Origin of the sequence: Streptomyces sp. NPDC093598 (assembly GCF_044764825.1) — a bacterium.
GTDB lineage: Bacteria > Actinomycetota > Actinomycetes > Streptomycetales > Streptomycetaceae > Streptomyces.
Window position 1 is genome coordinate 1 of the sequence record NZ_JBIWIV010000015.1, and the last position, 56,452, is coordinate 56,452.

A 56,452-nucleotide genomic window follows, 5' to 3' on the forward strand; every position below is an offset into this window, starting at 1 on the left:
CCCGTGAACGTCTCCACCCACACCGGCTCAGCCCTCAACACCCCACCCATACAGGCAAAATGCCCGCCGCAAAGCCTTCTGCAACACCCTTTAGGCCGTGAAACGGCCCGTGCGCTTGATGTCCGGGTGGTCCGTGGTCGCGCCGTCCAGGCCGAACGCCCGGACCAGACGCAGCTGGTCCTGCGTGTTCACCACCCAGCCGATGATCTTCAGGTCGGCCTTGCGGGCCCGCTCCACGATCTCCAGGGTGAGCCGGCGGATGTTCAGACAGACGGTCTCGGCACCGGCCTCGACGGCGCGGTCCACGATGTCGGTGCCGTAGCGGCTGGCGATCAGCGCGGTGCGCACACCCGGCACCAGGGGCTTGATCTCGGCGATCGCCTCGTCGTGGAACGAGGACACCTCCACCCGGCCCGCCAGCCCGCGCTCGTTCATGACCTCGGCCAGGGCCCGCGCCGCCTGCGCGTCCTTGATCTCCGCCTGGAGCGGCGTATGGACGGCCTCCAGGACCTCCTCGAAGACCGGGACCCGCTCGCCCCGGCCCGCGTCCAGGGCCCGTAGCTCGGCGAGGGTCTTCTCGGCGATCGGCCCGGTGCCGTCGGTCGTGCGGTCCACATCCGTGTCGTGCATGACGACGAGCGCGCCGTCCTTGCTCAGATGCAGATCGAGTTCGATGGCGTCGAGTCCCGCCTCCTGGGCGGCGACGAAGGACCGGAGGGTGTTCTCGGGCTCCACACCCATGACTCCGCGGTGACCGATGGTGAGGAAGTTCAAGACGCGACTCTCTTCCGTCGACAGGCGGCAGTGGGGGGCCTGACGGCCCCCCTGACCGTATCGCCTGGACCCGCCCTGTGCAGAGAGTGAGGGCATGGTCGGCGCGCATCCGGGCAGAAGCGTGGCCGACAGGAAAAAGTGCGGTGAAGGAGCGGGTCAGGCAGGATAATTTCCCGGGTTCACCCTTGCTGGGAGGAACCTCGTGTGTATACGGTCTGCATACGTGAGATTCTCCCGTGGAAGGTGGGACATGACGGAAATTCTTGTGCAGGTGGGTTCGGAGGAAGGTCTTCCTCCCGTGGCCAGGGTGGTGGAGCACCCGGCATGGCCCGTGCTCAAGGATGCCGTGGAGCGGATCCGGCCATGGCAGTCCAAGGATGGGTCGATCGACTTCGACGCCGAGGGCGCGCCCGACCCGGCCGAAGCCGAGCTCGCCGTCCGCCAGGTCGCCGACGCCGTCCTGGAACTCTCCCCGCTGCTTCCGCACGACGGCGCGTATCACGAGGCCCTGGTCAAGGACCTGACCCGGTGGGCCGACAGCGGCTTCCAGGTGCCCGACTTCCTCGACTCGCTGCTGGCGTTCCAGCCCGCCGCGAACCGCGCGGACGGCCTCCAGCACCTCGTCGTCTTCCCCATGTACACGCAGAACGGCAACCCGGACCGCAACCTCGAAGCGGTCGTGCTGCGCATGGTCTGGCCGGACTGGCTGGCCGAACTGGAGCGCACCCGCTACGACAACCCGCTGTTCTGCGGCATCAAGTTCGAGGGCTTCACGTCCGGCTACGACACCAACTCGGCCGTGCTGTTCCCGGAGACCATCGCCGTGCGCGAGGCGCCGGAGCGGTTCACCTGGGGCGGCATCTTCTGCGACCGCGAGGCCGCCCGCTTCCGCCGTGTGACCGACGCCGCCGTCGACATCCTGGGCCTGGAGCTGCCCGAGGACGTCGCCGCGATGGTCCACGACCAAAAGCGCTGCGAGGAGGCGTTCGTGCTGTGGGACATGGTCCACGACCGCACCCACAGCCATGGCGACCTGCCCTTCGACCCCTTCATGATCAAGCAGCGCCAGCCGTTCTGGATGTACGGCCTGGAGGAGCTGCGCTGCGACCTCACCGCCTTCAAGGAGGCCGTGAAGCTGTCGGCCGACGGCGTGCCGCAGGCCCGTGACGTGCAGGTCGCGGTCCTCTTCGACCGCATGTTCCGCTTCCCGGTCACCGGCGAGCGCGTGCGCAACTACGACGGCCTCGGCGGCCAGCTCCTCTTCGCCTACCTGCACAAGCACGACGTCGTCCGCTGGACCGACAACAAGCTCACCATCGACTGGGAGCGCGCCCCGCAGGTCACCAACCAGCTGTGCGGCGAGATCGAGGACCTGTACCGCGACGGCATCGACCGCCCCAAGCTCGTCCACTGGTTCGCCGGGTACGAGCTGGTCTCCACCTACCTCTCCCCGCACCCGGGCTCGAAGTGGGCCAAGGGCCCCGACGCCCTGGACACGACGCAGCCGCCGCGCAAACTCGTCGATGACGTGCTTCCCGACGAGTTTCCGCTGAGCATGTTCTATGAGGCACTGTCCAAGAAGCTGAAGAACGTGATCGCCTCCACCAAGGGCATCACGGCGGACAGCGCCGAGCGGATCGCCGCATGAGCGATCGGCGTACCGAGGACACGGCTCAGGAGGCGAGGACCATGGCGGGGAACGGGGCGCTCAGCGGTGCGGTGATCGCGGTGGCCGGAGCGGGCGGACCCGCCGGCCGGGCCGCGCTGCTCAGGCTGGCCGAGGCGGGTGCGACCGTCATCGGCTCGGACAACGATCCGGAGCGGCTGGCGGAGGCGGTCGACGCGGCGAGCTACGCGACCGGCGGCGCCACCGTCACCGGTGACACGGTCGATCTGCTGGACCTGGGAGCCACCCGCGACTGGGCCACCCGCATCGAGAAGGACTTCGGCCGCGTCGACGGCCTGGTCCACCTCGTCGGCGGCTGGCGCGGCAGCGAGACCTTCACCCGGACCAGCCTCGACGACTGGGACTTCCTGGAGATGCTGCTGGTGCGCACCGTGCAGCACACCTCCCTCGCGTTCCACGAGGCGCTGCAACGCAGCGACCGCGGCCGGTACGTGCTGATCAGTGCCGCCGGCGCCACCAAGCCCACCGCGGGCAACGCCGCGTACGCGGCCGGCAAGGCCGCGGCCGAGGCGTGGACACTGGCCATGGCGGACTACTTCCGCAAGGCCGGGGGCCCCGAGGGGCCGACGTCGGCGGCTGCGATCCTGGTGGTGAAGGCACTGGTGCACGACGCGATGCGCGCCGACCGCCCCAACGCGAAGTTCGCGGGCTTCACCGACGTCAAGGACTTGGCCGAGGCCATCACCCAGGTCTGGGAGAAGCCCGCCGCCGAAGTGAACGGAAACCGTCTGTGGCTCACCGAGAAGCCGTGAACCCGCCGAAGACCGACGCCCGCCGTCATCACGACCCCGGGGTCCGCGGTTTCGCCAGCGACAACTACGCCGGGGCCCACCCGGAGGTCCTCGCCGCCCTGGCCCTGGCCAACGGCGGGCACCAGGTCGCGTACGGCGAGGACGCGTACACAGAGAACCTCCAGCAGGTGGTCCGCAGCCACTTCGGGCCCACGGCCGAGGCGTTCCCGGTCTTCAACGGCACCGGCGCCAACGTCGTCGCGCTCCAGGCGGTCACCGACCGCTGGGGCGCGGTGATCTGCGCCGAGAGCGCGCACATCAACGTCGACGAGTGCGGGGCCCCGGAGCGGGTCGGCGGGCTGAAGCTGCTGACCGTTCCGGCGCCCGACGGCAAGCTCACGCCCGAGCTGATCGACCGGCAGGCGTACGGCTGGGACGACGAGCACCGCGCGATGCCGCAGGTGGTCTCCATCGCCCAGGCCACCGAACTGGGCACGGTCTACACGCCGGAGGAGATACGCGCCCTCTGTGAGCACGCCCACGCGCACGGCATGAAGGTGCACCTGGACGGCTCGCGGCTGGCCAACGCCGCCGCCACCCTGAACGTCCCGATGCGCACGCTCACCAACGCCGCCGGCGTCGACATCCTCTCCCTCGGCGGCACGAAGAACGGCGCTCTGTTCGGCGAGGCCGTCGTGGTCCTCAACCAGGACGCCGTCAGCCACATGAAGCACCTGCGCAAGCTGTCCATGCAGCTCGCCTCCAAGATGCGCTTCGTGTCGGTGCAGCTGGAGGCCCTGCTCGCCCGGGACCTGTGGCTGCGCAACGCCGGCCACGCCAACGAGATGGCCCAGCGCCTCGCCGAGGGCGTGCGGGCCGTGCACGGCGTGGAGATCCTCTACCCGGTGCAGGCCAACGCGGTCTTCGCCCGCCTGCCCCATGACGTGAGCGAGCGACTCCAGAAGCGGTTCCGCTTCTACTTCTGGGACGAGGCCGCGGGCGACGTCCGCTGGATGTGCGCCTTCGACACGACCGAGGAGGACGTCGACACGTTCCTGGCAGCGCTGAAGGAGGAGATGGCCCGCTAGGTGCATAAGTATGCGGCAGAGCGTAAATGAATTGACGAGAGGTCGGGCCTCTCCCTACGCTCTGCCCGCATGCAGCTGATTCAGCAAACGCCCGACCTCTCTGCCTACTTGGCCGCTGACGAGGCGATCGACCATCACCACCCGCTCGTGCGTGACACAGCGGCGAGGCTCGCCGACGGGGTGGCCAATTCGTATGAGTATGCGCGAGCGGCCTTCGAGTTCGTTCGCGACACCATCCCGCACTCGCAGGACTCCGGTGATCTCCGCGTCACCTGGCGGGCCTCCGACGTCCTGGAGCAGCGCACCGGCATCTGCTACGCCAAGGCCCACGCGCTGGCCGCGCTGCTGCGGGCCGAGGACATCCCGACCGCGCTGTGCTACCAGAAGTTCGAGGAGGTGCACGGGCTGGTCGCTGTGCGGTTCAACGGCGCGTGGCACCGGCAGGACCCCCGGGGCAACAAGCCCGGAGTCGACGCCCGGTTCTCCCTCGACGGTGAGCGGCTCGCCTTCACGCCCGACCAGGCGTCCAATGAACTGGACTATCCAGTCTTGTATGCTGCACCGCATCCGGTCGTACTGGACGCCCTCACGGCAGCTCGCGACCGGCCGCACCTCTGGCAGACGCTCCCCACCGCACTCTGAGGCAAGGCGACCATGACGCTCACGCTGACCGTGTCCGACGACGTACGCGCTCTCGCGCCCGGTTTCAGGCACCTCGCGATCGAGGCACACGGCCTGGTCAACGGGCCGAGCAGTGACGCCGGTTCGGCTCTGCTGGACGCCGCGGCACGCCGGCTCGCCCTACGGCTGGACGGACGCGCCCCGCACGAGGACCCGCACATGGCCGCATGGCGCGAGACCTACACGGCGTTCGGCTCGAAGCCGTCCCGCACCCGCAACTCCGCGGAGGCGCTGGCCAGGCGGGCTCTCTCGGACGCCGGGCTGCCCCGCATCAACCTGCTGGTCGACCTCTACAACGCCGTCTCCGTCGCCCATCTGATCCCCGTCGGCGGCGAGGACATCGACCGCATCGAGGGCGGCATGCGCCTGATCCGCGCCACGGGGGAGGAGGACTTCGTGACCGTCGCCGGCGGTGAGGAGACCGTCGAGCACCCCGACGCGGGCGAAGTGGTGTGGCGCGACGACGCGGGCGTGACCTGTCGCCGCTGGAACTGGCGTCAGGGCCCGCGCACCCGGCTCACCGAGGAGACGACGTCGGGCATCTTCCTGCTGGAGAGCCTGCCCCCGATGCCGGTGGCGGAGGTGACCGCGGCCGGGGCGGAACTCGCCGAGCTGCTGGAGAAGTTCAGCCCGGGGGCGGACATCGCCGTACGCGCTGTGGAGCCTTCCGCCTGAGCCGCGCCCGGCCGGGCGTCAGTGCGCCTCGGCCTCGCGCACCTGCTCCGGTGTGGGAGCCGTGCCCCCGAGGTGGGCCGGCATCCACCAGGTGTCCTCCGGGCCCTTGGGGCGCACGGGGTAGGCACGCTGGGCGGCTTCGAGGAGCTCCTGGACGCGCTCGCGCAGCTGGCGCGTGATGGCGCCCGCGTACTTGTCGCGGGAGGCCTCGATCGCCTCGCCCACGCGGATCGTGATGGGGATGTGGCTGCGCTTGAAGTTGCGCGGGTGACCCTTGGTCCACAGTCGCTGCGTGCCCCACACCGCCATCGGGATCAGCGGCACGCCGGCCTCCTGGGCCAGGCGCGCGGCGCCCGACTTGAAGCTCTTCAGCGTGAACGACTGGGAGATGGTCGCCTCGGGGAACACCCCGACGATCTCACCCGAGCGCAGCGAGTCCAGGGCGTGCGCGTAGGCCGCCTCGCCCTGCTTGCGGTCCACGGGGATGTGCTTCATCCCGCGCATCAGCGGGCCGGAGATCTTGTGCCGGAAGACGGACTCCTTCGCCATGAAACGCACGAGGCGCTTCTGCGGCAGCGCGGCCAGGCCGTCGAAGACGAAGTCCAGGTAGCTGATGTGATTGCTCACCAACACGGCGCCGCCCGAGCGCGGGATGTTTTCCGAACCCTGACAGTCGATCTTGAGGTCCCACACCTTGAACAGCGTGCGGGCGAAACCGACGACGGGACGGTAGACGAGCTCTGCCATGGGCGGTTCGGACCCTTCCTGCTCTGCCTGGGAAGGGATTCCCAGTGGAGAAGTTACGCAGCCGTAGGTTTACGGCTTGTCGCAGATCGTGCCCCAAGAACGGCCGGGTAGCCAGTCCTCGTGCCCGTCGGCGGCGAGATTCTCGTCACGTCACTCGCCGGTCCCCACCTCGTGCTTTTGCGCCCCCATTACTCCGCGCGGACCGTCACCCGCCGCACGAGCAGGTACAACTCGCAGCCCAGGCAATACCCGAACGCCGCATTCAGGAAGGCGGCGGCGAGCGCGGCGCCGGTCGCCGCGAGTCCCAGCCAGCCGGGTCCCAGGGTGTGGCCGACGAGTCCGAGCCCGGCGAAAAGCAGCCCCACCACCTGGGCGAAACGTGGCGGTTCGGGCGCCTCGAACTCCGTCGGCGGCCCGAGCCGCGGCCGTACGGCCCTCGCGAACAGCAGGCCGTACGGGGAGCGGCTGACCCCGCCCGCCGCGCCGAGCAGGAAGGCCAGCGTCTGCCAGGCCAGCAGCCAGGCGCTCCCTGTGACCAGAACGACCGCCAGGACGGCGGCCGTGACGGCCGCGCCGAAACGCGGCCCTCTCGCATCGATGTCCATGGGAACCCAGCATTCCGCAGCACGGCCGCGTTGCGCGGGCGGGAATCTTTGCGGTCTCGTGAACGCTTGCAGCAGGTGATGACCGGACTGGTGGTGTGCGTGGTGGTGCTCGCGGCGGCGAGCGCCTACGGAGTGCTGCAACGGCGGCGGAGCGGGAGGGTGCGGGTGCGCGGGCGGGACGAGGGCAAGCGGCTCGATGCGGCGGAGCTGGGCGTGGAACTCGGCGAGCGGGCCACGCTCGTGCAGTTCTCCAGCGCGTTCTGCGCCCCCTGCCGGGCGACCCGGCGGGTCCTCGGTGAGGTCGCCGCACTGGTGCCGGGCGTGACCCACGTCGAGATCGACGCCGAGGCCCACCTGGACCTCGTACGGCGGCTGGACATCCTCAAGACCCCGACCGTGCTGGTCCTCGACGCCGACGGTCGCGTGGTGCGACGGGCCACGGGGCAGCCGCGCAAGGCCGACGTGATCGCCGCCCTGGGGGAGGCGGTGTGACGGGTGTGGTGCCGCCAGTGAGTCATCTCCCACAACGCGGAACGAACTTGACTGCGCCCACCATTTATCGTCAGCCTGACCCCATGTCTGCGGACCTTCTCGCCACGCCCGACCTCCTGCGCTCGGTCTTCCGGCGGCACGCGGCGGGAGTCGCCGTCATCACCGCCCGTGGCGAGGCGGGCCCGGTGGGCTTCACCGCCACCTCCCTGACGTCCGTCTCCGCCGAGCCGCCCCTGCTGTCCTTCGGCGTCGGCACCGGCGCCTCCAGCTGGCCCGCGATCGCGGCGGCCGACCATGTCGGTGTCCATGTCCTCGGCGAGCACCAGCAGGAGCTGGCCGCCACCTTCGCCCGCAGCGGCGCCGACCGCTTCGGCCCGCCCACCGCCTGGCGGGAGGGGCCCGAGGGTGTTCCCGTCCTCGACGGCGTGCTCGCCTGGCTCGTGTGCCGGGTCGTCGCGCGGGTGCCCGCCGGCGATCACCGGATCGTGCTCGCCGAGCTCGTGCACGGCGACCCCTCGGGCGCCGGCCGTCCGCTCCTCTACCACCAGGGACGCTTCCAGCGTCTGCGTGACTGAACCGGGTGTCCCCCGGGCTGCGTGACCGTCGAGTTCCGGTTACGCTGCGTTGCGAAGGTCACAGTTCAAAGCGCTTGCTTAGCGGGAACGAACTGGGTGTACTGACGAGTAATATTTCGCTCGGGGCGTGGGTCGCCCCGACCGGGATCGGACGCTAGAGGCGCCTATGCTGCCTGCAAGTAGGCAGCATGGAAATGACGATGCAGTAGGAGAGCCGGCGTGAGCTTGAGGATCGTTGTCACTGTGAAGTACGTGCCCGACGCCACTGGCGACCGGCACTTCGCCGATGACCTGACCGTCGACCGGGACGACGTGGACGGTCTGCTCTCCGAGCTCGACGAGTACGCGGTCGAGCAGGCGCTGCAGATCTCCGAGAACTCCGACGACGACGTGGAGATCACCGTCCTGACGGTGGGCCCCGAGGACGCCAAGGACGCCCTGCGCAAGGCGCTGTCCATGGGCGCCGACAAGGCGATCCACGTCGAGGACGACGACATCCACGGCACCGACGCCATCGGCACCTCCCTGGTCCTGGCCAAGGCGATCGAGAAGGCCGGCTACGACCTCGTCATCTCCGGCATGGCCTCCACCGACGGCACCATGGGCGTCGTGCCCGCGCTGCTCGCCGAGCGCCTGGGCGTCCCGCAGGTCACCCTGCTCTCCGAGGTCTCCGTCGAGGACGGCACGGTCAAGGGCCGCCGCGACGGCGACGCCGCCTCCGAGAACCTGGAGGCCTCCCTCCCGGCGGTCGTGTCCGTGACCGACCAGTCGGGCGAGGCCCGTTACCCGTCGTTCAAGGGCATCATGGCGGCCAAGAAGAAGCCGGTGGAGTCCTGGGACCTGTCCGACCTCGACATCGACGCCGAGGAGGTCGGTCTGGAGGGCGCCTACACCACGGTCGACGGCGCGGCCGAGCGCCCGGCCCGCACCGCGGGCACGATCGTCAAGGACGAGGGCGAGGGCGGCAAGCAGCTCGCTGAGTTCCTCGCGGGCCAGAAGTTCATCTAGGCCCGACGCAGTCGCGATCCGTCCCTCATCTTTCGCAAGCAGGAGAGAAGAAGTCCCATGGCTGAAGTTCTCGTCTACGTCGACCACGTGGACGGCGCCGTCCGCAAGCCCACCCTGGAGCTGCTGACCCTCGCCCGCCGCATCGGCGAGCCGGTCGCCGTCGCGCTGGGCAACGGCGCCGGTGACACCGCCGCCACGCTCGCCGAGCACGGCGCGGTCAAGGTCCTCACGCACGAGGCCGCCGAGTACGCCGACTACCTGGTCGTGCCGAAGGTCGACGCCCTCCAGGCCGCCCACGAGGCCGTGTCCCCGGCCGCCGTGCTGGTGCCGTCCTCCGCCGAGGGCAAGGAGATCGCCGCCCGTCTGGCGCTGCGTCTGGGCTCCGGCATCATCACCGACGCCGTCGACCTGGAGGCCGGCGACGAGGGCCCGGTGGCCACGCAGTCGGTGTTCGCCGCCTCCTTCACCACCAAGTCCCGTGTCTCCAAGGGCACCCCGGTCATCACGGTCAAGCCCAACAGCGCCGCCGTCGAGGCCGCCCCGGCCGCCGGTGCGGTCGAGGCCCTCTCCGTCTCCTTCTCCGCGCAGGCCACCGGCACCAAGGTCACCGGCCGTACGCCGCGTGAGTCGACGGGCCGTCCGGAGCTGACCGAGGCCGCGATCGTGGTCTCCGGTGGCCGTGGCGTCAACGGCGCGGAGAACTTCGCGATCATCGAGGCGCTCGCCGACTCCCTCGGCGCGGCCGTCGGTGCCTCGCGTGCCGCGGTGGACGCCGGCTGGTACCCGCACACCAACCAGGTCGGCCAGACCGGCAAGTCCGTCTCGCCGCAGCTGTACATCGCCAACGGCATCTCCGGCGCGATCCAGCACCGCGCCGGTATGCAGACCTCGAAGACGATCGTGGCGATCAACAAGGACGCCGAGGCCCCGATCTTCGACCTCGTCGACTACGGCGTCGTCGGCGACCTCTTCGACGTCGTCCCGGCCCTGACCGAGGAGATCAAGACCCGCAAGGGCTGATCGCCCCGGCCTGTGAGAGGCCCCGCGACCGCACGAACGGTCACGGGGCCTCTTCTCATCCCAGGGTCATCGAGGCCTGCACCGGCAGATGGTCGCTCGGAAACATCCCGTCCATGCTGAAGGTGTTCATCCCGGCCCAGTGCGTGGTCACCCCGGGCGTGGTGAGGATCCAGTCGATGCGCCGCCCGCCGGGCCTGAGCCTCCGGTAGCCGTGGTGCGTCCCGTACGCCGGACTCCGCGAGGCCGCCGCGTCCCAGGCGTCCACCAGCCCGATGTCCAGCATGAGGTCGTACACCCGGTTGTCGTGGGCGGCCGCGTTGAAGTCGCCGGTGACGATGACCGGTAACGACCGGTCCCACCCGGCGATCGTCTCGCCGATGAGCCCCGCCGAGCGTTCCCGCGCGTACTGGCTGACGCTGTCCAAGTGGGTGTTGAGGACGTAGAACTCCCGACCTCCGTCGGCGAGATCCGCGAAACGGACCCAGGTCACCATGCGCAGCCAGTCCGCGTCCCAGGTGTTCGAGGCGATCGCGTACGGGGTGTCGGACAGCCAGAAGTGATCGAACTCGATCGGTTCGAGTCTGTGTGTGTCGTAGAAGACCGCCATGAACTCGTCCTTGCTGCCGCCCCCGCGTCCGATGCCGATCCAGTCGTAGTGCCCGCCCAGATCCTTCTCGATCGCGCGCACTTGCCGGTAGAGCCCCTCCTGGGTGCCGATGAGGTGCGGTAGCTCGCGGCGCAGCAGTTCTCGCATCACCGGTCGGCGCACCTCCCAGCGTGGTGTCTTGTCGACGACGGTCCCGAAGCGCACGTTGAACGTCATGACGTTCAGGGCGCCTGGGTGCTCGCCGGCGGAAGCGCGCGGTGTGGGGCCCGCGGTGGTGAGCAGCGGTCCAGCGATGGCGGCGGCCGCAGCCGCCTTGAGCCCGTGGCGGCGCGTCACTCCGACCTCGTTCGGCACGTGATCTCCCTCCCCTTGCACGTCAGGATGAAGCTTGCCTTCTGAATACGGAAGATGAGGGCGGGTCGGCTGTGACCATGGGTGAAGGATGGGGGATCCCACGGCACGACGGTGTTGACCTGGGCGAAGGTCGGCCGATAACTTCGCTCTACGGATTGTGGATTCCGTACAGCGGAAAAGAGGAGGGTCTCGGAATGGGTCAGGGCCAGCAGGAGAAGGTGGCGACGAGCCTCGCGGGCGCCGTCAGCGAGGAGATCAGCGCCTCCCTCGCGCCGGTCGACGCGGAGCTGGAGCGCCGCTACCCCGGGGACCCCGGCACCCGCCAGCCCGTCCACACCGTCTACGTGCCCGGCGACGTCTTCGCCGCCGACACCGTCCGCTCCTGGGGCGACCGCGCCCTCGCCGCCCTCGACGAACACGCCCCGGACGCCGCGTCCTTCGCCGCCGTCCTCGGACTCTCCGACGACCTCGCCGAGCCGGTCCACGCGCGCGTGCGCGCCAAGCTGGAGCGCGAGCCCATCGAGGACCTGCGCGTCGACTTCGAGGACGGCTACGGCAACCGCCCCGACGCCGAGGAGGACGAGGCCGCCGCCCGCGCCGCCCGGATCGTCGCCGAGGCCTACGAGGACGGCACCGCCGCCCCCTACATGGGCATCCGCATGAAGTGCATGGAGGCGCCCGTACGCGCCCGGGGCATCCGCACCCTCGACATCTTCCTCACCGGCCTGATGGAGTCCGGCGGCCTGCCCGACGGGCTGGTCCTCACCCTGCCCAAGGTCACGTACGCCGAGCAGGTCACCGCCATGGCGCGGCTGCTCGACGCCTTCGAGAAGGCGCACGGCCTCGAACCCGGCCGGATCGGTTTCGAGATCCAGATCGAGACCAGCCAGTCCATCCTCGCCGCCGACGGCACCGCCACCGTAGCCCGCATGATCCAGGCCGCCGAGGGCCGCGCCACCGGCCTGCACTACGGCACCTTCGACTACAGCGCCTGCCTCGGCGTCTCCGCCGCCCACCAGGCCAGTGACCACCCCGCCGCGGACCACGCCAAGGCCGTCATGCAGGTCGCGGCGGCCGGTACGGGCGTCCGCGTCTCGGACGGCTCGACGAACGTCCTGCCGGTCGGCCCGACCGCCAAGGTCCACGACGCCTGGCGCCTGCACTACGGCCTCACCCGCCGCGCCCTGGCCCGCGCCTACTACCAGGGCTGGGACATGCACCCCGGCCACATCCCCACCCGCTACGCGGCCGTCTTCGCCTTCTACCGGGAGGGCTTCGAGCAGGCCGCCGCCCGCCTGTCGCGCTACGCCAACCGCACCGGCGGCGACGTCATGGACGAGCCCGCCACCGCCAAGGCCCTCAGCGGCTACCTCCTGCGCGGCCTGGACTGCGGCGCCCTGGACATCGGGGAGGTCGCCCGCCTGGCCGGCCTGACCCGGGCGGACCTGGAGAGCTTCGCGGCACCCCGGCGCGGGGATCTGACGGCCTCCGCCTGACCGCCTCTGCCTGACCGCCTCCGTCCGACGGCTCGGCCGGCACGTACCGGCCCTGTCACAGCCGTCGCCGGCTGCCGGCGCCGTCACCGCCGCCCCGTAGTCTGTACGCCACGTACTGACGGTGTCGGTGCGTCCGGTGGGGTTTACGGGAACGGGGCAGGGGTGTCGACGGGGGAGCACGGTCAGACGGACGGGGCCGGCCGGCTGCTGGCAGGCCGTTATCGCGTCACGGCGGCGCTGGGACGCGGCGGCATGGGCGTCGTCTGGAAGGCCGTCGACGAGGTCCTCGGCCGTGAGGTCGCGGTCAAGGAACTGCGCACCTACACCGACGCGGCCGGTCCCGAACTCGCCGATCTGCACCTGCGGATGCGGCGCGAGGCGCGTGCGGCGGCCCGGGTGCGCCACCCCGGCGTCATCGCCGTGCACGACATCGCCCAGGTCGACGGCCGTCCGATCATCGTCATGGAACTGGTCGACGGGCCGTCCCTGGACGACGTCCTGCGCGAGCGCGGCACGCTGGACCCGGGTGAGGCGGCCGGGATCGGCGCGAAGGTCATGGACGCGCTGGCCGCCGCCCACCGCGCGGGCGTCCTGCACCGGGACGTGAAGCCGGGCAACATCCTGCTCGACCGCTCGGGCCGGGTCGTCCTCACCGACTTCGGCATCGCCACGATGGAGGATCCCGGAGACGGTTCGGCCACGCACCTCACGCGCAGCGGCGAACTCGTCGGCTCCCTCGACTACTTGGCCCCCGAGCGCGCGCAGGGCGCCGACCCGGGCCCCGCCTCCGACATCTGGGCCCTGGGCGCCACGCTGTACGCGGCCGTCGAGGGTGCCTCGCCCTTCCGCCGTACGTCCACGTTCTCCACGCTCACCGCGATCGTCACCGAGCCACTGCCGGAAGCCCGTCGCGCCGGCCCCCTCGCACCCGTCTTCCAGCGGCTGATGGACAAGCGCCCCGAGTCCCGCCCGGAGGCCGAGCAGGCCCGCGCACTGCTACAGGCGGTCGCGGACGGGGGCGGCACGGACACGCCGACGTCACCCCTGCGGGGACTGACGCCCACGTCCCCGCGCGCTGAGACGGAGCGGAGCGTCCCCTCGGTGCCGCCGGGGTTCGGACCGCCTCAGCCGGGACCCTCGGTACCTGACGAGGGCACGAACACACCAGGGTCCGGTCCGCAGGGCCCGGGCGGCGTCCCCCAGCGCTTGGGCCCGGCCGGCCCCGGCAGCACCACCCCCACCGGCCCGATGAACGCCGGCCCCGCCGCGCGCCGCCGCAGGCCCCGCGTCCTGCTCGCCGCCGCGGCCGTCACCGCCGTTCTCGCTGCCGCCGGTACCACGGTCGCCTTGATGAGCGACTCCGGCGGCAAGGAGACCGGAGGCCGGACCGACGCCGCCCGTGCGGATGCCGGGGCCTCCGCCCCGTCCGGGGGCGCGGACGACGGCTCGAACGCCCTGAGGCCCACGCGACAGGGCGACGACAAGGGCAAGGCCCCGGCCGAGGAACCCGGCGGCAAGAAGAGCCCCGAGCCCACCGGCCGCGCGACCACCCCGGTCCCCGCGAAGTCCGCCGGCGGCGGCACCACCGACACCACCGGCGGCACCGGAGGAGGGACGTCGGACGGCCGCACCTCCGGCGGAGGGGCCACGACAGGCGGCGGCTCGACCAGCCCGGCCCCGGTCTGCCACCCCACCGGCGGCGGCAAGTACAACTGCCACGTCTGGAAGACCGCCGACTCCTACACCGCCTCCGGCACCAAGGCCGGCATCCTCAACGCGGGCACCAACTACTTCTACTGCCAGCAGAACCTCGGCCGCCGCGAGACGTCCGGACAGTGGACCAACGTCTGGTGGGCGAAGACCGACGACGACAGCGGCAACACGAACGTCTGGGTCAGTGACGTCTACATCAAGGGCGGCGACAACGACGCGCCGGTTCCCGGGCTTCCGCTCTGCTGAGCCCGCGCCGAGGCGGCCACGTACCGCTCCAGACCGGAGGCCGTCACCAGCTTCTCCTCGATGAACAGCCGCGTGCCCCGCTCGCACAGCCGCCGGTCTCCGCGGGCCCGCGCGCAGAACTCCTCGGGTACGACGCCGAACAGCTCCCGCAGGCCCGGCAGCCCGACGAGCAGCTCGGTCAGCAGCTCCCGCTCACCCGGGTGCGTGCGCGGGATGCCCGTGCCGTCGTGGAGGACGCCGTGCCGGTTGACGTAGGCGTACGCCCCGGGCAGGCGTGTGCCGTCCGCGAGGTCGACCAGGATGTCGGGCGACGGCAGCCAGGCCCGGTCGAAGTTGCCGCCCGGCACCGGCACGCCCTCGCTGATGTCGATCACCGCGAGCTGCTCGGTGTCGAGCCACAGGACGAACAGCTCCCGCACGGTGTCCGGGGCGCCGACCGGGGAGGCCGACACATACCCCATGCGGCTCACATGCGCCGAGACGCCGGCGTCGACACCCGTCACCCGTGCCTTCACCATCGGCAACGGCGACCTGATCCCGAACTCCGCCATCTTGTGCCGCAGCTGCCCCGGGCAGCCGTTGGAGCCGATGGCGATGACCGGTGTGCGGTCGTCGTACACCAGCCGCCCCGGCGGCAGGAAGCGGTCCCCGTCGAGGATGCCGGAATCCGCGGGCCACGCGCCCGGATACAGCAGGGGACGCTCGCGCGGCGCCTCGGCCAGTCCGAGTGCTCGCAGCGTGCGATCGGTGCCGTCGTCCATCGGCCGCTCAGTCCGCCGGGGGGATCTCGCCCGAGCCGCGGGTGATCAGCCGGGTCGGCAGCTCGATGCGCTCGGGGGTGACGAGGGTGCCGTCCAGCTGCCGGAAGAGGCGTTCGGCGGCGGTGCGGCCGATGTCCGACGCGTCCTGCGCGACGACCGTGACGCCCGGCCGGAGCAGGTCGGCGAGTTCGATGTCGTCGAAGCCGACCAGGGCGACACGGCGGGTCTGCTCGGCGAGCACCCGGATCACGGTGACCGTCACCCGGTTGTTGCCCGCGAAGATCGCCGTGACCGGGTCCGGGCCGGTCAGCATCTCCTCGGCCGCCCTGCGCACCCGCTCGGGGCCGGTGACGCCGAGGGACATCCAGGAACCCGCCACCGGTATGCCCGCGTCCTCCATCGCGGCCCGGTAGCCACGCAGCCGCTCGGCGGCGGTGTGGATGCGGGGCATGTCGCCGATGAAGCCGATCCGGCGGTGCCCGTGCGCGATGAGGTGGGCGACCCCGCCGCGGGCGCCGCCGAAGTTGTCCGACAGGACCACGTCGGCGTCGATGTGCCCGGCCGGCCGGTCCACGAACACCGTGGCGACACCGGCCTTGAGCTCGGGCTCCAGATACCGGTGGTCGTCCCCGGCCGGGATCACCACCAGCCCGTCCACCCGCCGCGCGCACAGGGCCAGCACCAGTTCCTGCTCGCGCTCGGGGTCCTCCGCGCTGGAGCCGTTGATCAGCAGGGCGCCGTGTGCGCGGGCCACCTCCTCGACCGACCGGCTCAGCGGTCCGTAGAACGGGTCCGCGAGGTCCTCCAGGACCAGGCCGATGCTCGCCGTGCGGCCCTTGCGCAGCACCCGCGCGCTGTCGTTGCGGCGGAAGCCGAGGGCGTCGATCGCCTCCTGGACCCGTCGCTCCGTCTCGGGGGTGACCCCAGGCTCCCCGTTCACGACACGGGAGACCGTCTTGAGGCCGACTCCGGCTCGCGCCGCGACGTCCTTCATGGTCGGCCGGGTGCCGTAACGCGTTGCGGATCGGAGGGGGGTCTGGGGCACGGTGCGGTGTCCTGTCCTGTCGTCCACGGGGGTGCGTCGATCCTGGGTTTGTATGAGGATGTGGCGTCGAGCATAGAGCCTGGACAACGTTGTCAGGCTCGGGGGAGACTGTCCACCGCAATCTCCGGCCTCGCGCACCGCCGCGGGACCGGTCTGCCGCTTGCCCTGCTTGATGGCCTTTCTCGGCGTTTTTCTCATGCCCGACGGGGAGATCCGACTCTGATGCACACCGACCTCGTGGCCGCGCTCGACATCGGCGGCACCAAGATCGCCGGCGCTCTGGTGGACGGCCACGGCCGGATCCTGGTCCGCGCCCAGCGGCCGACGCCCGCCCGGGAGGACGGCGACACCGTGATGCGGGCGGTCGAGGAGGTGCTCCGCGAGCTCACCGTGTCGCCGCTGTGGGGGAGGGCCACGGCCGTGGGCATCGGCAGCGCCGGGCCCGTGGACGCCTCCGCGGGCACGGTGAGCCCGGTGAACGTGCCCGGCTGGCGCGACTACCCGCTCGTCGCCCGGGTCCGGGCCGCCACAGGGGACCTGCCCGTCGAGCTGATCGGCGACGGTGTGGCGATCACGGCGGCCGAACACTGGCAGGGTGCCGCCCGCGGCCACGACAACGCGCTGTGCATGGTCGTCTCCACGGGTGTCGGCGGCGGCCTGGTGCTCGGCGGCCGGCTGCACCCCGGGCCCACCGGCAACGCGGGCCACATCGGCCACATCAGCGTGGACCTCGACGGCGATCTGTGCCCGTGCGGCTCGCACGGCTGCGTGGAGCGCATCGCGAGCGGCCCCAACATCGCCCGGCGCGCGCTGGAGAACGGCTGGCGGCCCGGCCCCGACGGGGACACGTCCGCGGCCGCGGTGGCCGCCGCCGCCCGGTCCGGCGACCCGGTCGCCCTCGCCTCCTTCGAGCGGGCCGCCCAGGCCCTGGCCGCCGGGATCGCCGCCACCGCGACACTCGTGGAGATCGACATCGCCGTGATCGGCGGGGGAGTGGGCAAGGCGGGCGATGTCCTCTTCGCCCCCCTGCGCAAGGCCCTGAGCACCTACGCGACCCTGTCCTTCGTCCGGCACCTGACCGTGGCGCCGGCACAGATGGGCACGGACGCCGGGCTGGTGGGCGCGGCGGCGGCAGCCCTGGCGAAGCGGACGGACGCGGCGGCGGCCGGGGTGTGAGACCTGAGCCGGCCGATCTGGCAGGAACGTTCAGCCTGAAGGGGGGCCGGGGCGTGTGACGCGGGCCGGTGGGGCGCTCTTGGTCGGGTGGGTTTCGAGTTCCGGTCCCGGGTGTCGGGGTCGGTGGGTGTGGCGTTCGGGCCCCGCCCTGGCTGGCTGAGGTGGGTCGCGTGGGTTACCGGCCCGCGGTGTGCTGGTGGCTGTTGTAGCGGCCTGCGCGGCGTTCAGCCCCCGGTTTCCAGGGGGATGGTCGGATGCGTGAGCTTCAGCCCCCTGGTCCCTGGATGCTGCTGAGGCCGGCCCCGAGGCCCTGGCCCTGCTCTCGGTCCCCGGCCCGAGCCTCCCCGCCCCCTGGCCCTCCTGCCCCCGGCCCTCCTGCCCCCGCGGCCCCCGGCCGGCTCGGTCCGAGACAGCCGGAAATCGACCGCATGTCCGTGCGATGTGGCACGATCGCGCTTGTGAGCAGCAGACCCGCCTCGGCGCAGCACCTGCGTGACCTCGCCCGACTGCGCCGCGTCAAGGACCGGATCGACCGGGAGTACGCGAAGCCTCTGGACGTCGAGGCGCTGGCCCGGGGCGTGCACATGTCGGCGGGGCATCTCAGCCGGGAGTTCCGGCAGGCGTACGGCGAGTCGCCCTACAGCTATCTCATGACGCGGCGCATCGAGCGAGCCATGGCGCTGCTGCGCCGGGGCGACCTCAGTGTCACCGAGGTGTGCTTCGAGGTGGGCTGCGCGTCGCTGGGCACCTTCAGCACCCGTTTCACCGAGCTGGTGGGCATGCCGCCCAGTGCCTACCGGCGTGCGGCGGCCCGGGCGACGGCGGGCATTCCGTCGTGCGTCGCGAAGCAGGTGACCAGACCGATCAGGAATAGAGAAGCGCCCGCCCCGAGCCGAAACTAGCGTGATGGCCATGGACCTTCGGATTCACGCCAGTTTCCTTCCGCACGACGACCCGGACGCCGCCCTGGCGTTCTACCGCGACACCCTCGGCTTCGAAGTCAGGAACGACGTCGGGTACGAGGGCATGCGCTGGATCACCGTCGGCCCCGTCGGCCAGCCCGGCACGAACATCGTGCTGCACCCGCCGGCCGCCGACCCCGGCATCACCGAGGACGAGCGCCGCACCATCGCCGAGATGATGGCCAAGGGCACCTACGCCAGCATCGTCCTGGCCACCACCGACCTGGACGGCACCTTCGAGCGGGTGCAGGCGGGCGACGCCGAGGTGGTCCAGGAGCCGGTGGACCAGCCCTACGGCGTGCGCGACTGCGCCTTCCGCGACCCCGCGGGCAACATGGTCCGCATCCAGCAGCTGAAGGCGCAGTAGCGGCCGCCGACGAACGACGAAGGAACGAGGTCACCCGCGGGTCCCCGTACGGCCACTCCGGGGCCGCCGGATCCCGCATCCCCGCGCCGCGCCCCGGGCCGGCGCGGGGGGAACGAGATCGTCCGAGCGCGGCAGCGCCGCCCGACAGATGGAGACACCATGAGCAAGGCCACGACGACGGACAGACAGTCGCCCGGGCCGCACGTTGCCGACAGCCATGACGTGATCCGCGTGCACGGCGCGCGCGAGAACAACCTCAGGGACGTCAGCATCGAGATCCCCAAGCGCCGGCTCACGGTGTTCACAGGCGTCTCCGGCTCGGGCAAGAGCTCGCTGGTGTTCGACACGATCGCGGCGGAGTCGCAGCGCCTGATCAACGAGACGTACAGCGCCTTCCTCCAGGGGTTCATGCCCAACCTGGCCCGGCCCGAGGTCGACGTGCTGGACGGGCTGACGACCGCGATCGCCGTCGACCAGCAGCGCATGGGTTCCGACCCCCGCTCCACCGTCGGCACCGCCACCGACGCCAACGCGATGCTGCGGATCCTCTTCAGCCGTCTCGGCGATCCGCACATCGGGCCGCCCGGCGCGTTCTCCTTCAACACCGCCTCGGTCTCGGCGAGCGGTGGCATGACCATCGACCGCGGTGCCGACAAGACCAAGACCGAGAAGGTGACCTTCAGCCGCACCGGCGGCATGTGCACGCACTGCGAGGGCCGGGGCACGGTCTCCGACATCGACCTCACCCAGCTCTACGACGACTCCAAGTCGCTGTCGGAAGACCCGTTCACGATCCCCACCTACACCGGGGGCGGCTGGGTGGTGCGGGTCATCGCCGAGTCGGGCTTCTTCGACAAGGAGAAGCCGATCCGCGAGTACAGCAAGAAGGAGCGGCACGACTTCCTGTACCGCGAGCCGACCAAGGTGAAGATCAACGGGGTCAACCTCACCTACGAGGGGCTGATCCCCAAGATCCAGAAGAGTTTCCTCTCCAAGGACCGCGAGTCGATGCAGCCGCACATCCGGGCCTTCGTGGACCGGGCGGTCACCTTCAGCCGGTGCCCCGAGTGCGACGGCACCCGGCTCAGCGAGCTCGCCCGCTCCTCGAAGATCGGCAAGCTCAACATCGCCGACGCCTGCGCGATGGAGATCCGCGACCTGGCGGAGTGGGTGCGAGGGCTCGAGGAGCCGTCGGTGGCGCCGCTGCTCGCCAAGCTCCAGCACACCCTGGACTCGTTCGTGGAGATCGGCCTCGGCTATCTCTCGCTCGACCGGGCGTCGGGCACGCTCTCCGGTGGCGAGGCGCAGCGCACCAAGATGATCCGGCACCTCGGATCCTCGCTCACCGACGTCACGTACGTGTTCGACGAGCCGTCCATCGGGCTGCACCCCCATGACATCCAGCGAATGAACAACCTGCTCCTGCGCCTGCGCGACAAGGGCAACACGGTGCTGGTCGTGGAGCACAAGCCGGAGACGATCGCCATCGCCGACCACGTCGTGGACCTCGGCCCCGGCGCCGGTACGGCGGGTGGCACCGTCTGCTTCGAGGGCACCCTGGAGGGGCTGCGGGGCAGCGGCACCGTCACCGGCCGCCACCTCGACGACCGGGCCAAGATCAAGGCGACGGTCCGCAAGCCCACCGGCGCGCTGGAGATCCGGGGCGCCTCGGCGAACAACCTGCACAGCGTCGACGTCGACATCCCGCTCGGCGTGCTCACCGTCGTCACCGGCGTCGCCGGCTCGGGCAAGAGCTCACTGGTGCACGGCTCGATCCCCGCCGACGAGGGCGTGGTGGCGATCGACCAGACCCCGATCCGCGGCTCCAGGCGCAGCAACCCGGCGACGTACACCGGGCTGGCCGACCCGATCCGCAAGGCCTTCGCCAAGGCCAACGGTGTGAAGCCGGCGCTGTTCAGTGCCAACTCCGAGGGTGCCTGCCCCACCTGCAACGGTGCCGGTGTCATCTACACCGACCTGGCGATCATGCAGAGCGTCGCCACCCCGTGCGAGGAGTGCGAGGGCAGGCGGTTCGAGGCGTCGGTGCTGGAGTACCGCCTCGGTGGCCGCGACATCAGCGAGGTGCTGGCGATGCCGGTGACCGAGGCCGAGGAGTTCTTCGGTAGCGGTGAGGCCCGCACGCCGGCCGCGCACAAGGTCCTTCAGCGGCTCGCCGACGTCGGGCTCGGCTACCTCACGCTCGGCCAGCCGCTCACCACGCTGTCCGGCGGCGAGCGGCAGCGGCTCAAGCTGGCCACGCACATGGGCGAGAAGGGCGGCGTGTACGTCCTCGACGAGCCGACCACCGGTCTTCACCTCGCGGACGTGGAGCAGCTGCTCGGCCTGCTCGACCGGCTCGTCGACTCCGGCAAGTCGGTCATCGTGATCGAGCACCACCAGGCGGTCATGGCACACGCCGACTGGATCATCGACCTCGGCCCCGGCGCGGGCCACGACGGCGGCCGGATCGTCTTCGAGGGCACCCCGGCCGACCTCGTCGAGTCCCGCTCCACGCTGACCGGGGAGCACCTGGCGGCCTACGTGGGTGCCTGACGGAGGTCTTCGGGGCCGTGAGGTGAGCACTCCATGGCTCGCCTCGCGGCCCCGAGGTCGCGACCCTTACATCGAACATAAGGTGCAAATCGGTGATTATCGTGACCGGCTGCGGGCACTCCGTCTCCTGAAATCCCTCACGGAACGGAGCCGCTGATGATCATCAAGAAGATGCACGAGATGGGCGTCCGCAGCGAGCACGCCTACATAGCCGGCATGGCCTCCATCGGCCTCAGCGTCGCCGTCTGGGTGGGCTCACTGAAGATGGAAGCCGGCACCGGCCTCGCCCGTGCCGACCGCTGGGGCATCTTCGTCGGCGAATGGGCACCCACCTTCTTCGGTCTCGGCCTCGCCCTGTCCCACTACGAGCAGCAGGACGGCACCCTCACCGCCGACGTCCACGAGTTCCGGCCGACCCAGAAGGCGGGCTGAACGGCCCATCCCGGCGCGCGGCCGGCACCGTCCCCGCGCACCCTGGTGGCATGGCGTCCGTGAAACCCGTCGTGGTCTACCCGCCCGCCGCGGACGGCGGCCGTCGGGTCCGAGTGGACGACCAGTTCCTCGGGATCGCCTACGGGCTGCTCGACGTCGCCGAGTTCCTGCGGCGGGCCGGCATCGAGGACGCGGACGAGGCGTACGTGGCGGCCACGGGGCTCATCGAATGGCGCGGCGGCGGATCCGGCACCTGGGGCGCCGGCCCCGCATGAAGCCGTCGCGTCGCCCGAACGGCCCAGTGCCGTGACCCCGGAGCCCGTCCGGCAGTTGAGTCGGGCATGAAGAAGCGCAGCATGCTCGCCATCGCCTCCCTGGCCACCGGCTTCGCCGTCGCGGCGATCACCCCGTCGCACGCCATGGGAGAGAAGCTCCCCGCCATCAACGTGGACGAGACCCTCAAGACGCTCGACCGGACCGTCGCCGGGGACGGCCTGTCCGTGGACGGGAAGGACGGCGTTCAGAAGAAGAAGGGCGTCCAGAAGAAGGGCGCTCAGAAGAAGGGTGCCCAGAAGAAGGGCTGACGAGCCGCCCACTCACGGGCCACGGCGTCGGCGCTCCCCACGTGAGGGGGGCGCCGGCGCCGTCGTCATGCGCCCTCAACTGCGGCTGGTTTCCGTGGCAGGGTGGAGCGGGCAAGCCTCAGGGGGCCAACAGAAGAGGGGGACCTGTGACCGTCGTCTGGATCAACGGCGCGTTCGGTGCGGGGAAGACCACCACCGCACGGGAGCTGATCGAACTGATCCCGAACAGCACACTCTTCGACCCGGAGGTCGTCGGCGGCGCGCTCGCCCATCTGCTGCCGCCCAAACGCCTCGCCGAGGTCGGCGACTTCCAGGACCTGCCGATCTGGCGGCGGCTCGTGATCGACACGGCGGCCGCGATGCTCGCCGAGCTCGGCGGGACCCTCGTCGTCCCCATGACCCTGCTGCGCCAGGAGTACCGCGACGAGATCTTCGGCGGCCTGGCCGCGCGCAGAATTCCGGTCAGCCACATTCTGCTCGCTCCGGCGGAAACGATACTGCGGGAGCGCATAGCGGGCCGTGAGGTTCCGCGGGACCTGCCCGACGGCGAGATACGAATACGCCAGTGGTCCTTCGACCACATCGAGCCCTACCGGTCCGCCCTGACCTCCTGGCTCACCGCCGACGCCCACCCGGTCGACACCAGCGACCTCACGCCCTACGAGACGGCCGTCCGCATCGCCGAGGCCGTCACCAGCGGTTCCGTGCCCGTCTGCGACATCGTGCAGACCCCCGAGCCCACCGCCGAGACACTCGCCGCCGGAGTGCTCCTCTTCGACGAGCAGGACCGGGTGCTGCTCGTCGACCCCACCTACAAGGCCGGCTGGGAGTTTCCCGGCGGCGTCGTCGAACCAGGTGAGGCACCCGCGCGCGCCGGGATGCGCGAGGTCGCCGAGGAGACCGGCATCAGCCTCGACGAGGTGCCGAGCCTGCTCGTCGTCGACTGGGAGCGCCCCGCGCCGCCCGGGTTCGGCGGTCTGCGGCTCCTCTTCGACGGGGGCCTCCTCCGCTCCGAGGAGGCCGGCCGGCTGCTGCTGCCCGGTCCGGAGCTGCGCGCCTGGCGGTTCGTCACCGAGGAGGAGGCCGCCGACCTGCTGCCCGCGGTGCGCTACGAGCGGCTGCGCTGGGCCCTGCGGGCCCGTGAGCGCGGGGCGGCGTTCTACCTGGAGGCCGGGGTACCCGTCGGCTGACGGCGGCCCCTGTCTGCGTGCTCTTTACCCGGCCGGGGGGATTCCGAGGGAAAAGCGAGAGGAAACGGCGGCGGGGCCACGGCCAATCGCTGCCCAAGGAATCTCCCTCAGACATTCACGCGCCGGGTAAAGCCACTCCCCGTTCTCGTCAACACTTTTCCATGTCCGCAAACAATCCCTTTTCTCGCCCCTGCGCGGCTTGACCGGACTCGCACGCCATTGCGAAAGTCCGCAGAGTCTCACGGCGGAACGAACGACCGCCACCCAATTTCCTTGCCCCAGGGGCAGATCCGGGATGTCCGTACGATGACCACGCAACACCAGCCGGTCGGCACCGGCGGCGGCATCATGCTGCCGGCCGAACCGTCGACGCAGGACCCCAGACCCGGCGGCACGGTTGTCGCCGGCCGCTCACCGGCCCGGATGGCCTGGCGGCGGATCAGGCGGGACAAGGTCACCACGGTCGCCCTGGCGGCCACCCTCCTGTTCATCGCGATCGCGCTCCTCGCACCGGTCCTCACCGCGGTGACCGGCTGGGGACCGATCACCCCCGACAACAAGGCGATCAATCCGGACACGGGCAACTTCCCCTACGGATCGCTGGGCGGCATCAGTGCCCAGCACCTGCTCGGCGTCGAACCGGGCACCGGTTACGACCTGTTCGCCCGCATCGTCTACGGCCTGCGCACCTCCCTGTACGTGGGATTCGCCTCTGCCGTGCTGTCCACCGCGGTCGGTGTGGTGGCCGGGCTCGCCGCCGGCTACTTCGGCGGCTGGGTGGACTCCCTGCTCTCCCGGGTCATGGACGTGATGCTGGCCTTCCCGCAGCTGCTCTTCATCATCGCGCTCACGCCGGTGATCCAGAACGCGCTGCAGACCAACAGCCACGGCGGCACCGACGAGAACCTCCGGCTGCTCGTCCTGGTCCTCAACATCGCCGTCTTCGCCTGGGCGTACACCGCCCGCCTGGTGCGCGGACAGGTACTGTCCCTGCGCGAGCGGGAGTTCGTCGACGCGGCACGGCTGATGAGCGCCGGCCGGCGGCACATCCTCTTCCGGCAGCTGCTGCCCAACCTGTGGGCGCCGATCCTGATCTCCTTCGCGCTCGCCGTCCCGCAGAACATCACCACCGAGGCGGCACTGTCGTACCTGGGTGTCGGGGTCATCCCGCCGAACCCCGACTGGGGCGCCCTGCTGTCGGACGCCTCCCAGTTCTTCCTCCAGGACCCGATGTACCTCTTCGTGCCCGGCGTCCTGCTCCTCGTCCTGGTCCTGGCGCTCAACCTCCTGGGGGACGGCGTCCGGGACGCCCTGGACCCCCGCGCCCGGCGCGGCTGACCCAAGCCACCCCCCGAGTATCGGCCAGGCGGCCCCACGAACGGCCGCCGAGCCCGTAGCAAGAAACGGAGTTTCCTCAATGACGCGCAGCAGGCGCAGATCGCGCACGGTCGCTCTCACGGCCTCCGCCGTGATGATCGCCCTGGGGGCCACCGCATGCGGAGGGTCCTCCGGCAGCAGCGGCAGCGGCGCCCCCGGCAAGGGCGGCACGCTGACCATCCTCGACAAGGCGGACTTCGACCACCTCGACCCCCAGCGCGTCTACACGACCGAGGGTCAGAGCATGGACCAGGAGATCGTCCGCACCCTCACCGGCTGGGACGAGACGGGATCGACCCCCAAGCTGGTCGGCGACCTCGCCACCGACACCGGAACGCCGTCCAAGGGCGCCACCGTCTGGACCTTCCACCTCCGGCACGGCGTCAAGTACCAGGACGGCACCGAAGTCACCGCACCCGACGTCAAGTACGGCGTCGAGCGGTTCTTCTCCTCCGACATCAACGGCGGCCCGCCCTACGCGGCCCAGTGGCTCGTCGGCGGCGCCGACTTCAAGGGCCCCTACAAGGGCAAGGAACTGGACTCCATCCAGACGCCGGACAAGTACACCATCGTCTTCCACCTGAACCAGCCGGTGGCCGACTTCAACGAGACCACCACGATGACCGGCTGGTCGGCCGTGCCCAAGTCCCATGACACCGGCTCGACCTACGACACCCATGTGTGGGCCGACGGCCCGTACATGATCAAGTCGTACACCAAGAACAAGGAACTGGTCCTCACCAGGAACACCCACTGGTCGCAGTCGACCGACCCGATCCGGCAGCAGAACGTCGACGGGATGGACGTCCGGTTCGGCCAGGACGAGTCGGCCATCGACCAGCAGATCAAGGCCGACGCGGGCACCGCCCAGACGTCGATCCAGCAGTGGCCGATCGCGGGCTCGGACCTGGCCCAGCTGGCCAACGACCCCTCGCTGAAGAGCCGTTACTACAAGATCCCCGCCCCGGGCATCAACTACCTGGCCATCAACACCACCCGCGTCAAGAACCTGAAGGTCCGTCAGGCGATCGAGTACGCCGTCGACAAGACCACGGCCCGTGGCGCCTTCGGCGGCTCCGCCTACGGCGACTACGCCACCACCATGCTGAGCCCCGGCATCGGCGGCTACAAGAAGTTCAACCTCTACAGCGCCAACCCGGCGGGCAACCTGGCCAAGGCCAAGGAGCTGATGAAGCAGGCGGGCAACCCGAAGCCGACCATGTCGATCGCGGTGGAGAACACCCCCACCGAGGAGCACTTCGCCGACGCCGTGAAGACCGCGCTGGAGCGCATCGGCATCACGGTGAACATCACCCCGATCGACGCGTCGAGCTACTTCAGCACCATCAACAACACGAAGAACCAGTACGACCTGACCTGGGGCGACTGGATCGCCGACTGGCCGAACGCCTCCACGGTGCTGCCCACCCTCTTCGACGGCCGGCTGATCAAGAAGAACCCGCAGGCCAACCAGGACTTGTCCTACCTGAACGACCCGAAGGTCAACGCGCTGATCGACAAGGCCGCCAAGACGGCCGACGTCAAGCAGCGCAACGTCACCTACGGCCAGGTCGACCAGCAGGTCCTGAAGGACGCCGCCGTGGTGCCGCTGATGTACATGAACTTCAGCGAGATGTCCGGCTCCAAGGTCGGCGGGGTCATCCCCGACTCGATCGTGGCCGAGCCGAGCCTGGTCCACGTCTACATCAAGAAGTGACGTACCTCCTCTAGACCCCGCCGGCGGCCCCGGCCGCCGGCGGGCATCCCACTCACGTCAGGTCCCGGCACCCCATGTTTCGTTACCTCATCAGACGCCTGCTGGCAGCGGCCCTGATCATGCTGGTGATCACCACGATCACCTTCTTCATCTTCTTCGCGCTGCCGTCCGACCCCGCACTCCTGGCCTGCGGAAAGACCTGCTCGCCCTCGCGCCTCGCGGAGATCAAGCACTCGCTGGGCCTGGACCAGAGCTACCTGACCCAGTACTGGGAGTTCCTCAAGGGGCTGTTCGTCGGCCGTGACTTCGGCGACCAGAGTGTGCGCATCCACTGCGGCGCGCCGTGTCTCGGCGTCTCCTTCCAGACCGACACCCCCGTCCTGACCACCCTGCTGTCGGACTTCCCGGCGGACCTCTCCCTCGGTCTCGGCGCGGCGGTGGCCTTCCTGGTCCTGGGCGTCGGCCTCGGCACCGTCGCCGCGGTGCGCCGGGGCCGGGCCGCCGACAAGGCGGCGGTGGGACTCGCCCTGTTCGGCGTGTCGGTGCAGATCTATTTCATCGGCCTGCTCCTGCTGTACCTCTTCGTCGACAAGTTCCAGATCCTGCCGACCTCCGGCTACACGCCGATCACCGAGGACCCGGCCGGCTGGTTCAAGGGCCTGATCCTGCCGTGGACCACCCTCGTCATCGTCTACCTCGCCATGTACACCCGGCTCACCCGCTCCTCCATGCTGGAGGTCTTCGCCGAGGACTACATGCGCACCGCCCGCGCCAAGGGCCTGCCGGCCGCCACCGTCGTCCTCAGACACGGGCTGCGGGCCGCCATCACCCCCATCATCACCATCTTCGGCATGGACGTCGGCTCCCTGATCGGCGGCTCCGCGGTCATCACCGAGTCGGTGTTCGGCATCAACGGCATCGGCAAGCTCGCGGTCGACTCCGTCCAGAACTCCGATCTGCCGGTCATCCTCGGCACCACGCTCTTCGCCGCGACGTTCGTCGTCCTCGCCAATGTCGTCGTCGACCTGGTGTACGGCCTCGTCGACCCGCGCGTGCGCCTCGCCTGAGCCCTTCTTCGTCCTTAGGAACACCCGTGTCCGTATCGACCTCACCGCAGCCCGCGGACGTCACACCCGCGTCCGCGCCCTTCCTCGACGTACGCGACCTGAGGGTGCACTTCCCGACCGAGGACGGACTCGTCAAGTCCGTCGACGGCGTCTCCTTCACCCTGGAGAAGGGCAGGACCCTCGGCATCGTCGGCGAGTCCGGCTCCGGCAAGTCGGTGACCTCACTGGCCCTGCTCGGACTGCACAAGGGCACCCGCGCCCAGGTCAGCGGCGAAATCTGGCTGGAGGGCAGGGAACTCGTCACCCTGCCCGAGGCCGGGATGCGCGCCCTGCGAGGCCGCACGGTCTCCATGATCTTCCAGGACCCGCTGTCCGCGCTGCACCCCTTCTTCACCGTCGGCTCGCAGATCGCCGAGGCCTACCGGGTGCACCACAAGGTCTCCAAGAAGGAGGCCAGGGACCGCGCGGTGGAGATGCTGAAGCGGGTCGGCATCCCGCAGCCCGAGCGCCGGGTCAGGGACTACCCCCACCAGTTCTCCGGCGGCATGCGCCAGCGCGCCATGATCGCCATGTCGCTGGTGTGCGACCCGGAGCTGCTCATCGCCGACGAGCCCACCACCGCCCTGGACGTCACCGTCCAGGCGCAGATCCTGGACCTGATCCGCGACCTCCAGGAGGAGTTCGGCTCCGCCGTCGTCATCATCACGCACGACCTCGGCGTGGTCGCCGACGTCGCCGACGACATCCTGGTGATGTACGGCGGCCGCCGCATCGAGTACGGCGCCACCCGCGAGGTGCTCAAGCAGCCCCAGCATCCCTACACCTGGGGCCTGTTGCAGTCGATGCCGCATCTCAGCGGCGACGTCGGCGAGCGGCTCAACCCGATCCCCGGCACCCCGCCGAGCCTGATCAACCTGCCGGACGGCTGCTCCTTCCACCCGCGCTGCGCCTACAAGGGGTGGGTGCCTGAGGGCCGTTGCACGGCGGATCGGCCCGAGCTGCGCCTCGTCTCCGGCAGCGAACGGCACCTCGCCGCGTGCCACCTCAGTGACGACGCCAAGCAGGAGATCCGTGGCGGGGCCGGTCCGGACGACCGGGGCGCCACGGCCGCACGGGCCGCGCAGTGACGGCGGCGGACGAAAGGGACCATGCCGTGAGCACCACCGAGCCCCTCACGGGGCAGAGCACCGACCACCCCGCCGGCGAGAACCTCCTGGAGGTGCGCGGTCTGCAGAAGCACTTCCCCATCCGGCAGGGCATCATCTTCCAGCGGCAGATCGGAGCCGTCCGGGCCGTCGACGGCATCGACTTCTCGGTCGGGCCCGGCGAGTCGCTGGGCCTGGTGGGCGAGTCCGGCTGCGGCAAGTCGACCACGGGCCGCCTGATCACCCGGCTGCTCGAACCCACCGGCGGCTCCGTCGTGTTCGACGGCGAGGACATCACGCACCAGTCGCCCGGGCGGATGCAGGAGGCCCGACGCAACCTCCAGATGATCTTCCAGGACCCGTACTCGTCGCTGAACCCGCGGCACACCGTCGGCACCATCATCGAGACGCCGATGCGGCTCAACGGCATCAACCCGCCCCAGGGCCACAAGAAGCGCGCCCAGGAACTCCTGGAGACGGTCGGGCTCAACCCCGAGCACTACAACCGCTACCCGAACGAGTTCTCCGGCGGTCAGCGCCAGCGCATCGGCATCGCCCGCGCCCTCGCCCTGCGGCCGAAGCTGATCGTGGCCGACGAGCCCGTCTCCGCGCTGGACGTCTCCATCCAGGCGCAGGTCGTCAACCTGCTCCAGGACCTCCAGCGGGAGTTCGGCATCGCCTTCGTCTTCATCGCCCACGACCTGGCCGTCGTACGGCACTTCTCCGAGCGGGTCGCCGTGATGTACCTCGGCAAGATCGTCGAGGTCGCCGGCCGGGAGTCGCTCTACACCCGGCCACGCCACCCCTACACGCACGCCCTGCTGTCCGCCGTACCCGAGGCCGACCCGGACGCCGTCGAGCGGCGCGAACGCATCCGGCTGGCCGGGGACGTGCCGTCCCCGATCGACCCGCCCTCGGGCTGCCGCTTCCGCACCCGCTGCTGGAAGGCACAGGAGAAATGCGCCCTCGAGGAACCCCAGCTGGTGCGGGTCGAGGGCAGCCCCTCGGGCCATCTGACCGCCTGCCACTTTCCCGAGGAGCCGTCCGTCACCGCACGCGAGGAGGACATCGTCCTGGACCCGGCCCTCGACTAGACGGTCACGCGAGCGCCGCGCTCCGCAGTGCCCGGGTGCCCGCCCCGTCACCGGATCCCCGTGACCGAAGCAGGCGACGTCCGCGTCCAGCTCGGCCAGGCGCAGGCAGGCCGCGAGGACCTGCGCGCGGTCGAGGTTGAACACCCCGGGCATCACCGTGCCGTCGACGGGTGACGCGGCGACCGTGTCACCGGTGAACAGCACGCCGTGCTCCGGGAGATGGAGCGCGATGCTGCCGTGCGTGTGTCCCGGCACGTGCACGACGTGCGCCCCGCCGCCGATGTCCAGCACCTCGCCGCCGGACAACTCGGTGACCTCCCGGGGTCGGGCGTAGTCACCCTGGGGCAGCAGCTTCAGCGCCTGTTCGTGCAGCGGCCGCTCCCAGTCCTCGAACGCCGGATCCGGGCCCGGGACCTCGCCCCGTACGGCGGGCGCGTCCAGCCGGTGGGCCAGCACCTCGGCGCCGCTGAGCGCGGCGAACTCGGCCGCCCCGCCCGCGTGGTCCTCGTGGAAGTGGGTGAGCACGATCCGCCGCACGTCCCGGGGGTGCCGGCCGAGGGCGGTCACCGCCTCGGCGATCGGGGCGCCGGAGCCGGCCGGGCCGGCGTCGACCAGTGTCAGTTCACCGCCGTCGTGCCAGAGGTAGGCCTGGCCCACCGGGAAGCGCAGCAGGTGCAGGCGGGGGAGCAGCTCGATGACGTCCATGGGACGACCGTAGGAAAGGCCCCCGTCCGAGGACGAGGGCCTTCTGCTGCGGGCAGAGCGGTCAGCTCGCCGCGTAGTTCCGCAGGAACAGCGCCTCCGCCACCGACAGCCGCTCCAACTCCTCGGGGGAGACGCTCTCGTTCACCGCGTGGATCTGGGCCTCCGGCTCGCTCAGCCCGATGAGCAGGATCTCCGCACGCGGGTAGAGGGCGGCCAGCGTGTTGCACAGCGGGATGGAGCCGCCCTGCCCCGCGTACTGCATCTCCTGCCCCGGGTACGCCACCGCCATCGCGGCCGCCATGGCCTGGTACGCCGGGCCGGTGGTGTCGGCGCGGAACGGCTGGCCCTGGCCGACCTGCTCGGTGCTCACCCGCGCACCCCACGGCGTGTGCGCCTCCAGGTGCGCCTGGAGCAGCTTGGTCGCCTCGCCCGCGTCCACGCCCGGCGGCACCCGCAGGCTGATCAGCGCGCGGGCACCGGCCTGCACGGACGGGGTGGCGCCGACCACGGGCGGGCAGTCGATGCCGATGACCGTGACGGCGGGCCGTGCCCAGATACGGTCGGCGACCGTCCCGGACCCGATCAGCTCGACACCGTCCAGCACCTTGGCGTCCTGCCGGAACTGCTCCTCCTCGTACGTCAGCCCTTCCCAGGAGGCGTCGCCGGAGAGCCCCTCGACGGTCGTCGAACCGTCCTCGGCGCGCAGCGAGTCCAGCATGCGGATCAGGGCGGCCAGCGCGTCGGGCGCGGCACCGCCGAACTGGCCCGAGTGCAGATTGCCCGCGAGTGTGTCGACCTGCACGCGCACCATGGTCATACCGCGCAGGGTGGAGGTGACGGTCGGCAGGCCGACGCTGAAGTTGCCCGCGTCGCCGATGACGATCGTGTCCGCCTCCAGCAGGTCGGGGTGTTCCTCGGCGTACCGCTCCAGACCGCCCGTGCCCATCTCCTCCGAGCCCTCGGCGATCACCTTCACATGGACGGGTATGCCGCCGTTCGCCTTCAGCGCGCGCAGCGCCAACAGGTGCATGATCAGGCCGCCCTTGCAGTCGGCGGCCCCGCGCCCGTACCAGCGCCCGTCTCGCTCGGTCAGCTCGAAGGGCGGGGTCGTCCAGGCGGCCTCGTCCAGCGGCGGCTGCACGTCGTAGTGGGCGTAGAGCAGGACGGTCTTCGCACCGGCCGGGCCGGGCAGGAAGCCGTACACCGACTGCGTGCCGTCAGGGGTGTCGAGCAGGGCCACGTCCTCGAAACCCTCGGCGGCGAGCGCGTCGGCGACCCAGCGGGCGGCGCCCTCGCTCTCGCTACTCGGGAACTGGCCGAAGTCCGCCACCGACCGGAAGGCCACCAGTTCGGTGAGCTCCTGCTTCGCCCTGGGCATCAGCGAGGCGACGGTCTCGGCGACCGGATTCGACGACATGGGCACGCTCCTCGTGGGTGCGACGTTGTACGGATGCGTACCTCTCGGTACGCGATGATCGTGTGGTGCGGGCGGGGCCCCGTGTAAGGGCCACCCACGCCGCCGATCCTCCCACAGCGGCCTGCGGTGACCGCCGCCGTAGGATGCGGGAGACAGCGGCAGGCGGCTTGATCGGGAGCAGTAGACCATCGTGAGCAGCGAGAACTCTTCGGCGGACGACGTGCGGCAGGTGTGGGACGTCGTCGTGGTGGGCGCGGGACCCGCGGGCGCTTCCGCCGCGTACGCGGCGGCGGTGGCCGGCAGACGCGTGCTGTTGCTGGAGAAGGCCGAGCTGCCGCGGTACAAGACGTGCGGCGGCGGCATCATCGGTCCCTCGCGCGACGCCCTGCCGCCCGGCTTCGAGCTGCCGCTCAGGGACCGGGTGCACGCGGTGACGTTCTCCAACAACGGCCGCTTCACCCGGACGCGTCGGTCCCGGCAGATGCTGTTCGGCCTGATCAACCGGCCCGAGTTCGACCAGCAGCTCGTCGAGCACGCGCAGAAGGCGGGCGCCGAGCTGCGTACGGGCGTCACGGTCCAGCGGGTCGAGCAGCACGGCTCGACGGTGCCGGACCGGCGCACGGTCGCGGTGGTCCTCCAGGGCGGCGAGGTCGTGCTCGCGCGGGCCGTCGTCGGGGCGGACGGCAGCGCCAGCCGCATAGGCTCGCATGTCGGGGTCAAGCTCGACCAGGTGGATCTCGGCCTGGAGGCGGAGATCCCGGTGCCGGAGACCGTCGCCGAGGACTGGAAGGGCAGGGTGCTCATCGACTGGGGCCCCATGCCCGGCAGTTACGGCTGGGTCTTCCCCAAGGGCGACACCCTGACGGTCGGGGTGATCTCTGCCCGCGGCGAAGGCGCCGCGACCAAGCGGTACCTGGAGGAGTTCATCGGCCGCCTGGGCCTGGCCGGTTTTGAACCGAGCATCTCCTCGGGGCACTTGACCCGCTGCCGGGCCGACGACTCGCCGCTCTCGCGCGGGCGGGTGCTGGTGTGCGGTGACGCCGCGGGGCTGCTGGAGCCGTGGACCCGCGAAGGCATCTCCTTCGCGCTGCGGTCCGGCCGGCTCGCGGGGGAGTGGGCGGTGCGGATCGCCGAGGCGCACGACGCCGTGGACACGCGCCGGCAGGCTCTCAACTACGCGTTCGCGGTCAAGGCCGGCCTCGGAGTGGAGATGAGCGTCGGCAAGCGGCTGCTGACGGTGTTCGAGCGTCGCCCTGGGCTGTTCCACGCTGCGCTGACGGGCTTCCGCCCGGCCTGGAAGGCGTTCAAGGAGATCACGCAGGGCTCGACGTCGCTGGGCGAGATCGTCCGCACCTATCCGATCGCCCAGCGGGCCCTGACCGCGCTGGACCGCCGGCCCGCGACGGGCGGCGAGGTCAGCTCGTCGGAGTGATCTCGAAGACCGGGTGGTCGGGGGCGATGCGGCGCAGCTGGTCGTCCGGGGAGTCGGGGCCGACTCCGTTGAAGAAGACCCCGACCTCCGCCTTCCAGCGCTTGAGGTAGGCGCGCAGGACCGGGGTCTTGTCGTCGTCGCCCACCTCGGTCGCGGTGAAGGTGTCCACGCGCTTGCCGAGGTGCAGTTCGCCGCCGCCGGCGGCGCGCATGTTGTGCGTCCACTGCACATGGCCGCGCGGGGCGACCAGGTACTGCTTGCCGTCCAGGGTCAGCAGATTGACCGGGGTGGTGCGCCACTGGCCGCTCTTGCGGCCGCGGACGGCGAGGACGCGGGAGCCCCAGACGCTGATGCCGCGGCGGGTCAGCCAGGCCACGAGACGGTTGAAGACGTTGACGGTGAACCAGCCGGGCTTCCGGACGTGCGTGGACATGGGGCCCCCTCGTCGGTGGCGAATCGGCGCTCCCTTTTGTGAGCACTGCTCTCGCTCTTTCCGGCCTCAGTCTGTACGAGGTCGGCATGTCCGCGCAAGAGCACTGCTCTCTTTTCTGTTCACCGCTCTCGTTTGTGTGCGCTGCTCTGCTTCCGTGGGAGACTGCCCGGCATGAGCACCGCACAGGGCGCCCGTGCCCGGGCCAGGACCGAAGTCACCGCGGCCATCAAGGACGAGGCCCGCAGACAGCTCGCGGCGGAGGGCGCCGCCCGGCTCTCCCTGCGGGCCGTCGCCCGGGAGCTCGGCATGGTCTCCTCCGCGCTGTACCGCTACTTCCCCAGCCGTGACGACCTGCTGACCGCACTCATCGTCGACGCCTACGACTCCCTGGGCGAGCGTGCAGAGGAGGCCCACGGCACTGCCGCCGGCGGCCCCTTCGAGCGCTGGGTCACGGTCTGCGAGGCGGTGCGGGGCTGGGCGCTGGAGCATCCGCACGAGTACGCGCTGATCTACGGAACGCCCGTCCCCGGCTACACGGCCCCCGCCACCACCGTCCCGGCCGCCGCCCGCGTAGGCCTCCTGCTCATCGGCATCGCCCGCGACGCCCACCGGAAGCCGGATCTCCCTCGGCCCTCGCTCCCGGACGACCTCCGCCCGGAGGCCGAACGGATGGTCGCCGACTTCGCCCCCGACGTCCCCCCGGAGGTCGTGACAGCGCTCGTCGCGGCCTGGGCCCAGCTGTACGGGCTCATCGGCTTCGAGCTGTTCGGCCAGTTCAACCGGGTGGTCGAGGAGCGGGAGGCGTTCTTCCGGCAGGCGGTGGGGCAGCTCGCCCGGGGGGTCGGGCTGGCGCCCGGGCACGCGTGAGCCGCCGCCACGGTGAGCTCGCGTACTTCCCGGGGAGTACGCGTGATCACCACGCCGGGGTGACGCCGCCGCGGGGGCATGGCGTCTAGCGTGGCCGGTATGGACGAGCAGCGTGCGCGGGGCGGTCCGCCGCAGTGGTGGCGGCACGGGCCCGCGTGGGGGGACCGGTGGGAAGGGCGGGAGCCCCGGTGGCCCTGGCGGTCCACGGTCCTCGTCACCGTGTTCGTGCTGGCCGGGTCGAACTTCGCCGCCCACGGGCAGCAGGGAGAACGGGCGGAGCTGGATCTCTTCGCACGGGTGCTGCTGCTGGTGGCCGGGGGACTGCTGCTGTGGCGGAAGCGTCATCCGGTGGCCGTGGTGTTCGGCACGGCGGCCGCCGTCATGGTCTATCTCGGGGCCGGGTATCCCTACGGGCCGGTGCTCTTCACCGTCGCCCTGGCCTGCTTCAGCGCCATCGTCGCCGGACACCGCCGGGCGGCCTGGGCCGCGATGGGCATGCTGTGGGCCGGGCACGTCCTGGTGGCGCACTGGCTCTTCCGGTGGCTGCCGCCGTCCGGGGACTCCGGCGTCTCCTGGGGTGGGGAGATCGTCGTCGCCACCTGGGTGGTGGCGATCGCGGCGGTTTCGGAGCTGTTCCGGGTCCGGCGCGAGCAGTGGGCCCGCGAACGGGCCGAGCGTGCCGCGGCCGCGCGGCGGCGGGCCGACGAGGAGCGGCTGCGGATCGCGCGGGAGCTGCACGACGTCCTCGCCCACAGCATCTCCGTGATCAACGTGCAGGCCGGGGTCGGCCTCGCGCTCCTCGACACCGACCCCGAGCAGGCCCGTACGGCCCTCACCACGATCAAGGACCAGAGCAAGGAGGCGCTCGGCGAGGTGCGCCAGGTGCTCGACACCCTGCGCACACCCGGTGACGCGCCGCGCGCCCCCGCGCCCGGGCTCGACCGGCTGCCCGAACTGGTGGAGCAGGCCGCGAGCGCGGGCCTCACGGTGGAGGTCGAGGGTGAGCCGCCGCACCTCGCCCCCGGCACGGACCTGGCCGCCTTCCGGATCGTCCAGGAGGCCCTGACCAACGTCGTACGGCACTCGGGTTCGCGGCACGCGCGCGTGCACCTCCGGCACGACGCGGGCGTGCTGCGGCTGCGCGTGGACGACGACGGGCCCGCGACCGGTGCCGACGCGGGCGGCAGCGGCAACGGGCTCGCCGGGATGCGGGAGCGGGCCGCCGCCCTGGGTGGCACCATCGAGGCGGGCCCCCGCCCGGACGGAGGGTTCCGGGTGCTCGCCGTGCTGCCGCTGACGGCGTCCGGCGGCACGCGAGCCAGACCCGTACAGGAGGACCGGTGATCCGTGTACTGCTCGCCGACGACCAGTCACTGGTACGGGCGGGGTTCCGGGCGCTGCTCGACGCGCAGCCCGACATCGAGGTGGCCGCGGAGGCCGCCGACGGCGAGGAGGCCGTGCGCCGGATCCGCGAACTGCGCCCCGACGTCGTCCTGATGGACATCCGCATGCCCGCCCTCGACGGCCTCGCCGCGACCCGGCAGGTCACCGGCGACCCGGACCTCAAGGACGTCAGGGTCGTCATGCTCACCACCTTCGAGCTCGACGAGTACGTCTTCGAGGCGATCCGCTCGGGCGCCTCCGGCTTCCTGGTCAAGGACACCGAGCCGGACGAACTCCTGCGTGCCGTACGGGCGGTGGTCGCGGGCGACGCGCTGCTGTCGCCGGGCGTGACACGGAGGCTGATCTCCGAGTTCGCCTCCCGCTCCAAGGAACCCGCGGCGGCCGGCGCCCTGGAGCGGCTGACCGAGCGGGAGCGGGAGGTGATGGCGCTGGTCGGGATCGGCCTGTCCAACGAGGAGATCGCCCGCCGCCTGGTCGTCAGCCCGCTCACCGCGAAGACCCACGTCAGCCGCACGATGGTGAAGCTCGGTGCCCGGGACCGGGCCCAACTGGTCGTGCTCGCCTACGAGTCGGGGCTGGTGCGGCCGGGCTGGCTGGGCTGAGCCGCCTTCCGGAACCGGACCAGCACACTGACGACCCGGGCGGCGAAGAGCACCGGCGCGAGCACCAGTCCGGCGCGTGGCAGCAGGCGCTCCGGCGTGTCCGGCAGGTCGAAGAGCAGCGCGGGCCCGGCCACGGCCCCGAACACCACCGCCGCCGCGAACGCCGCGCTGCACAGCGCGTATCCGATCTCGACGGTGATCGCGTCGCGTTCGGCCTGGGTACGCCGTCCCCCGTGACTGGTCATACGGCGAGTGAAACAGGGGTGCGCCCGGCGGGCAAGGCAGCCCGCCGGGCGCACGGTCGGAGGCGTTCCCCCCGGTCGCGCTAGTCGCGTACGGCGACGCGCTCCGCCTCCTGGGGAGTGGACTTTGCGACCACCACGGACGGTCCGGCGGGCCGGTCGCGGCGGGGGCGCAGGCCCGTGAGGGTGATCAGCAGGCCGGCGAGGGCGACGAGCGTCACGACCACCAGGCCGGGCCGGTAGCTGTCGAGCACGGCCTGCGGAGAGGGGTTGCCGCCCTCGGGGGAGTTCGCCGTCACCACCGCCGTCACCACGGCGAGGAAGATCGCGCCACCGACCTGGACCGAGGTGTTGAGCAGCCCGGAGACCATGCCCTGCTCGTGCTCGTCGACGCCGTTGGTGGCCTGGACGTTGAGGGACGGGAAGGTCAGTGCGAAGCCGGAGCCGACCAGCAGCATCGTCGGCAGGATCACCGCCGCGTAGACCGGGTCGAGGTCGATGCGCAGGAACAGCACGTAGCCCGTGACCATCAGCGCGAAGCCCAGCACCATCAGCCGGGCCGTACCGAACCGGTCGATGACGGCTCCGACCTTCGTCGCGGACAGCGCCACCAGCGCGCCGGCCGGCAGGAAGGCCAGGGCCGTGTGCAGCGCGGACCAGCCGAGCAGCTGCTGCATGTACAGCGTGACCAGGAACTGGAAGCCGATGTAGCTGCCGACGAACGTCAACGCGCCCAGCTGGGCCCGCACCTGTGGCCCCGAGCGCAGCACGCCGAGCCGGACCAGCGGGCTGGGGCTGCGCCGCTCGACGGCGACGAAGGCCGCCAGGAGCACCGCCACGGCGGCGAAGGACAGGACGGTCCGGGCCGAGCCCCAGCCCACCTCGGGCGCCTCGACGACGGTGAAGACGAGCAGCAGCATCGAGGCGGTGCCGAGGACGGCGCCGGGGATGTCGTAGCCACCCGCGCCGCGCTCGCGCTCGCTGCGCGGCAGCAGCTTCAGGCCAATGAACAGGGCGATCAGCGCGATCGGAGCGGGCAGGAGCATGGTGAGCCGCCAACTGGCCTCCGTGAGCAGGCCGGAGAAGACCAGACCCATCGAGTAACCGGTGGCACCGCAGGTGGTGTAGATGGCCAGGGCGCGGTTGCGCAGCGGGCCCTCCGGGAACGTCGTGGTGATGATCGACAGGCCGGCCGGGGCCGTGAAGGCCGCGCTCAGGCCCTTGATGAAGCGGCTGGCGATGAGCAGCGGCCCCGAGTCGACGAGCCCGCCGAGCAGCGAGGCCAGCGCGAAGACGCCCAGGGCCACCAGGAAGACCTGACGCCGGCCGAGCAGGTCGGCGGCCCGTCCGCCGAGGAGCAGCAGGCCGCCGTAGCCCAGGATGTAGCCGCTGACGATCCACTGCAGCGCCGAGGTCGACAGGCCGAGGTCGGCGCCGATGGACGGCAGGGCGACGCCGACCATGGACACGTCCAGGGCGTCCAGGAACATCGCGGCGCAGAGCACGAGCAGGGTGCCCCAGAGCCGTGGAGTCCAACGCCCCTCGGGCGTAGGGGAGATGAGCGGAGAGGTCATGCCCGAGAGATTACATGCGCATGCATGAGATGCAAATGCATTTAATTCGGGTGCAACAATTCTGGTTCTCTGTTACGGTGCGGCGCATGGCGGCTAAGCAGGCCGAGCAGGCGCTCGTGGAACAGTGGCGGGACATTCTGGCGCTGCACGCGCGAACGCAGTGCGAACTCGACCGTGCGCTGCACGGCCACGGCCTGTGCGCCAGCGACTTCGAGGTGCTGGACGTCCTCGCCGGGTGCCGGACGCCGAACGGCGCGCCGTCCTACCGTGTGCAGGAGATCTCCGAGCGGGTCCACCTGAGCCAGAGCGCGCTGTCTCGGCTGATCGCGCGGCTGGAGAAGGAGGGGCTCGTCGAGCGCGGCATGTGCTCCGAGGACCGGCGCGGCGTGAAGGTCTGCCTCACGGCGAAGGGGCGCGCGCTGCACGGTGAGGTGCTTCCCGTGCAGCGCGCGGTGCTGGCGCGGATGCTCACCGACGACTGAACTGCCGTCGGCGGCCGCTCAGATCGCCGACGCCTCCCGCCACAGCGTGGCGAGCGCCTGGTCGCCCGTGACGTTCGGCAGGGCGGCCCGGTTCCACAGCGCCAGATACAACTGCTCGGCCGGACCGGACAGTTCGCACTCGGCCTCCATGGACGCGTCTCGCGTGGTGACGGGCGGCTCCGGCGACAGCCGTACCGTCCACACCGCGCCGGTGTCCTGCGTGCGGACCCGCAGGACGCGCGGCTCGGGGGTGCGTACCCGGCTCCTGGAGCGGGCGTGGAAGCCGCGCAGCAGTTCGTCGATGCCGTCGGTCGCGAAACCGGGGGCGACGGCGGCCGGTTCGCCGCCCTGTGCGGACTCGGCGTCGACCCGGTGCACGGCCGTCTCGTGCGCCTGCCGCCGGGCCCAGAAGGCCAGCGGGGACGGCGCGGGCAGGAAGGCGAAGCACTCCACGTCGGGCGAGGCGCCGGTCAGCGTCTCGACGAGATGCCGGTGGCTGTCGCGGTACCAGGCCACGAGTTCCGCGCCGTCGAGGCCGGTGGGTTCGACCAGCGGGCGGCGTTCGGTGAGCCGCTCGGCGACGAAGGCCGCGGCCCAGCGGTGCACGGCGCCGGTGTGCCGCAACAGATCGCGCACCTGCCACTCGGGGCACGTCGGCACTTTCGCGTCCGTCCCGGCCTCCTCGGCTGCCGCGGCCAGCAGATGGCCTTCTCTCTCCAGTGCTTGAAGGAACTCGGCGGTCTCCATGGCGCCGAGTCTGCCGTACGCGTCATGCCCCGGGCTCCTGGATTTCGGACGGACGTCACGGCAGCGGCGTCCCGCCCGTCGCGTTGACGATCTCCGCGGTGATGTACGACGCCTCCTGCGAGGCGAGGAAGACGTATGCCGGAGCCATTTCCGCGGGCTGTGCGGGCCGCCCGATGGGGGCCTGCTTGCCGAACGTCTTGGTGTCCGGCATGGTCGCCGGGATCAGCGGCGTCCACACCGGGCCCGGCGCCACCGCGTTGACGCGGATGCCCTTCTCGATCAGCATCTGCGCCAGCCCCTGCGTGAAGGTGACGATCGCGCCCTTCGTCGTCGCGTAGTCCAGCAAATGCGGACTGGGCTTGTACGCCTGCACCGACGTGGAGTTGATGATGCTGCCGCCCTCCGGGATGTGCGGCAGGGCCAGCTTGCACAGCCAGAACATGCCGTACAGGTTGGTGCGCAGCACCCGGTCGAACTGCTCGGTGCTGATCGCCTCGATGCCGTCCGGCTGGGACATCTGGTACGCCGCGTTGTTCACGAGGACGTCGATCCGGCCGAACTCCTGCACGGCTCGGTCGATCAGTGCCCGGCAGTTCTCCTCCTCGCGCACGTCGCACGAGACGGGCACGGCACGCCGGCCGGCCTCCTCGACCAGCCGGGCCGTCTCCGCGGCGTCGTCCTTCTCGTCCTCCAGATGGGTGAACAGCACGTCGGCGCCCTCACGGGCGAACGCCAGGGCGACCGCGCGGCCGATCCCGGAGTCGCCGCCGGTGATCACGGCCTTGCGATCGGCCAGCCGGCCACTGCCCCGGTAGGACTCCTCACCATGGTCCGGGGGCGGGTCCATCGGCCCCGTCCAGCCGGGGTGCGGCTGGTCCTGGGAGGGAAACTCCGGGGTCGGGTGCTGCTCGCCGGGGTGCTGCTGTTCGGTCACGGGTCTGCCTCCTTGTGCATGGCGTACGGCCCGGTGATCAACGGGCGTCGCCACGAGTACCCAGGATCACCGGCATCCCCCCTGGAAAGCCTGCCTCCTTCAGCCCCCGGCCGCCTGCCGGGCAGCCGTCCCCACCAGCGCCCCGACGACCGCCGCCACCGCCGCCAGCACCGCCACACTGGTCAGTGCGGCCGGCAGGGTGAACCAGTCCGCCATGAAGCCGATCGCGGGCGGGCCGAGGAGCATGCCGCCGTAGCCCAGGGTGGAGGCCGTGGCGACGCCGCCGGGGCCGGCGAGGGCGCCCGCGCGCTCCACCGCCACAGGGAAGAGGTTCGCGAGGCCGATGCCCGTGATCGCGTAGCCGAGAAGGGCCGCCCAGAGGGAGGGGGCGAGGGAGCCGAGCAGCATTCCGGCCGCAGCGGTGATGCCGCCTGCGACGACGGTCGGGGTCCGCCCGAGGCGTTCCAGCAGCGTCGTGCCGGTCAGCCGTCCCACCGTCATGGCGAGCGCGAAGCAGGAGTAGCCCGCTGCCGCGGCACCCGCCGAGGCGTGCAGGTCCTGTTGGAGGTGCAGGGCACCCCAGTCGGCCAGCGCCCCCTCGCCGTACGCGGTGCACCCCGCGATCAGGCCGAACACGATCACCAGCCCCCGGGTGCGGCCGTCCAGGCGGCGCGGGGAGCCGTCGGCGGGCAGCTCCCGCTCCGGGGGCGCCGGCGGCTCGTGCCGCAGGAGCGTGGGACCCGCAGCGGCGGTCACGAGCAGGCCGACGAGCGTGAGCAGCACCAGGTGCCGCGTGGGGGAGAGGACCCCGGCGACCAGTCCGCCCAGCCCCGCTCCGACCATGCCGCCCAGGCTGAACGCCGCGTGGAAACTCGGCATGACCGGCCGCCGCAGCGCGGCCACGAGTTCGACGGCCGCGCTGTTGAAGGCGACGTTGATCCCGCCGTAGGCGGCACCGAAAAGCAGCAGGACGAGGCCCAGCGCGAGCGCCGAGTGGGTCAGCGGGGGCAGGGCGACGCTGAGGGAGAGCAGGACCGCGCAGACGACGGTCACCCGGTGGTTCCCGTAGCGCCGGCACAGACGCCCGGTGAGGGTCATGGTGATGACGGCCCCGGCGGAGACGCCCAGGAGGGCGAGGCCGAGGGCGCTGGCGGAGGCGCCGGTCTGCGCCTTGATGGCGGGGATGCGCACGACCCAGCCGGCGAAGACGAAGCCGTCGAGGGCGAAGAAGACGGTGAGGGCGATGCGGAGTCGGGTCAGAGAGCTGCCGTTGCCCGGCACGGCACTGTGCGTTCGGGATTTGTTTATTTGCGGCACAAACTCAGGCTAGGTGGGTGCGGGGTCGAGGACAAGGTGCGACTCTGGGACGAGACGAATCCGCCGAGGGCGCGGACGTATCGGCCGAAGGAGCGCAGGAGGGCACATGGGACGTGACGTGCCGGCCCTGGTGTTCACCCGGGAGGACCGCCGTCGGTACCGCGAGAAGATGCACACCGACCTCGAGGTGCTCGCCCGGATGCTCCACGAGTCGGGGTTCGAGAGCGAGCGCCCCCAGGTCGGGCTGGAGATCGAGCTCAACCTCGTGGACGACGCCGGGCTGCCCGCGATGCGCAACACCGACGTGCTCCGGGCGATCGCCGACCCCGCCTGGTCGAGCGAGCTGGGCCGCTTCAATCTGGAGATCAACATCCCGCCCCGGCAGCTCACGGCGGGCGGCCCCGGTTCCTGGGAGCAGGAGATCCGGGACGCCCTCAACCACGCCGAGGACCGCGCGGCTGCGGTGGGCGCGCACCTGATCATGGTCGGCATCCTGCCGACCCTGGGCGAGTCGGACGTCAGCGAGTCCGCGCTCTCCGGCGACCCGCGGTACCGCCTCCTCAACGAGCAGATCTTCGCGGCCCGGGGCGAGGACCTGCGGATCAAGGTCGACGGCGTGGAGCGACTGTCGACGTACGCCGACACCATCACTCCCGAGGCCGCCTGCACCAGCACCCAGTTCCATCTCCAGGTCGACCCGAAGGAGTTCCCGCACTACTGGAACGCGGCCCAGGCCATCGCGGGCGTGCAGATCGCCCTCGCGGCGAACTCGCCCTTCCTGTTCGGCAAGGAGCTGTGGCGCGAGACCCGCATCCCCCTCTTCGAGCAGGCCACCGACACCCGCCCCGAGGAGATCAAGGCCCAGGGTGTACGGCCCCGGGTGTGGTTCGGGGAGCGCTGGATCACCAGCGTCTTCGACCTCTTCGAGGAGAACGTGCGCTACTTCCCGGCCCTGCTGCCGCTGTGCGAGGACGAGGACCCGCAGCAGGAGCTGGACAGCGGCGGCGTCCCCCAGCTGGGCGAACTGACTCTCCACAACGGCACGATCTACCGGTGGAACCGCCCCATCTACGCCGTCACCGACAGCGGCCCGCATCTGCGCATCGAGAACCGGGTGCTGCCCGCCGGCCCCACCGTGGCCGACATCATCGCCAACGGCGCCTTCTACTACGGTCTGACCCGCGCCCTGGTCGACGAGGACCGGCCGGTGTGGTCGCGGATGTCCTTCTCGGTCGCCGAGGAGAACCTGCACACCGCCGCCCGCGACGGCATCGACGCCCGCCTGTACTGGCCCGGCGTGGGCGAAGTGCCGGTCACGGAACTGGTGTTGCGGCGTCTGCTGCCCCTGGCCCACAAGGGCCTGGAGCTGACCGGCATGGACACCGAGTGGCGCGAGCCCCTGCTGGGCATCATCGAGCAGCGCTGCGTCACGGCCCGCAACGGCGCCCTGTGGCAGGCGGAGACGGTGCACCACCTGGAGAAGGCGGGCATCTCCGACCGGCGTGAGGCACTGCGTCAGATGACCCGGACCTACATGGACTACATGCACATGAACGCGCCCGCGCACACCTGGCCCGTGGACTGACCTCAGCCGGGCCGGCCGTGCCACTGCGCGGCAGCCGTCAACGGCACGGGTTCGGGCACCCGGGCCGAGGTCGTCAGCTCGATCCGCCGCCCCTCGGCCGCCGACCGCAGCAGAGCGGTCATCGTCTCCAGCACGTGCAGGGCGAGTTCACCACCGGCGCGCGGCGCACGCTCACCGTCGGCGGTGAGGAAGTCCAGCAGGCCGACGCCGCGTGCGCCGTCCGCGTAACCCGCTGAAGCCGGAAGGGTGCGCCAGCGGGTGTCGCCGAGCGGGTGCAGGCGTACCTCCCCGTCGAAGCGGTTCGGGTCGGGGACCGCGAGGGTGCCGCTCTCGCCGTGGACCTCGATCGGGGCGGCCGTCGTCGCCACGCCGTCGAAGCTCGTCGTGAGCGTCGTCAGTGTCCCGCCCACGTGTTCCAGCACTCCGGAGACATGGCTGTCCACCTCGACCGGTATCCGCTCGCCCGCGCGCGGGCCGGAACCGATGACGCGCTCGGCGCGCAGCCGCCCGGCCGCCCCGATCACGGCACGCACCGGCCCCAGCAGATGGACCAGCGACGACAGGTAGTACGGCCCCATGTCCAGCAACGGGCCGCCGCCGGCCGTGTAGTAGAAGTCGGGCTGGGGATGCCAGCGTTCGTGGCCCGGGGTGACCATCACGGCCGAGGCGAACTGGGGGCGTCCGATGCTCCCCGCCTCCACGGCCGCCCGCGCGGTCTGAACTCCCGTCCCCAGCACGGTGTCCGGGGCGCAGCCCACCCCGGTGCCCGCCTTCGCGGCGGCTTCCAGGACGGACCGGGCGTCCTCCAGGTCCGCGGCCAGCGGCTTCTCCCCGTAGACGTTCTTGCCGTGGCGGATCGCCCCGAAGGCTATCTCGGCATGGGCCGCCGGGGTGGTGAGGTTCAGCACCGTGTCCACGTCCGCACTGCTCAGCAGCTCCGCGACCGACAGCGCCCGGGCGCCCGGCAGTTCGGCGGCGGCAGCGGCCGACCGGGAGGGGTCGAGGTCGGCGACCGCGGTGACGCGCACACCGGGACAGCCGACGAGGGTGTCCAGGTACGCGCGGGAGATGACGCCGAGCCCTACGACCCCGACGCGGTGCGCGTCGCCCACAGCATGCCCCTCTCGATGATGGTCCGGACGTGGGGGTTCTCCAGCACGTCGACGCTGTGCCCCGGGGTCGTCACCACGATCCGCCCGGCACCCCACCGGCGGGTCCACACCGCCGGTGAGGTGACCGGCCGGTGCCAGGGCTGCCAAGGCCGGGTGGGATGCGTGGTGGTGGCCAGGACGTCGATGAGGTCGTCGTGGAGCACCCAGTACTGCTCGGTCTCCAGCGTGAACTCCTCGATGCCGGCCGTGATCGGGTGCGCGCGACCGGCATCGGTGAGGGTGATGGTGTGGGGCAGGAAGTTGTCCGCCGCCTCACCCCGGCGCTCGCACGGTTCCTTGCCGGGGTGCGTGGCGAACTGGCCGCCCACCAGGTGGAGATAGTCCGAGGAGACGCGGAACGAGTCGGCGATGCCGCCGTGCCAGCCCGTGAAGCCGGTGCCGGCCACGACCGCGGCGGTGAGCCCCGCCAGCTGGTCGCGCGTGATCTCCGACATCGTCACGCACTGCACGACCAGGTCGGTGGCGGCCATCTCGGCGGCATCCGCGTAGATCCCGGTCGACTCCTCGACCCGGACGGTGTATCCGTTGCTCCGGAGGAAGGGCAGGAACAGTTCCGTGGCCTCGACCGGCTGATGCCCTTCCCAGCCGCCTCGGACCACCAAGGCTCTCTTCTGCGTCATCGTGATCTCACTATGCGCCGGTCGCCCGTGCCCGGAAAAGGGGGCCGGACCTCACGAAAGTTTCGCGCCGGCGGCCCGCGCCGAAACCATCCAGCAGGCCGCGGTGTAGCGGACCTGCGAGCCCTGCACGAAGGGATCGAAGGCCGGGCGGACCGCCTCGACGATCTCCGCCCGGGTCCGCTCGTCGGCGTCGGGCAGGACCGTGCCGAGCGGACCGAGCCGGGTGAAGTAGGTGACGAGTTCCTTCTCGGGCAGGGCGCAGACCACGTCGACCGGCTGGATGTCGATCCCGGACCAGCCGCTCTCCGCCAGGATGCGGTGGACCCGCTCCGGGTCCGCGAAGGCGAACTGGCCCGGCTGGTCCGGCTGCCGGGCGGGCAGGTCCGGCAGGTCCGGCAGGAACGGGGCCGCGGCGCGTTCGGCCGTCGTCATGAACGGGTTCTCCTCCGGGCCCCGCCACACCACGCACCGCAGCCCGGCCCCGTCCCTCACCGCGCTCCGCAGATTGCTGAAGGCCCGCACGGGGTCGCCGAAGAACATGACGCCGAAGCGCGAGATGACGGCGTCGAAGGCGCCGGGGTCGAACGCGTACTCCTGCGCGTCGGCCTGGATGAAGGACGCCGGTACGCCCTCCTGCTCGGCGTGCGCCCGGGCCGCCTCGATCATCGGGCCGGAGATGTCGACCCCGACGCAGTGGCCCACCCGGCGGGCGACGGCCCGGGTGATGCTGCCCGTGCCGCAGCCGACGTCCAGCACACTCGCCGCGTGTTCCGCGGCAACGGCGTCGACGAGCAGTTCCTCGATGGGCCTGAACATCTCGTTCAGCACCTCCTGGAGATCCACCCAGGCGTGGCCGGCGGGCCCGTTCCAGCGGGCGGCCTGCTCGTCGTCGGACCTGTGTGAGGCATCCATCTTCGTCTCTCCCTCTGCTTGCCTTCGTCGTGGACGGGATGACAGCGTTCTACTTCAAGTCGACTTGAGGTCAAGACAATGACAGACCTGGACATCGCCGAAGTGGCACACCGCGCCGGAGTGCCCGCCTCGACCCTGAGGTTCTACGAGGAGAAGGGGCTGATCGCCTCGACCGGCCGGCGCGGCATGCGGCGTCAGTACGACCCCGGGGTCCTGGAGCGGCTGGCCCTGATCGCGCTGGGGCGGACGGCCGGGTTCTCTCTCGACGAGATCGCGCTGATGTTCGCGCCGGACGGGCAGCCGCGGATCGACCGGCGGATGCTGTCGGCCAAGGCGGAGGAACTGGACCGCAGGATCCGCGAACTGGGCGTCCTGCGGGACTCCCTGCGGCACGCCGCCGCCTGCCCCGCGCCGAGCCACCTGGAGTGCCCCACCTTCCGCCGCCTGATCGACGCGGCGGCGTCCGGCGGTGTCGCGGCGCCGGGACGGCGGGTCCCCGGACGCCGCTGAGGGACCGTCCGCGCTCTTGGTCCAATCCTGGGCCGTGCTTTGCCCGATCCCCGTCGCCGCGTGCCTAGCCTCGGCTGCGAACTTCGGGAGGCGGCAGTGCTCAAGACCGTGACAGGGCAGGCAGCGGGTCTGACCAAGGACCAGCGCAACGCGTTCGTGGCCGCCTATCTCGGCTGGGCGATGGACGCGTTCGACTACTTCCTGGTCGTGCTCGTCTACAGCGAGATCGCGGACGACTTCCACGTCTCCCTCACCGACATGGCCTTCCTCACCACCGCGACCCTGGTGATGCGGCCGATCGGCGCGCTGCTCTTCGGCATGTGGGCGGACCGCCGAGGCCGCCGCGTCCCCCTCATGGTCGATGTCGTCTTCTACTCGATCGTCGGCTTCGCCTGCGCCTTCGCGCCCAACTACACCGTGCTGCTGGTGCTGCGCCTGCTCTACGGCATCGGCATGGGCGGCGAATGGGGCCTGGGCGCGGCCCTGGCCATGGAGAAGATCCCCACCGAACGGCGCGGATTCTGGTCGGGCCTGCTGCAGAGCGGCTACTCGCTGGGGTATCTCCTGGCCGCCGTGGCGTTCTTCGCCATCGAGCCCGCCTTCGGCTGGCGCGGCCTGTTCGCCTTCAGCCTGCTGCCCGCCCTGGTCGCACTGTGGGTGCGCAGCAGGGTGGAGGAGAGCGAGGTGTGGGAGAAGAGCGTCCGGCTCAACCGCACCCCCGCGCACCAGGTGTTCAGGAACCCGGCGGTGCTGCGGCGCTTCGTCTACCTGGTCGCGCTGATGACCGCCTTCAACTGGATGTCCCACGGCACCCAGGACATCTACCCGACCTTCGTGAAGAAGGGCCTCGACCTGTCGGCGAACACGTCGATCGCGATCGCCGTGGTCTACAACATCGGCGCCATGATCGGCGGAGTGGTGCTCGGTGCGTACTCCGAGCGGCTGGGCCGCCGCCGGACCATCATGATCGCGGCGGCAGCGGGCCTGGTCGTTGTGCCGTTCTTCGTGCTGTCGACCACCGTCGGCTGGCTGATGCTGTCGTCCTTCCTGATGCAGGTGTGCGTGCAGGGCGCCTGGGGCGTCATCCCGGCGCATCTGACCGAGATGAGCCCGGACGCCGTCCGGGGCTTCTACCCCGGCGTCACCTACCAGCTCGGCAACCTCATCGCCGCCCTCAACCTGCCGATCCAGGAGGCCCTCGCCGAGCGCCACGGTTACCCGTCGGCGATGGCATGGACCATCGTGCCCACCCTGGCCGTGGTGATCCTGCTGAGCGCGCTCGGCAAGGAGGCCAAGGGGATCCGCTTCGGGAGCGGCTCGACGGCGGCCCCCAGCGGTGCGGCGACCGGCGCGGCACGGTCCTGACCCGGCAGCTCCGTTTTGGATCAGCCTTTCTCCTGTGCTGCACGAGCGTTGTACGGGTGCTGACCGGCCTCCCACGAGAGTGGCATCACCGCCTCCACCAGGGACGGCGGCGATCGAAAGGGGACGGTCAGATGGCCAACGTCGAAGCACCGCAGCGCAGGGCCATACTCACCGGTGGGCTGGCTGCCGGCGCAGCGCTGCTCACCGCCTGCTCGTCGAAGGACACCACCGGCACGGGCAAGGCCGCGGCCGCGGCGGGCATGCCCTCGCCCTCTCCCGCGGCGGCCGCGCGACCGGACTCGCCCTGGTCCGCGTTCGCACGGCTGATGGACGGCAACAAGCGCTGGGTGGACGGCACACTGCAGCACCCCGACCGCGATCCGAAGCGGCGGGAGTTCGTCGCCGAGGCGCAGGACCCGTACGGCGTGATCCTCTCCTGCATCGACTCCCGTGTGCCGCCGGAGCTCGTCTTCGACACGGGCCTCGGCGACCTGTTCGTGCTGCGCACCGGCGGGCAGGTCGTCGGACCGGTCGTCGTCGGCTCCGTGGAGTACGGCCCGATGACGTCCGGCACCCCGCTCGTCGTGGTCCTCGGTCACCAGCGCTGCGGCGCCGTCAAAGCGGCGTACGGGGCGCTGAAGGACGACAAGCCACTGCCCGGCAACCTCCAGTCGATCGCCGAAGCCCTGCGGCCCGCCTACCGGGAGACCGTCAAGCAGCGGCACGCCGACCCCGTCGACGCGATGGTCCGGATCCACACCAAGCAGACCGCCGCCGACCTGCGGACCAACAAGGACCTCGCGCCACTCGTGAAGAAGGGCGACCTCGCCGTCGTCAGCGCCTACTACTCGCTCGACACCGGCCGCGTGGAGGTTCTCACCGGCGCGCCCTCCGCCTGACCGGGGGCCGACGGAGACCGGGCGGGGAAAAACGTTCTACGCCCGGTCACGTTATACTTGCGGCGCCCATGAAGGTCACCGTCGTGCCTGGTCGCACGGCTGCAACAGCGAGGGGGGTGGACGCCGTTCCGGCACGCCCCGCCCGCATCCAGGACGTCGCGGCCGCCGCCGGCGTCTCGGTGTCCACGGTGTCGAACGTGCTCAACCGGCCCGAGCGGGTCAACGCCCGGACCGCCGAGCGCGTCCGTGTCGCGGTCGCCGCGCTCGACTACGTCCCCCACCCGGGCGCCGCGGGCCTGCGCACCGGCCACTCCTCAGCGATCGGGCTGGTGCTGCCCGACGTGACCAACTCCTTCTACGCGCGCATCGCGAGGGGCGCCGCCGACGCGGCCTACGACCACGGCTACTCCCTCGTCCTGTGCCACAGCGGGGACGCCCCGGAACGGGAGCAGGGCTACTTCAGCATGCTCGTCGAGCAGCGGGCCGTCGGAGTCGTGGTCGTGCCGCTCAGCGCCGACCCGGGCCGGCTGGCCCGGCTGCGGGAGAGGGGCATCCCGCTCGTCCTGGCCGACCGCGCGATGCCCGACCGGGAGGGGTGTTCGGCCTCCGTCGACGACATCGCCGGCGGCCGCATCGCCGTACGGCACCTTCTCGACAGCGGGGCCCGCGACCTTCTCGTCGTCAACGGCGAGCGCGGCATACGCCAGTGCGCCGACCGCTACCAGGGTGCCCGGCAGGCCGTACGCAGTCGGCGCGAGGCCCGGCTCGGCCAGGTCGTCGCCGAGCGGATGACCGTCGCGTACGGCACGGAGATCGCCCGCGGGCTGAAGGACCTGCCCGACGGCGTGTTCTGCACCAACGACTTCCTCGCCGCGGGCCTGTGCCGCGGGCTCACCGAACGGGGCGTGCGCATCCCCGAGGACGTGCAGGTCGTCGGATACGGCGACCTCGACGTCGCGACCTTCGGGGCGACGACCCTGACGACGGTCCGGCAGCCGGTCGAGGACCTCGGCCGGGCGGCCGTGGAGATGCTGCTCGACGAGATCGAGGCCCGCGCGGACCACCTCCACGAGACCCGCGTCTTCGCCCCCGGCCTCGTCCGACGCGACTCCACCCGGCGGTCCTCCGACGACTAGCCTTCGGCCGGAATCCGCAGCGTCACCGGCCCGAACAACCCTGACGACAACTGGGAGGCGAAGGCCCATGCGGTGGGTGTCGCCTCCGCGAGATACGGCGCCAGTGTGCCCCGTACCGTCACCTCCAACCGGACGGTCCGCCCGGCGGCACCGCGCAACGGGAAGCGGTAGGGCGCGCAGAACGCCTCACCGGCGAACTCCCCGTCCACCGACACCTCCACACTGCCCCGCACCCGCCCGAGATCCAGCACCGGATCGGGCCCGGGCGGCACCTCCAGCGCACGCGCGTACGTCACGCCACCGCTCCAACCGCCCAGCCCCTGCTCACGCCAGTCGCCCAGCGGCAACGGCGCCGGCACCGTCCGTACCCGTACCGGCCCACGCCAGGCGGAGCCGCCCCGGAGGACGGCCGTGGGCTCGGTGACCACCTCGACCTCGGTGGGTGCCGTGAGCGGTGCACGGAGCGTCAGCTGATCACCCGCCGGGGCCAGTTCCTCTCCGCCTCCGACCCGTACGTGCGCGTGCAGCGCCAACGGAAGTTCCAGCGACACCGTTCCCGGCGGAACCGTGAACCGGAAGCGCTGCGGCGTCGCGTGGACGTCATCGGTGGAACGCGACGGCCACACGGCACCGCCGAGCACCGGACGGCCGTTGAGCCACGCGGTGTCCGGCAGCGGGTGCGGCCGTACGGCGGCGTGGACGTGCTGCAACTCGCCCCGCCTGCGCTCGTCCTCGACGGTCCGGCCCCGCCACGCGCCCGTCCCGGCCTCCCAGCCGGCGCCACTGACCACGGCCGTCACCCCGGACCCCGACCGCACCACCAGGTCGACGAACACCGCGTCCCGGACATCCGCGCTGTCGGCCACGACCTCCAGCGTGTGTTCGCCCGCCCCGACTTCCGGCTCGTGGCGGAAGAACATGGGCACGGCGCCCCAGTCCGCCTCGTAGTACTCGACCTTCTCCTGCCGTGCCACCACGTCCCCGTCGAGCAGCACGGTCACCGCCGAGGCGGCACCCACGACGAGCACCGCCCGCGCAGCGCCGGCCGGGACCCGGAGCCGTGCGCGGTAGGCGACCCGGCCGTCGGGCCGGACCCCGTCGGGCGGGCGCATGAACCGCGGGCGCGGCCCGAGCCCACCCGGCTCGGACACACAGAAGAAGCTGCCGAGCGGTGTGCCCGCATCGGCCGAGATCGTCGAGGGCCGGTCCTGGGCGTCCGACAGTTCGTACTCGAGCACATTGCGGTCGCGGGCCACGATGACCCGGGCGGAGGCCACATGGCCGTCACCGTCCGGGCCCAGCGGCTCCCCGTTCCACCACACCCGCTTGACCGCCTCCGCGCCGACGTGCAGCTCGGCGGGCCCCCGACGGCCGGTCTCGACGATCGCCCGGACCCGGGCGGCCGTTCCGCGCACCGGCACGGGAACGCGCACGAACTCCTCGTTCACCAGCCCCTTGACGCCCAGCAACCCGCCCTGGTCCGGGATGCCACGGCTCGACGAGTACACCCCGACGTCCCAGTCCGAGTCCGGCGGCACGAGGGGCAGTTCACCGGCCAGGACCCGCTCCACGCTCACCGGGTCCAACGGCTCGGGAGCCCGATCGAGCGGCACCGGGGGCAGGACCCGGACCCGGTTGCCGTAGGTGACCCGGGTCCGCTCCCAGGCCGCACCGTCGCTCCACTCCATGCTCCAGATCTGCGGCTCGGCCACGGACGCTCCCGGGGGCATGGCCAGATCGCCCCAGGTGTTGTCCATCGTGGGGATCAGCCGGCCGTGCCAGCCGGTCGAGAGGTCGAGCACCTGGACCGCCGTCCCGGCCACGGGAGGCGTCGGCTCCGGACGGCCCTCACGCCAGACGACCAGGGCCGCGGGCGCGCCGCCCAGCGCCACCTCGATGGCCGAGCGGGCACCGCCGTCGCAGACGGTGACCCGGGCAGGGCTGCGCGAGCCGGTCGCCGGATTCCAGACCTCGGCCTCCGCGACACAGGCCCGGACGGTGATGGATGAGGTGCGGGCGGGCTCGGGGGCGGAGCCGGGCGGCCGCAGCGGATGCGCGCCGATCTCCGGGAAAGCGGCCGTGACCAGGGCCACCGCCTCGTTCCCCTTCCGCCGGACGAGCAGCGGGACATCGCCCGTCGCATGCCCGGCCGCGCCGGCCACCGCCGCGGCGCCGGCCTCGGGGTCGCCCACCCGCTCCAGCCGGGGATGGGCCAGCAGGGCCGCCACGACCGCGTCGTCACCGGCCCGGCCCGCGGCCGTCGCGGGCGGACGGCCCACGACCACGACCCGCCCTCCCACGTCGAGCAGTTCGGCCAGCCGGCGCGCCGTCTCCTCCTCCAGCACGCTCGTCGAGGGCAGCAGCACCGCGCGGTACGCCAGGTCCCTGATCCGCAGGGTGCCGCCGGTGGCCTCGGCGCGCTGCACCGAGTCGTCGTCGACGACGTCGAAGGAGATCCCGCGCCGGTCCAGGGCACCGGCATGCGGCCCGAGCCAGTTGTTCGTGCCGCACAGGTCCAGGTAGTGCCGCTGCGTCTCGTCGGCGTGGGCGTGGCCGTGACCCAGCCGGCCGTCGCCGAAGTGCCGGACTGGCGCGTCCAGCGGGACGAGGGCCTGCATGGTGGCGGTGGGGTGCAGCACCGCCACATCGGCCGCGTAGCCGCCCCACGACATGATCGAGCAGATCCGGGCCACGGCCCGGGAGAACGCCGGATACTGCTTCCAGTAGGGCTGGCGCCAGTCGGTGGACGGCGGAGCCCACTCGAACCAGCCGCCCGCCGTGCCGAAGTAACTGGCATGCGGGTTGTAGAGGTTGGCCCCGCTGCGCAGGAACGGCAGCAGCCAGTCGTAGGTGTCCTCCAGCGTGCCGCCCCAGCCGGAGGAGTGGAACGCCTCGATCCAGACGCGCTCGTGACCGTAGAGGTGGGCCATGGAGGAGTGCACCTTGGCGTCGCCGTGGTGGTCGCTGCCGGCGGCGCCGTACCAGCGGTGGGTGCGGAAGTAGTCGGTGTAGATCTGCGTCGACTGGGCCGGATAGCCCGCGCGGGCGGGGTGGCTCTGGTCGCTGCCCAGCAGCAGGCCGCGCTCGCGGTGCCAGGCTGCGAGCGGCCGGAACAGGGCCTCCTCGGTCAGCTCCGCGCGGACCGCGTAGTAGTCGGCGCGGATCTTCCCGTCCGCGCGGATCTTGCCGTCAGGCACACCGCCGTTCGTGCCGAACAGGGCCGGCAGGTGGTCGAGCAGGTCGTAGCCGCGCCGGGCGCGGAACTCGTCGGCGAAACGGTGGCTCCAGGCGTTGGTGCCGGGCAGTTCGTCCTGGAAGCTGCCCGCGATGACGGTGCCGAGGTACTCCGGCACACGGCGGTCGTACTCGTGGTGGACCGTGTCCATCAGCAGGTCCACGGCGTGCGGGTGCAGGTAGTCGAACGCCGTCGGGACTGCGGCGACGAGTCGCACCGTGCTGCCGTCGGGGGCCGCGATCCGCCCGTCCACTAAGAGGTCGAACCGCCGGCCCTGCCGCGAGTACGCGGCCAGTGGCGTCTCGGCCTCCCTCAGGGCGACCCGGCCCCGGGAGACGTTCACGGCACGGCAGCGCAGCGCGAGTCCGGCCGCCTCGGGATGACGCCGTGTCACACCGCCCTGCACATTGGCCCCGGAGAACCCGATCTGGTCGTAGAACCACAGTCGTGTGCCCAGCTCCGCCGCGACCTCGCAGGCGTCGGTGAAGCGTGCCCACCACTCCTCGCCGAACCAGGCCGGATCGTCGGCCCGGGCCCCGAACGTCGGGCCGGCCGGGGCCAGGTTGATGACGACCAGGTTGTGCACCCCGCCCTCCGCGAACGCCCGCAGCTGCCAGGCGAGTCGCTCGCGGGTGACCTTGGCGCCCGACCACCACCACAGGGGAGTCGGGCCGAAGTCGCGGGGCGGGTTCTCGAAGAGCTGCCGGAGCGCGGGGGAGAGCACGGACGTGGTCCTTCCCCTAAAAACGTTTTGGGTCGTCCACACCGTAGGGGAGCTGGAGCTGCCACGCCATATCCCGGTACACGGCCGAGGGAACCGACGTCATGTCACCCGCGCCTGCACGAGACCTTGTTGCAACGTTTTTCTCGCCCTATATTCGCTGCGACCAGGCCCCCGGAACCGCGATGTCACCAGACGACGGAGTCGCATCATGGCCGGTACCCGCCCCATCCCCACACCGCTCTGGAAGGCCGCCGCCCTGTCGGGCATGGCCTCCTACCTCGACGCCGGGCTGATCGTGAGCATCTCCGTCAGCCTGGCCATCTACCGCGACGGTTATGACATGGGGGTGTGGATGGCCGGGGCGATCAGCGCGATCGTCACCGGCTGCATCGCCGTCGGCTCCCTCGTCGGCGGACGGCTCGCCGACCTCTTCGGGCGCCGCCGCGTCTACAACTGGGACATCTTCTGCTTCGCGATCGGCGCCCTCGTCATCACGCTCGCGCCGGACGACATCACCCTGCTGGTCGGCGTCCTCCTGGCCGGGCTCGCCGCCGGCGCCGACCTGCCGACGTCCCTGGCCGTGGTCTCGGACGCGGCACCCTCCTGGGCCCGGGGCAGACTCGTGGCGTTCACGCAGGTCATGTGGATGCTGGGCATCGCCGTCGCCATCTTCCTCGGCTTCGCCCTGTCCACCACGGGCATGACCGGGGCCCGCCTCATCACCGGGCAGCTGGCCGTCGCCGCGCTCGTCACCTGGGCCCTGCGGTCCCGGCTGAAACTGCCCGACGACCTGCCCGACGAGCTGTCGGGGACGGACCCGGAGACCCATGCGGAAGACCCTGCTCTGAAGAACGTGTGGACGCGCGCCGCCCTGCTGCCGATGGCCGCGACGTTCGTCTTCTACGTGACCTGGGGCCTCGGGGCCAACACCTTCGGCCAGTTCGGCACCTATCTGCTCGTCACCGTCAGCGACGCCTCGCAGAGCCTGGCCACCGGGATCAACCTGGCCTTCATCCCGATCGGCGTGCTGCTGACCTTCGCCTTCGTACGGGTCGCCGACAGTCCCTGGCGCGACCGGCTGTTCCACGTGGCCGCGGTGGTGCAGATCCTCGCCTTCGTCATCGCGTCCCTGACTGCGGGCGCACTCGCCGGCATGCTCGTCTTCTTCGTGCTCTACCAGCTCTCCCACCCCTTCGCCGGGGAGGCCAACTACAAGGTGTGGTCGCAGCTCACGCTGCCCGCGGACACCCGCGGCACCACCCAGGGCCTCACCTACGCCCTGTCCCGGGGCGTCTTCGCGGTCGCCGCGTTCTTCACCCCGGCCCTCGCCGACCACAGCCCGTCCGTCCTGCTCTGGACGATCACCGCCTGCATGACCGCGGCGGCGTTCGCGGGCGTGTTCATCGTCCGCGTCCTGGTCCCGCGTTCCGCGAGCGCCGTGCGGGACGGAGCGGACCTGCGCGTCCCCAGCCCCTCGCCCGCCGGCCTTTCCGACAAGGAGCACTGACCATGGCAACGACCGCGGACCGCACGTCCGAACGGACGGCCGCCCTGCGCGACCTGCTGCCGCCGGTCACCCGGCGCCGCACCCGGATCGGGCTGGTCGCCGGCGGACTCGGCACCTACTGGCCGCAGTTCCCCGGCCTCCTCCCGCAACTGAAGGAGTCGGCCGCCCAGGTCGCCGACCGTTTCCGGGAGATGGACGCGGAGGTGACCGACGCCGGGTTCGTCTCCGACGCCCAGGAAGGCGCGCGTGCCGCCGAGGAGCTGCGGCGGGCCGACTGCGATCTGATCGTGCTGTTCCTGACGACCTACCTCACCTCGTCGATGGTGTTGCCGATCGCGCAGCGCTCGCACACACCCGTGCTGGTCATCGACCTCCAGCCGTCCGAGAGGATGGACCACGCCGCCTTCGACACCGGGGCCTGGCTGGCCTACTGCGGGCAGTGCCCCGTCCCGGAGGTCGGCAACGTCTTCCGGCGGGCGGGCATCCCCTTCCGGTCGGTGTCGGGCTGGCTGCGCCAGGAGTCCGCCTGGCGGCGTATCGAGCAGTGGATCCGGGCCGCGCACATCCGCGCCGCGCTCCGGCACGCCCGGCACGGCCTCATGGGGCACGTGTATCCCGGCATGCTCGACGTGCAGACCGATCCGACACTGCTGGCCACGACG

53 protein-coding genes and 1 pseudogene (1 of these 54 cut by a window edge) are annotated in these 56,452 nt (G+C 71.4%); 36 read left to right on the top strand and 18 right to left on the bottom strand.

Annotation, left to right across the window (positions count from 1 at the left end; genetic code table 11):
* Positions 1 to 90: 90 nt before the first annotated feature.
* Positions 91 to 774, bottom strand: a complete 684-nt coding sequence (locus ACIRDU_RS31015) for a glycerophosphodiester phosphodiesterase (RefSeq protein WP_403585576.1) — start codon at positions 772 to 774, stop codon at positions 91 to 93.
* 250 nt (positions 775 to 1,024) lie between these two features.
* Between ACIRDU_RS31015 and ACIRDU_RS31020 the strand changes: the two genes are divergently transcribed.
* The 5 genes from ACIRDU_RS31020 (at position 1,025) to ACIRDU_RS31040 (ending at position 5,636) form a co-directional block, all read left to right on the top strand.
* Positions 1,025 to 2,422 carry a DUF6421 family protein gene (locus ACIRDU_RS31020; RefSeq protein WP_403585579.1) on the top strand — a complete coding sequence of 466 codons (1,398 nt, stop codon included), beginning with the start codon at positions 1,025 to 1,027 and terminating at the stop codon, positions 2,420 to 2,422.
* On the top strand, positions 2,419 to 3,213 hold the full coding sequence (locus ACIRDU_RS31025; protein ID WP_403585581.1) for an SDR family NAD(P)-dependent oxidoreductase: 795 nt from the start codon (positions 2,419 to 2,421) through the stop codon (positions 3,211 to 3,213). The genes ACIRDU_RS31020 and ACIRDU_RS31025 overlap by 4 nt, the downstream gene beginning before the upstream one ends.
* Positions 3,210 to 4,280: a threonine aldolase family protein gene (locus tag ACIRDU_RS31030; RefSeq protein ID WP_403585584.1), complete on the top strand. Its 1,071-nt coding sequence runs from the start codon at positions 3,210 to 3,212 to the stop codon at positions 4,278 to 4,280. The genes ACIRDU_RS31025 and ACIRDU_RS31030 overlap by 4 nt, the downstream gene beginning before the upstream one ends.
* 69 nt (positions 4,281 to 4,349) lie before the next feature.
* Complete coding sequence (locus ACIRDU_RS31035; protein WP_403585586.1) at positions 4,350 to 4,922, top strand: transglutaminase domain-containing protein; 573 nt, start codon at positions 4,350 to 4,352, stop codon at positions 4,920 to 4,922.
* Between the two features lie 12 nt (positions 4,923 to 4,934).
* The gene (locus tag ACIRDU_RS31040) at positions 4,935 to 5,636 is read left to right on the top strand and encodes a B3/4 domain-containing protein (RefSeq protein WP_403585589.1); all 702 of its coding nucleotides are present in this window, start codon (positions 4,935 to 4,937) and stop codon (positions 5,634 to 5,636) included.
* Between the two features lie 18 nt (positions 5,637 to 5,654).
* On the opposite strand, the gene ACIRDU_RS31045 is transcribed toward ACIRDU_RS31040, so the two are convergent.
* Both ACIRDU_RS31045 and ACIRDU_RS31050 read right to left on the bottom strand, forming a co-directional pair.
* On the bottom strand, positions 5,655 to 6,383 hold the full coding sequence (locus ACIRDU_RS31045) for a lysophospholipid acyltransferase family protein (protein ID WP_403585592.1): 729 nt from the start codon (positions 6,381 to 6,383) through the stop codon (positions 5,655 to 5,657).
* 188 nt (positions 6,384 to 6,571) lie between these two features.
* Positions 6,572 to 6,988, bottom strand: a complete 417-nt coding sequence (locus ACIRDU_RS31050; RefSeq protein ID WP_403585595.1) for a DUF4395 domain-containing protein — start codon at positions 6,986 to 6,988, stop codon at positions 6,572 to 6,574.
* Between the two features lie 78 nt (positions 6,989 to 7,066).
* On the opposite strand from ACIRDU_RS31050, the gene ACIRDU_RS31055 reads away from it, so the two are divergent.
* The 4 genes from ACIRDU_RS31055 (at position 7,067) to ACIRDU_RS31070 (ending at position 10,083) form a co-directional block, all read left to right on the top strand.
* Entirely contained in the window at positions 7,067 to 7,480 is a 414-nt protein-coding gene (locus tag ACIRDU_RS31055; RefSeq protein ID WP_403585965.1) for a thioredoxin family protein, read from the top strand.
* A gap of 83 nt (positions 7,481 to 7,563) precedes the next feature.
* Positions 7,564 to 8,055, top strand: a complete 492-nt coding sequence (locus ACIRDU_RS31060) for a flavin reductase family protein (RefSeq protein WP_403585598.1) — start codon at positions 7,564 to 7,566, stop codon at positions 8,053 to 8,055.
* Positions 8,056 to 8,274: 219 nt separating this feature from the next.
* The gene (locus ACIRDU_RS31065) at positions 8,275 to 9,063 is read left to right on the top strand and encodes an electron transfer flavoprotein subunit beta/FixA family protein (protein WP_033307107.1); all 789 of its coding nucleotides are present in this window, start codon (positions 8,275 to 8,277) and stop codon (positions 9,061 to 9,063) included.
* Positions 9,064 to 9,120: 57 nt separating this feature from the next.
* Positions 9,121 to 10,083: an electron transfer flavoprotein subunit alpha/FixB family protein gene (locus tag ACIRDU_RS31070; protein WP_403585601.1), complete on the top strand. Its 963-nt coding sequence runs from the start codon at positions 9,121 to 9,123 to the stop codon at positions 10,081 to 10,083.
* Positions 10,084 to 10,138: 55 nt separating this feature from the next.
* Here the strand turns inward: ACIRDU_RS31070 and ACIRDU_RS31075 are convergent, their stop codons facing one another.
* Positions 10,139 to 11,044, bottom strand: a complete 906-nt coding sequence (locus ACIRDU_RS31075; RefSeq protein WP_403585603.1) for an endonuclease/exonuclease/phosphatase family protein — start codon at positions 11,042 to 11,044, stop codon at positions 10,139 to 10,141.
* A gap of 194 nt (positions 11,045 to 11,238) precedes the next feature.
* On the opposite strand from ACIRDU_RS31075, the gene ACIRDU_RS31080 reads away from it, so the two are divergent.
* Positions 11,239 to 12,540, top strand: coding sequence for a DUF6986 family protein (locus ACIRDU_RS31080; protein ID WP_403585606.1), 1,302 nt, complete (start codon positions 11,239 to 11,241; stop codon positions 12,538 to 12,540).
* Positions 12,541 to 12,702: 162 nt separating this feature from the next.
* On the top strand, positions 12,703 to 14,499 hold the full coding sequence (locus tag ACIRDU_RS31085; RefSeq protein WP_403585608.1) for a serine/threonine-protein kinase: 1,797 nt from the start codon (positions 12,703 to 12,705) through the stop codon (positions 14,497 to 14,499).
* On the opposite strand, the gene ACIRDU_RS31090 is transcribed toward ACIRDU_RS31085, so the two are convergent.
* A complete protein-coding gene (locus ACIRDU_RS31090; RefSeq protein WP_403585611.1) occupies positions 14,445 to 15,260 on the bottom strand; it encodes a hypothetical protein in 816 nt (271 codons plus the stop codon). The genes ACIRDU_RS31085 and ACIRDU_RS31090 overlap by 55 nt on opposite strands.
* Before the next feature lie 7 nt (positions 15,261 to 15,267).
* Positions 15,268 to 16,254 carry a LacI family DNA-binding transcriptional regulator gene (locus ACIRDU_RS31095; RefSeq protein ID WP_403585613.1) on the bottom strand — a complete coding sequence of 329 codons (987 nt, stop codon included), beginning with the start codon at positions 16,252 to 16,254 and terminating at the stop codon, positions 15,268 to 15,270.
* Positions 16,255 to 16,527: 273 nt separating this feature from the next.
* On the opposite strand from ACIRDU_RS31095, the gene ACIRDU_RS31100 reads away from it, so the two are divergent.
* The 13 genes from ACIRDU_RS31100 (at position 16,528) to ACIRDU_RS31160 (ending at position 29,969) form a co-directional block, all read left to right on the top strand.
* Positions 16,528 to 17,481 (top strand): ROK family protein, encoded by a 954-nt coding sequence (locus ACIRDU_RS31100; RefSeq protein WP_403585616.1) that lies wholly within the window; start codon positions 16,528 to 16,530, stop codon positions 17,479 to 17,481.
* A gap of 428 nt (positions 17,482 to 17,909) precedes the next feature.
* A complete protein-coding gene (locus ACIRDU_RS31105) occupies positions 17,910 to 18,383 on the top strand; it encodes a helix-turn-helix transcriptional regulator (protein ID WP_403585618.1) in 474 nt (157 codons plus the stop codon).
* Positions 18,384 to 18,393: 10 nt separating this feature from the next.
* On the top strand, positions 18,394 to 18,810 hold the full coding sequence (locus tag ACIRDU_RS31110; protein ID WP_403585620.1) for a VOC family protein: 417 nt from the start codon (positions 18,394 to 18,396) through the stop codon (positions 18,808 to 18,810).
* A 159-nt stretch (positions 18,811 to 18,969) separates the two neighbouring features.
* Entirely contained in the window at positions 18,970 to 21,363 is a 2,394-nt protein-coding gene (locus ACIRDU_RS31115) for an ATP-binding cassette domain-containing protein (RefSeq protein ID WP_403585623.1), read from the top strand.
* 156 nt (positions 21,364 to 21,519) lie between these two features.
* Positions 21,520 to 21,795, top strand: coding sequence for a hypothetical protein (locus ACIRDU_RS31120; RefSeq protein WP_403585625.1), 276 nt, complete (start codon positions 21,520 to 21,522; stop codon positions 21,793 to 21,795).
* A 50-nt stretch (positions 21,796 to 21,845) separates the two neighbouring features.
* Positions 21,846 to 22,070, top strand: coding sequence for a hypothetical protein (locus ACIRDU_RS31125; protein WP_403585627.1), 225 nt, complete (start codon positions 21,846 to 21,848; stop codon positions 22,068 to 22,070).
* Between the two features lie 66 nt (positions 22,071 to 22,136).
* Complete coding sequence (locus tag ACIRDU_RS31130) at positions 22,137 to 22,379, top strand: hypothetical protein (protein WP_403585629.1); 243 nt, start codon at positions 22,137 to 22,139, stop codon at positions 22,377 to 22,379.
* A gap of 146 nt (positions 22,380 to 22,525) precedes the next feature.
* Positions 22,526 to 23,569 (top strand): NUDIX domain-containing protein, encoded by a 1,044-nt coding sequence (locus tag ACIRDU_RS31135; RefSeq protein ID WP_403585631.1) that lies wholly within the window; start codon positions 22,526 to 22,528, stop codon positions 23,567 to 23,569.
* Positions 23,570 to 23,875: 306 nt separating this feature from the next.
* The gene (locus ACIRDU_RS31140) at positions 23,876 to 24,907 is read left to right on the top strand and encodes an ABC transporter permease (protein WP_403585634.1); all 1,032 of its coding nucleotides are present in this window, start codon (positions 23,876 to 23,878) and stop codon (positions 24,905 to 24,907) included.
* Between the two features lie 79 nt (positions 24,908 to 24,986).
* Positions 24,987 to 26,663: an ABC transporter substrate-binding protein gene (locus ACIRDU_RS31145; protein WP_403585637.1), complete on the top strand. Its 1,677-nt coding sequence runs from the start codon at positions 24,987 to 24,989 to the stop codon at positions 26,661 to 26,663.
* Between the two features lie 74 nt (positions 26,664 to 26,737).
* Positions 26,738 to 27,730, top strand: a complete 993-nt coding sequence (locus ACIRDU_RS31150) for an ABC transporter permease (protein WP_403585639.1) — start codon at positions 26,738 to 26,740, stop codon at positions 27,728 to 27,730.
* Positions 27,731 to 27,756: 26 nt separating this feature from the next.
* The gene (locus tag ACIRDU_RS31155) at positions 27,757 to 28,857 is read left to right on the top strand and encodes an ABC transporter ATP-binding protein (protein WP_403585642.1); all 1,101 of its coding nucleotides are present in this window, start codon (positions 27,757 to 27,759) and stop codon (positions 28,855 to 28,857) included.
* Positions 28,858 to 28,883: 26 nt separating this feature from the next.
* Positions 28,884 to 29,969 (top strand): ABC transporter ATP-binding protein, encoded by a 1,086-nt coding sequence (locus ACIRDU_RS31160; protein ID WP_403585645.1) that lies wholly within the window; start codon positions 28,884 to 28,886, stop codon positions 29,967 to 29,969.
* A 36-nt stretch (positions 29,970 to 30,005) separates the two neighbouring features.
* Here the strand turns inward: ACIRDU_RS31160 and ACIRDU_RS31165 are convergent.
* Positions 30,006 to 30,674 (bottom strand): annotated as a pseudogene (locus tag ACIRDU_RS31165) (MBL fold metallo-hydrolase); the annotation flags it as partial.
* Between the two features lie 61 nt (positions 30,675 to 30,735).
* Positions 30,736 to 32,091, bottom strand: a complete 1,356-nt coding sequence (locus ACIRDU_RS31170; protein WP_403585647.1) for a dipeptidase — start codon at positions 32,089 to 32,091, stop codon at positions 30,736 to 30,738.
* A 190-nt stretch (positions 32,092 to 32,281) separates the two neighbouring features.
* Here ACIRDU_RS31170 and ACIRDU_RS31175 point away from each other — a divergent pair, with 190 nt between their 5' ends.
* Entirely contained in the window at positions 32,282 to 33,523 is a 1,242-nt protein-coding gene (locus ACIRDU_RS31175) for a geranylgeranyl reductase family protein (protein WP_403585650.1), read from the top strand.
* On the opposite strand, the gene ACIRDU_RS31180 is transcribed toward ACIRDU_RS31175, so the two are convergent.
* A complete protein-coding gene (locus tag ACIRDU_RS31180; protein ID WP_403585652.1) occupies positions 33,507 to 33,956 on the bottom strand; it encodes a nitroreductase family deazaflavin-dependent oxidoreductase in 450 nt (149 codons plus the stop codon). The two genes, ACIRDU_RS31175 and ACIRDU_RS31180, sit on opposite strands and share 17 nt — an antisense overlap.
* Positions 33,957 to 34,127: 171 nt before the next feature.
* Here ACIRDU_RS31180 and ACIRDU_RS31185 point away from each other — a divergent pair, with 171 nt between their 5' ends.
* The 3 genes from ACIRDU_RS31185 to ACIRDU_RS31195 all read left to right on the top strand — a co-directional run bounded on the left by ACIRDU_RS31185 (position 34,128) and on the right by ACIRDU_RS31195 (position 36,829).
* Entirely contained in the window at positions 34,128 to 34,823 is a 696-nt protein-coding gene (locus ACIRDU_RS31185; protein ID WP_403585654.1) for a TetR/AcrR family transcriptional regulator, read from the top strand.
* 99 nt (positions 34,824 to 34,922) lie between these two features.
* Entirely contained in the window at positions 34,923 to 36,167 is a 1,245-nt protein-coding gene (locus tag ACIRDU_RS31190; protein ID WP_403585657.1) for a sensor histidine kinase, read from the top strand.
* Complete coding sequence (locus tag ACIRDU_RS31195; protein ID WP_403585659.1) at positions 36,164 to 36,829, top strand: response regulator; 666 nt, start codon at positions 36,164 to 36,166, stop codon at positions 36,827 to 36,829. The genes ACIRDU_RS31190 and ACIRDU_RS31195 overlap by 4 nt, the downstream gene beginning before the upstream one ends.
* On the opposite strand, the gene ACIRDU_RS31200 is transcribed toward ACIRDU_RS31195, so the two are convergent.
* Positions 36,790 to 37,074: a DUF6332 family protein gene (locus ACIRDU_RS31200; RefSeq protein WP_403585662.1), complete on the bottom strand. Its 285-nt coding sequence runs from the start codon at positions 37,072 to 37,074 to the stop codon at positions 36,790 to 36,792. The genes ACIRDU_RS31195 and ACIRDU_RS31200 overlap by 40 nt on opposite strands.
* A gap of 80 nt (positions 37,075 to 37,154) precedes the next feature.
* On the bottom strand, positions 37,155 to 38,645 hold the full coding sequence (locus tag ACIRDU_RS31205; RefSeq protein WP_403585664.1) for an MFS transporter: 1,491 nt from the start codon (positions 38,643 to 38,645) through the stop codon (positions 37,155 to 37,157).
* 86 nt (positions 38,646 to 38,731) lie between these two features.
* On the opposite strand from ACIRDU_RS31205, the gene ACIRDU_RS31210 reads away from it, so the two are divergent.
* A complete protein-coding gene (locus ACIRDU_RS31210) occupies positions 38,732 to 39,127 on the top strand; it encodes a MarR family winged helix-turn-helix transcriptional regulator (protein WP_403585666.1) in 396 nt (131 codons plus the stop codon).
* Between the two features lie 18 nt (positions 39,128 to 39,145).
* Here ACIRDU_RS31210 and ACIRDU_RS31215 read toward each other — a convergent pair whose 3' ends face one another.
* The 3 genes from ACIRDU_RS31215 to ACIRDU_RS31225 form a co-directional block, all read right to left on the bottom strand.
* Positions 39,146 to 39,874 (bottom strand): maleylpyruvate isomerase family mycothiol-dependent enzyme, encoded by a 729-nt coding sequence (locus tag ACIRDU_RS31215; RefSeq protein ID WP_403585669.1) that lies wholly within the window; start codon positions 39,872 to 39,874, stop codon positions 39,146 to 39,148.
* A gap of 55 nt (positions 39,875 to 39,929) precedes the next feature.
* A complete protein-coding gene (locus tag ACIRDU_RS31220; protein WP_403585671.1) occupies positions 39,930 to 40,808 on the bottom strand; it encodes an SDR family oxidoreductase in 879 nt (292 codons plus the stop codon).
* A gap of 99 nt (positions 40,809 to 40,907) precedes the next feature.
* Positions 40,908 to 42,089 carry an MFS transporter gene (locus ACIRDU_RS31225; protein ID WP_403585674.1) on the bottom strand — a complete coding sequence of 394 codons (1,182 nt, stop codon included), beginning with the start codon at positions 42,087 to 42,089 and terminating at the stop codon, positions 40,908 to 40,910.
* Positions 42,090 to 42,231: 142 nt separating this feature from the next.
* Here ACIRDU_RS31225 and ACIRDU_RS31230 point away from each other — a divergent pair, with 142 nt between their 5' ends.
* Positions 42,232 to 43,710: a glutamate-cysteine ligase family protein gene (locus tag ACIRDU_RS31230; protein WP_403585677.1), complete on the top strand. Its 1,479-nt coding sequence runs from the start codon at positions 42,232 to 42,234 to the stop codon at positions 43,708 to 43,710.
* Between the two features lie 2 nt (positions 43,711 to 43,712).
* Here the strand turns inward: ACIRDU_RS31230 and ACIRDU_RS31235 are convergent, their stop codons facing one another.
* The 3 genes from ACIRDU_RS31235 to ACIRDU_RS31245 are packed head-to-tail and all read right to left on the bottom strand — an operon-like array spanning position 43,713 to position 46,414.
* Positions 43,713 to 44,822 carry a Gfo/Idh/MocA family protein gene (locus ACIRDU_RS31235; RefSeq protein WP_403585679.1) on the bottom strand — a complete coding sequence of 370 codons (1,110 nt, stop codon included), beginning with the start codon at positions 44,820 to 44,822 and terminating at the stop codon, positions 43,713 to 43,715.
* The gene (locus ACIRDU_RS31240) at positions 44,792 to 45,502 is read right to left on the bottom strand and encodes a ThuA domain-containing protein (protein ID WP_403585682.1); all 711 of its coding nucleotides are present in this window, start codon (positions 45,500 to 45,502) and stop codon (positions 44,792 to 44,794) included. Before ACIRDU_RS31240 ends, ACIRDU_RS31235 begins: the two co-directional genes overlap by 31 nt.
* Positions 45,503 to 45,553: 51 nt before the next feature.
* Entirely contained in the window at positions 45,554 to 46,414 is an 861-nt protein-coding gene (locus tag ACIRDU_RS31245) for a methyltransferase domain-containing protein (protein ID WP_403585684.1), read from the bottom strand.
* Positions 46,415 to 46,492: 78 nt separating this feature from the next.
* Between ACIRDU_RS31245 and ACIRDU_RS31250 the strand changes: the two genes are divergently transcribed.
* From ACIRDU_RS31250 to ACIRDU_RS31265, 4 genes are all read left to right on the top strand, one after another.
* Positions 46,493 to 46,924: a helix-turn-helix domain-containing protein gene (locus ACIRDU_RS31250; protein WP_403585687.1), complete on the top strand. Its 432-nt coding sequence runs from the start codon at positions 46,493 to 46,495 to the stop codon at positions 46,922 to 46,924.
* Positions 46,925 to 47,020: 96 nt separating this feature from the next.
* A complete protein-coding gene (locus ACIRDU_RS31255) occupies positions 47,021 to 48,289 on the top strand; it encodes an MFS transporter (RefSeq protein ID WP_403585689.1) in 1,269 nt (422 codons plus the stop codon).
* 131 nt (positions 48,290 to 48,420) lie between these two features.
* On the top strand, positions 48,421 to 49,188 hold the full coding sequence (locus tag ACIRDU_RS31260) for a carbonic anhydrase (RefSeq protein ID WP_403585692.1): 768 nt from the start codon (positions 48,421 to 48,423) through the stop codon (positions 49,186 to 49,188).
* Between the two features lie 116 nt (positions 49,189 to 49,304).
* On the top strand, positions 49,305 to 50,324 hold the full coding sequence (locus tag ACIRDU_RS31265) for a LacI family DNA-binding transcriptional regulator (RefSeq protein WP_403585693.1): 1,020 nt from the start codon (positions 49,305 to 49,307) through the stop codon (positions 50,322 to 50,324).
* Here ACIRDU_RS31265 and ACIRDU_RS31270 read toward each other — a convergent pair.
* On the bottom strand, positions 50,321 to 54,283 hold the full coding sequence (locus ACIRDU_RS31270; RefSeq protein ID WP_403585696.1) for a glycosyl hydrolase: 3,963 nt from the start codon (positions 54,281 to 54,283) through the stop codon (positions 50,321 to 50,323). The two genes, ACIRDU_RS31265 and ACIRDU_RS31270, sit on opposite strands and share 4 nt — an antisense overlap.
* Positions 54,284 to 54,491: 208 nt before the next feature.
* On the opposite strand from ACIRDU_RS31270, the gene ACIRDU_RS31275 reads away from it, so the two are divergent.
* Both ACIRDU_RS31275 and ACIRDU_RS31280 read left to right on the top strand, forming a co-directional pair.
* On the top strand, positions 54,492 to 55,790 hold the full coding sequence (locus ACIRDU_RS31275) for an MFS transporter (protein WP_403585699.1): 1,299 nt from the start codon (positions 54,492 to 54,494) through the stop codon (positions 55,788 to 55,790).
* 2 nt (positions 55,791 to 55,792) lie between these two features.
* Positions 55,793 to 56,452 carry the beginning of an arabinose isomerase gene (locus ACIRDU_RS31280; RefSeq protein ID WP_403585702.1) on the top strand. It continues 804 nt past the right edge of the window, so only the first 660 of its 1,464 coding nucleotides appear in the window; its start codon is at positions 55,793 to 55,795; its stop codon lies beyond the right edge, outside the window.

Coding starts and splice junctions, on each gene's coding strand:
- ACIRDU_RS31130 (WP_403585629.1), top strand. CDS start 22,137: ATGAAGAAGCGCAGCATGCTCGCCATCGCCTCCCTGGCCACCGGCTTC.
- ACIRDU_RS31145 (WP_403585637.1), top strand. CDS start 24,987: ATGACGCGCAGCAGGCGCAGATCGCGCACGGTCGCTCTCACGGCCTCC.
- ACIRDU_RS31120 (WP_403585625.1), top strand. CDS start 21,520: ATGATCATCAAGAAGATGCACGAGATGGGCGTCCGCAGCGAGCACGCC.
- ACIRDU_RS31020 (WP_403585579.1), top strand. CDS start 1,025: ATGACGGAAATTCTTGTGCAGGTGGGTTCGGAGGAAGGTCTTCCTCCC.
- ACIRDU_RS31200 (WP_403585662.1), bottom strand. CDS start 37,074: ATGACCAGTCACGGGGGACGGCGTACCCAGGCCGAACGCGACGCGATC.
- ACIRDU_RS31215 (WP_403585669.1), bottom strand. CDS start 39,874: ATGGAGACCGCCGAGTTCCTTCAAGCACTGGAGAGAGAAGGCCATCTG.
- ACIRDU_RS31260 (WP_403585692.1), top strand. CDS start 48,421: ATGGCCAACGTCGAAGCACCGCAGCGCAGGGCCATACTCACCGGTGGG.
- ACIRDU_RS31025 (WP_403585581.1), top strand. CDS start 2,419: ATGAGCGATCGGCGTACCGAGGACACGGCTCAGGAGGCGAGGACCATG.
- ACIRDU_RS31050 (WP_403585595.1), bottom strand. CDS start 6,988: ATGGACATCGATGCGAGAGGGCCGCGTTTCGGCGCGGCCGTCACGGCC.
- ACIRDU_RS31035 (WP_403585586.1), top strand. CDS start 4,350: ATGCAGCTGATTCAGCAAACGCCCGACCTCTCTGCCTACTTGGCCGCT.
- ACIRDU_RS31210 (WP_403585666.1), top strand. CDS start 38,732: ATGGCGGCTAAGCAGGCCGAGCAGGCGCTCGTGGAACAGTGGCGGGAC.
- ACIRDU_RS31080 (WP_403585606.1), top strand. CDS start 11,239: ATGGGTCAGGGCCAGCAGGAGAAGGTGGCGACGAGCCTCGCGGGCGCC.
- ACIRDU_RS31190 (WP_403585657.1), top strand. CDS start 34,923: ATGGACGAGCAGCGTGCGCGGGGCGGTCCGCCGCAGTGGTGGCGGCAC.
- ACIRDU_RS31240 (WP_403585682.1), bottom strand. CDS start 45,502: ATGACGCAGAAGAGAGCCTTGGTGGTCCGAGGCGGCTGGGAAGGGCAT.
- ACIRDU_RS31230 (WP_403585677.1), top strand. CDS start 42,232: ATGGGACGTGACGTGCCGGCCCTGGTGTTCACCCGGGAGGACCGCCGT.
- ACIRDU_RS31125 (WP_403585627.1), top strand. CDS start 21,846: ATGGCGTCCGTGAAACCCGTCGTGGTCTACCCGCCCGCCGCGGACGGC.
- ACIRDU_RS31185 (WP_403585654.1), top strand. CDS start 34,128: ATGAGCACCGCACAGGGCGCCCGTGCCCGGGCCAGGACCGAAGTCACC.
- ACIRDU_RS31090 (WP_403585611.1), bottom strand. CDS start 15,260: ATGGACGACGGCACCGATCGCACGCTGCGAGCACTCGGACTGGCCGAG.
- ACIRDU_RS31140 (WP_403585634.1), top strand. CDS start 23,876: ATGACCACGCAACACCAGCCGGTCGGCACCGGCGGCGGCATCATGCTG.
- ACIRDU_RS31150 (WP_403585639.1), top strand. CDS start 26,738: ATGTTTCGTTACCTCATCAGACGCCTGCTGGCAGCGGCCCTGATCATG.
- ACIRDU_RS31095 (WP_403585613.1), bottom strand. CDS start 16,254: ATGAAGGACGTCGCGGCGCGAGCCGGAGTCGGCCTCAAGACGGTCTCC.
- ACIRDU_RS31250 (WP_403585687.1), top strand. CDS start 46,493: ATGACAGACCTGGACATCGCCGAAGTGGCACACCGCGCCGGAGTGCCC.
- ACIRDU_RS31110 (WP_403585620.1), top strand. CDS start 18,394: ATGGACCTTCGGATTCACGCCAGTTTCCTTCCGCACGACGACCCGGAC.
- ACIRDU_RS31105 (WP_403585618.1), top strand. CDS start 17,910: ATGTCCGTGCGATGTGGCACGATCGCGCTTGTGAGCAGCAGACCCGCC.
- ACIRDU_RS31070 (WP_403585601.1), top strand. CDS start 9,121: ATGGCTGAAGTTCTCGTCTACGTCGACCACGTGGACGGCGCCGTCCGC.
- ACIRDU_RS31245 (WP_403585684.1), bottom strand. CDS start 46,414: ATGGATGCCTCACACAGGTCCGACGACGAGCAGGCCGCCCGCTGGAAC.
- ACIRDU_RS31180 (WP_403585652.1), bottom strand. CDS start 33,956: ATGTCCACGCACGTCCGGAAGCCCGGCTGGTTCACCGTCAACGTCTTC.
- ACIRDU_RS31055 (WP_403585965.1), top strand. CDS start 7,067: ATGACCGGACTGGTGGTGTGCGTGGTGGTGCTCGCGGCGGCGAGCGCC.
- ACIRDU_RS31170 (WP_403585647.1), bottom strand. CDS start 32,091: ATGTCGTCGAATCCGGTCGCCGAGACCGTCGCCTCGCTGATGCCCAGG.
- ACIRDU_RS31045 (WP_403585592.1), bottom strand. CDS start 6,383: ATGGCAGAGCTCGTCTACCGTCCCGTCGTCGGTTTCGCCCGCACGCTG.
- ACIRDU_RS31040 (WP_403585589.1), top strand. CDS start 4,935: ATGACGCTCACGCTGACCGTGTCCGACGACGTACGCGCTCTCGCGCCC.
- ACIRDU_RS31060 (WP_403585598.1), top strand. CDS start 7,564: ATGTCTGCGGACCTTCTCGCCACGCCCGACCTCCTGCGCTCGGTCTTC.
- ACIRDU_RS31275 (WP_403585699.1), top strand. CDS start 54,492: ATGGCCGGTACCCGCCCCATCCCCACACCGCTCTGGAAGGCCGCCGCC.
- ACIRDU_RS31115 (WP_403585623.1), top strand. CDS start 18,970: ATGAGCAAGGCCACGACGACGGACAGACAGTCGCCCGGGCCGCACGTT.
- ACIRDU_RS31205 (WP_403585664.1), bottom strand. CDS start 38,645: ATGACCTCTCCGCTCATCTCCCCTACGCCCGAGGGGCGTTGGACTCCA.
- ACIRDU_RS31100 (WP_403585616.1), top strand. CDS start 16,528: ATGCACACCGACCTCGTGGCCGCGCTCGACATCGGCGGCACCAAGATC.